Source organism: Mycobacterium sp. (assembly GCF_052143115.1).
Taxonomy (GTDB): domain Bacteria; phylum Actinomycetota; class Actinomycetes; order Mycobacteriales; family Mycobacteriaceae; genus Mycobacterium.
Genome location: NZ_JBKQTQ010000343.1, coordinates 1 through 44,552, shown reverse-complemented (window position 1 = coordinate 44,552; position 44,552 = coordinate 1). Strand labels below are relative to the sequence as shown.

41 protein-coding genes and 2 pseudogenes are annotated in these 44,552 nt (G+C 66.3%); 21 read left to right on the top strand and 22 right to left on the bottom strand.

Annotated elements, in window-relative coordinates; all coding sequences use genetic code 11:
* Nucleotides 1-49 precede the first annotated feature (49 nt).
* Complete coding sequence (locus ACLQI9_RS32965) at nt 50-1,666, bottom strand: hypothetical protein (RefSeq protein ID WP_442381491.1); 1,617 nt, start codon at nt 1,664-1,666, stop codon at nt 50-52.
* 223 nt (nt 1,667-1,889) lie between these two features.
* Here ACLQI9_RS32965 and upp point away from each other — a divergent pair, with 223 nt between their 5' ends.
* A complete protein-coding gene (upp, locus tag ACLQI9_RS32960) occupies nt 1,890-2,513 on the top strand; it encodes a uracil phosphoribosyltransferase (protein WP_442381489.1) in 624 nt (207 codons plus the stop codon).
* Between the two features lies 1 nt (nt 2,514).
* Here upp and ACLQI9_RS32955 read toward each other — a convergent pair whose 3' ends face one another.
* Both ACLQI9_RS32955 and ACLQI9_RS32950 read right to left on the bottom strand, forming a co-directional pair.
* On the bottom strand, nt 2,515-4,128 hold the full coding sequence (locus ACLQI9_RS32955; protein ID WP_442381487.1) for a phospho-sugar mutase: 1,614 nt from the start codon (nt 4,126-4,128) through the stop codon (nt 2,515-2,517).
* Nucleotides 4,125-4,943 (bottom strand): purine-nucleoside phosphorylase, encoded by an 819-nt coding sequence (locus tag ACLQI9_RS32950; protein WP_442381495.1) that lies wholly within the window; start codon nt 4,941-4,943, stop codon nt 4,125-4,127. Before ACLQI9_RS32950 ends, ACLQI9_RS32955 begins: the two co-directional genes overlap by 4 nt.
* Before the next feature lie 43 nt (nt 4,944-4,986).
* Between ACLQI9_RS32950 and ACLQI9_RS32945 the strand changes: the two genes are divergently transcribed.
* Complete coding sequence (locus ACLQI9_RS32945; RefSeq protein ID WP_442381485.1) at nt 4,987-6,168, top strand: M20 family metallopeptidase; 1,182 nt, start codon at nt 4,987-4,989, stop codon at nt 6,166-6,168.
* Nucleotides 6,169-6,217: 49 nt separating this feature from the next.
* The gene (locus tag ACLQI9_RS32940) at nt 6,218-7,390 is read left to right on the top strand and encodes an amidohydrolase (protein ID WP_442381483.1); all 1,173 of its coding nucleotides are present in this window, start codon (nt 6,218-6,220) and stop codon (nt 7,388-7,390) included.
* Here the strand turns inward: ACLQI9_RS32940 and ACLQI9_RS32935 are convergent.
* Nucleotides 7,387-7,860: a gamma-glutamylcyclotransferase gene (locus ACLQI9_RS32935; RefSeq protein WP_442381481.1), complete on the bottom strand. Its 474-nt coding sequence runs from the start codon at nt 7,858-7,860 to the stop codon at nt 7,387-7,389. The two genes, ACLQI9_RS32940 and ACLQI9_RS32935, sit on opposite strands and share 4 nt — an antisense overlap.
* A gap of 123 nt (nt 7,861-7,983) precedes the next feature.
* Here ACLQI9_RS32935 and ACLQI9_RS32930 point away from each other — a divergent pair, with 123 nt between their 5' ends.
* From ACLQI9_RS32930 to ACLQI9_RS32910, 5 genes are all read left to right on the top strand, one after another.
* On the top strand, nt 7,984-9,390 hold the full coding sequence (locus ACLQI9_RS32930; protein ID WP_442381479.1) for an NAD(P)H-quinone dehydrogenase: 1,407 nt from the start codon (nt 7,984-7,986) through the stop codon (nt 9,388-9,390).
* A 63-nt stretch (nt 9,391-9,453) separates the two neighbouring features.
* A complete protein-coding gene (locus ACLQI9_RS32925; RefSeq protein WP_442381477.1) occupies nt 9,454-11,211 on the top strand; it encodes a glycerol-3-phosphate dehydrogenase/oxidase in 1,758 nt (585 codons plus the stop codon).
* Nucleotides 11,212-11,218: 7 nt separating this feature from the next.
* Nucleotides 11,219-12,088: a pseudouridine synthase gene (locus ACLQI9_RS32920; protein WP_442381475.1), complete on the top strand. Its 870-nt coding sequence runs from the start codon at nt 11,219-11,221 to the stop codon at nt 12,086-12,088.
* Nucleotides 12,089-12,897: 809 nt separating this feature from the next.
* Complete coding sequence (gene pstS / locus ACLQI9_RS32915; RefSeq protein ID WP_442381473.1) at nt 12,898-14,001, top strand: phosphate ABC transporter substrate-binding protein PstS; 1,104 nt, start codon at nt 12,898-12,900, stop codon at nt 13,999-14,001.
* A gap of 120 nt (nt 14,002-14,121) precedes the next feature.
* Nucleotides 14,122-15,309, top strand: coding sequence for a PPE family protein (locus ACLQI9_RS32910; RefSeq protein ID WP_442381471.1), 1,188 nt, complete (start codon nt 14,122-14,124; stop codon nt 15,307-15,309).
* Nucleotides 15,310-15,327: 18 nt separating this feature from the next.
* On the opposite strand, the gene ACLQI9_RS32905 is transcribed toward ACLQI9_RS32910, so the two are convergent.
* The 5 genes from ACLQI9_RS32905 to ACLQI9_RS32885 all read right to left on the bottom strand — a co-directional run bounded on the left by ACLQI9_RS32905 (nt 15,328) and on the right by ACLQI9_RS32885 (nt 22,167).
* Entirely contained in the window at nt 15,328-15,555 is a 228-nt protein-coding gene (locus ACLQI9_RS32905) for a hypothetical protein (RefSeq protein ID WP_442381469.1), read from the bottom strand.
* Between the two features lie 44 nt (nt 15,556-15,599).
* Nucleotides 15,600-15,947 carry a DUF732 domain-containing protein gene (locus tag ACLQI9_RS32900; RefSeq protein WP_442381467.1) on the bottom strand — a complete coding sequence of 116 codons (348 nt, stop codon included), beginning with the start codon at nt 15,945-15,947 and terminating at the stop codon, nt 15,600-15,602.
* A 159-nt stretch (nt 15,948-16,106) separates the two neighbouring features.
* A complete protein-coding gene (gene nei2 / locus ACLQI9_RS32895; RefSeq protein ID WP_442381465.1) occupies nt 16,107-16,862 on the bottom strand; it encodes an endonuclease VIII Nei2 in 756 nt (251 codons plus the stop codon).
* A gap of 3 nt (nt 16,863-16,865) precedes the next feature.
* Nucleotides 16,866-21,458, bottom strand: coding sequence for an ATP-dependent helicase (locus ACLQI9_RS32890; RefSeq protein WP_442381463.1), 4,593 nt, complete (start codon nt 21,456-21,458; stop codon nt 16,866-16,868).
* 52 nt (nt 21,459-21,510) lie between these two features.
* Nucleotides 21,511-22,167, bottom strand: coding sequence for a TetR/AcrR family transcriptional regulator (locus ACLQI9_RS32885; protein ID WP_442381461.1), 657 nt, complete (start codon nt 22,165-22,167; stop codon nt 21,511-21,513).
* Between the two features lie 268 nt (nt 22,168-22,435).
* Here ACLQI9_RS32885 and ACLQI9_RS32880 point away from each other — a divergent pair, with 268 nt between their 5' ends.
* The gene (locus tag ACLQI9_RS32880) at nt 22,436-22,933 is read left to right on the top strand and encodes a phosphate-starvation-inducible PsiE family protein (protein WP_442381459.1); all 498 of its coding nucleotides are present in this window, start codon (nt 22,436-22,438) and stop codon (nt 22,931-22,933) included.
* A 24-nt stretch (nt 22,934-22,957) separates the two neighbouring features.
* Here ACLQI9_RS32880 and amaB read toward each other — a convergent pair whose 3' ends face one another.
* Together amaB and hglS are read right to left on the bottom strand one after the other, a co-directional pair.
* Entirely contained in the window at nt 22,958-24,481 is a 1,524-nt protein-coding gene (gene amaB, locus ACLQI9_RS32875) for an L-piperidine-6-carboxylate dehydrogenase (protein WP_442381457.1), read from the bottom strand.
* Nucleotides 24,478-25,746: a 2-oxoadipate dioxygenase/decarboxylase gene (gene hglS, locus ACLQI9_RS32870; protein ID WP_442381455.1), complete on the bottom strand. Its 1,269-nt coding sequence runs from the start codon at nt 25,744-25,746 to the stop codon at nt 24,478-24,480. Before hglS ends, amaB begins: the two co-directional genes overlap by 4 nt.
* Nucleotides 25,747-25,776: 30 nt before the next feature.
* Between hglS and ACLQI9_RS32865 the strand changes: the two genes are divergently transcribed.
* From ACLQI9_RS32865 to usfY, 4 genes are all read left to right on the top strand, one after another.
* Complete coding sequence (locus tag ACLQI9_RS32865) at nt 25,777-26,229, top strand: Lrp/AsnC family transcriptional regulator (protein WP_442381453.1); 453 nt, start codon at nt 25,777-25,779, stop codon at nt 26,227-26,229.
* A 53-nt stretch (nt 26,230-26,282) separates the two neighbouring features.
* Nucleotides 26,283-27,635 carry an L-lysine 6-transaminase gene (lat, locus tag ACLQI9_RS32860; protein ID WP_442381451.1) on the top strand — a complete coding sequence of 451 codons (1,353 nt, stop codon included), beginning with the start codon at nt 26,283-26,285 and terminating at the stop codon, nt 27,633-27,635.
* 185 nt (nt 27,636-27,820) lie between these two features.
* Nucleotides 27,821-28,207: a hypothetical protein gene (locus tag ACLQI9_RS32855; RefSeq protein ID WP_442381449.1), complete on the top strand. Its 387-nt coding sequence runs from the start codon at nt 27,821-27,823 to the stop codon at nt 28,205-28,207.
* Nucleotides 28,208-28,295: 88 nt separating this feature from the next.
* Nucleotides 28,296-28,607, top strand: coding sequence for a protein UsfY (gene usfY / locus ACLQI9_RS32850; RefSeq protein ID WP_324441264.1), 312 nt, complete (start codon nt 28,296-28,298; stop codon nt 28,605-28,607).
* Between the two features lie 21 nt (nt 28,608-28,628).
* Here usfY and ACLQI9_RS32845 read toward each other — a convergent pair whose 3' ends face one another.
* Both ACLQI9_RS32845 and ACLQI9_RS32840 read right to left on the bottom strand, forming a co-directional pair.
* A complete protein-coding gene (locus ACLQI9_RS32845) occupies nt 28,629-28,886 on the bottom strand; it encodes a DUF7218 family protein (protein WP_324441267.1) in 258 nt (85 codons plus the stop codon).
* A 148-nt stretch (nt 28,887-29,034) separates the two neighbouring features.
* Nucleotides 29,035-29,184 (bottom strand): hypothetical protein, encoded by a 150-nt coding sequence (locus ACLQI9_RS32840; protein ID WP_442381447.1) that lies wholly within the window; start codon nt 29,182-29,184, stop codon nt 29,035-29,037.
* Between the two features lie 83 nt (nt 29,185-29,267).
* On the opposite strand from ACLQI9_RS32840, the gene ACLQI9_RS32835 reads away from it, so the two are divergent.
* Both ACLQI9_RS32835 and ACLQI9_RS32830 read left to right on the top strand, forming a co-directional pair.
* The gene (locus ACLQI9_RS32835) at nt 29,268-29,705 is read left to right on the top strand and encodes an ATP-binding protein (RefSeq protein WP_442381445.1); all 438 of its coding nucleotides are present in this window, start codon (nt 29,268-29,270) and stop codon (nt 29,703-29,705) included.
* Complete coding sequence (locus tag ACLQI9_RS32830; RefSeq protein ID WP_442381443.1) at nt 29,702-30,493, top strand: RNA polymerase sigma factor SigF; 792 nt, start codon at nt 29,702-29,704, stop codon at nt 30,491-30,493. Before ACLQI9_RS32835 ends, ACLQI9_RS32830 begins: the two co-directional genes overlap by 4 nt.
* Here the strand turns inward: ACLQI9_RS32830 and ACLQI9_RS32825 are convergent.
* The 7 genes and pseudogenes from ACLQI9_RS32825 to ACLQI9_RS32795 form a co-directional block, all read right to left on the bottom strand.
* Nucleotides 30,464-30,910, bottom strand: coding sequence for an STAS domain-containing protein (locus ACLQI9_RS32825; RefSeq protein ID WP_442381493.1), 447 nt, complete (start codon nt 30,908-30,910; stop codon nt 30,464-30,466). The two genes, ACLQI9_RS32830 and ACLQI9_RS32825, sit on opposite strands and share 30 nt — an antisense overlap.
* A 269-nt stretch (nt 30,911-31,179) precedes the next feature.
* Entirely contained in the window at nt 31,180-32,979 is a 1,800-nt protein-coding gene (locus ACLQI9_RS32820) for an ATP-binding protein (RefSeq protein WP_442392883.1), read from the bottom strand.
* A 111-nt stretch (nt 32,980-33,090) separates the two neighbouring features.
* Complete coding sequence (locus ACLQI9_RS32815) at nt 33,091-33,510, bottom strand: SufE family protein (protein WP_442381439.1); 420 nt, start codon at nt 33,508-33,510, stop codon at nt 33,091-33,093.
* A complete protein-coding gene (locus ACLQI9_RS32810) occupies nt 33,510-34,400 on the bottom strand; it encodes a sulfurtransferase (protein ID WP_442381437.1) in 891 nt (296 codons plus the stop codon). The genes ACLQI9_RS32815 and ACLQI9_RS32810 overlap by 1 nt, the downstream gene beginning before the upstream one ends.
* Before the next feature lie 97 nt (nt 34,401-34,497).
* Nucleotides 34,498-35,139: a Maf family protein gene (locus ACLQI9_RS32805; RefSeq protein ID WP_442381435.1), complete on the bottom strand. Its 642-nt coding sequence runs from the start codon at nt 35,137-35,139 to the stop codon at nt 34,498-34,500.
* Nucleotides 35,136-35,447: pseudogene (locus ACLQI9_RS32800) on the bottom strand (acyl-CoA carboxylase subunit epsilon); the annotation flags it as partial. The gene ACLQI9_RS32805 and the pseudogene ACLQI9_RS32800, both read right to left, overlap by 4 nt.
* Nucleotides 35,438-37,078 (bottom strand): acyl-CoA carboxylase subunit beta, encoded by a 1,641-nt coding sequence (locus tag ACLQI9_RS32795; RefSeq protein WP_442381433.1) that lies wholly within the window; start codon nt 37,076-37,078, stop codon nt 35,438-35,440. The pseudogene ACLQI9_RS32800 and the gene ACLQI9_RS32795, both read right to left, overlap by 10 nt.
* Nucleotides 37,079-37,145: 67 nt before the next feature.
* Between ACLQI9_RS32795 and ACLQI9_RS32790 the strand changes: the two genes are divergently transcribed.
* Together ACLQI9_RS32790 and ACLQI9_RS32785 are read left to right on the top strand one after the other, a co-directional pair.
* On the top strand, nt 37,146-37,961 hold the full coding sequence (locus ACLQI9_RS32790; RefSeq protein ID WP_442381431.1) for a biotin--[acetyl-CoA-carboxylase] ligase: 816 nt from the start codon (nt 37,146-37,148) through the stop codon (nt 37,959-37,961).
* Between the two features lie 9 nt (nt 37,962-37,970).
* Entirely contained in the window at nt 37,971-38,489 is a 519-nt protein-coding gene (locus ACLQI9_RS32785) for a PH domain-containing protein (RefSeq protein ID WP_442381430.1), read from the top strand.
* On the opposite strand, the gene ACLQI9_RS32780 is transcribed toward ACLQI9_RS32785, so the two are convergent.
* Entirely contained in the window at nt 38,444-39,109 is a 666-nt protein-coding gene (locus tag ACLQI9_RS32780) for a GtrA family protein (protein WP_442381428.1), read from the bottom strand. The two genes, ACLQI9_RS32785 and ACLQI9_RS32780, sit on opposite strands and share 46 nt — an antisense overlap.
* A gap of 86 nt (nt 39,110-39,195) precedes the next feature.
* On the opposite strand from ACLQI9_RS32780, the gene ACLQI9_RS32775 reads away from it, so the two are divergent.
* From ACLQI9_RS32775 to ACLQI9_RS32760, 4 genes are all read left to right on the top strand, one after another.
* Nucleotides 39,196-40,449 (top strand): 5-(carboxyamino)imidazole ribonucleotide synthase, encoded by a 1,254-nt coding sequence (locus ACLQI9_RS32775; protein ID WP_442381426.1) that lies wholly within the window; start codon nt 39,196-39,198, stop codon nt 40,447-40,449.
* A 40-nt stretch (nt 40,450-40,489) separates the two neighbouring features.
* A complete protein-coding gene (gene purE, locus ACLQI9_RS32770) occupies nt 40,490-41,005 on the top strand; it encodes a 5-(carboxyamino)imidazole ribonucleotide mutase (RefSeq protein WP_442381424.1) in 516 nt (171 codons plus the stop codon).
* 12 nt (nt 41,006-41,017) lie between these two features.
* Nucleotides 41,018-42,187: an acyl-CoA dehydrogenase gene (locus ACLQI9_RS32765; RefSeq protein WP_442381422.1), complete on the top strand. Its 1,170-nt coding sequence runs from the start codon at nt 41,018-41,020 to the stop codon at nt 42,185-42,187.
* A gap of 310 nt (nt 42,188-42,497) precedes the next feature.
* Entirely contained in the window at nt 42,498-43,949 is a 1,452-nt protein-coding gene (locus ACLQI9_RS32760; protein WP_442381420.1) for a recombinase family protein, read from the top strand.
* Nucleotides 43,950-44,388: 439 nt separating this feature from the next.
* Here the strand turns inward: ACLQI9_RS32760 and ACLQI9_RS32755 are convergent.
* Nucleotides 44,389-44,552 (bottom strand): annotated as a pseudogene (locus ACLQI9_RS32755) (IS3 family transposase); the annotation flags it as partial.

The following is a 44,552-nucleotide window of genomic DNA, read 5'->3' as shown; positions in this document are numbered from 1 at the left end:
CTAGGTTCGCTTGGTGAGGGCGAAGTTCACAATCAGACCAAGTTGGGGTTTAGGCTGCGGTGAGCGCTGCGTTTGTGAATTGATTCAGGCGTTGGTCGAGTTGCCGCCAGGCGCGCGCCAGTTCGTTGCGATCGGCGAGATCTGTTGGGAGCCTTGGGTCTAACTCAGCGAAGCCGGGTGCGAGGACACGCCCGTAGACCTTGGTGAACAGCACCGCGACGCGCCGGCCCAGCGGGGTGAGTTGGTAGCGGTGATGGCCCGGCAGCCGGACAACGAGTCCCTTGCGTTTGAGCCGCCGCAGGTCGTAGGTGGCCTGGCGGCTGGTGTAGGAGCAGCCCAGCAGGGTGGTAACGGCTCGGACCAGGGCTGGGTTGTCGAACCCGGCAAGCAGATGGGTGAATCCCACAATGGCGGCCATGACCGCCATCACCCGCGGGTCCCCGAACGGCAGTCCGGGGGCGTGTTGACCGTCGATGTGCGACGGTCGGGTCACCTGGGTGAAGGTGGCCACATCCGGAGCGGGCCGGGCATCGGATGCTTGCGCGTCGCACAGACGCTGGTTGGCGCGATCGCCAACCGCCCGTAGGGCCTTCCAGTTGTCGGCGGTCACCCGCCGGCCGATGCCGAAGTCGCGGGTGTCGCAGATGACCGTCTCGGTGCGCAACGCCCGATGCTCCTTAAAGTACTGCTTGATCCGGCTCGACTTGTAGTAGCAGCTGATCTGCGGGTCCACGCCTTTGGTGATCACCTGGGTGCGGAAGGTGCCCGGCGTGCGCCGGCTGATGCTCCGGTCGAAGATCAGCGACACCTTCTCCGGGCGGCCCACGTCGAGGTGGTCGCGGATGAGCTGCTCGAAAAACGATCGCCCGGCCGCCGGCCGATCGAATACCCGGGTATCGGAGATCTCGAACTGGCGAAACGCCAACTCGTAGACGTAACCGGCCCGCACATCCTCGCGGGTGAACGGGGACGGTAGCCGCTTTTGCCAGCGCCAAAAGAAGCTTTTCACCGCGCCGGAGCCGAGCCGGTCGCAGATGCGCTGTAACGCGGCGGGATCCTCGCAGTCGCGGAACCCGTTGTCCAGGGCGGTGTAGCCGATGCCGAGCCGCTCGCACTGTCGCTGCGCCCAGGTGTGTCCGTTGAGCCAGATCCATACCGGCCACGGCGCGTAGGCGTTGGTCTTCCAAAACGCCCCACCCCAGTCCGGATCCCAAAGGTAAAAGTAGAAGTGGTTGACGAAGGCCATCTGCCGACCCCACTCCATGTGCGGATGCGCCGCGTGCTCTTGACCCTTGGCCTTCCAGGACCGCCACACCGGGGTCTTTTCCTGCGCGATCCCGATCAACACCACCTTCCCATCGCCGCCCTCGCGTTCGGCGGCCTCGATCAACGGACGGGCAATCTCCTCCTTGTTCTCGCCCTTGGCAAACCGGCGCACCGCGATCCCGTTCGCCTTGGCCCACCGGTGCACCTCGGCGACATAAGCGTCACCGATCTTGCCGAACGCCGCTGAGGAGGGGATCGAAAACCCCTTCTGCCAGTACAGAAACTGGCACACCCCGCCCACCGACTGCAGCTTGGGAACGTAGGCCTGCAGAAAGATCCGGTCCACCGAGCGGCAGGTCAAAGTCACGTGATCCCGCAGTAGAGTTGCGTAGTCGGCCACGATCGCCTCCTTGGTATCAGCAACCTTGAGGCTAAGCCGACGCGAGGGATCTCCAACAGCGGAGATCCCTCGCTCCTGCAATCCGTTCGCCCGCCGTGCGGGCCAACGCTCAACTAACCGGTCGGGTCCACGGTATGAGGACGCTCGCTACATCTAGCTCTGATAGCCCGTCTCCTCATCGCGCCGCGCGCTCTGCATCGTCAGCGGGCTAAAGTCGAGTCCCGTGGATGTCCACGTCGTTGACCACCCGCTGGCCGCGGCCCGGCTGACCACACTGCGCGACGAGCACACCAATAGTGCGGGGTTTCGTGCGGCGTTGCGTGATCTGACGCTGATGCTGGTGTACGAGGCCACTCGTGACGCGCCCCGCGAGGCGGTCACTGTGCGCACACCATTGGCCGAGACGGTCGGAACACGGCTGGCCAATCCACCGCTGCTGGTACCGGTGTTGCGGGCCGGGCTGGGCATGGTCGATCAGGCGCATGCGCTGCTACCGGAGGCGCGGGTGGGCTTCGTTGGTGTCGCCCGCGACGAGGAAACGGCTTTGCCCGTGCCGTATCTGGAGTCGCTGCCCGACGATCTGCGCAGCCAACCGGTAATGGTCCTGGACCCGATGTTGGCCACCGGCGGGTCGATGACCTACACCATCGGGTTGCTGCAGCGGCGCGGCGCCGACGACATCACCGCGCTGTGTGTGGTGGTGGCGCCGGAAGGCATTGCGGCGCTGGAGAAAGCGGCGCCTCATGTGCGGTTGTTCACCGCGGCCGTCGATGACCGCCTCAACGACGTGGCCTACATCCTGCCGGGCCTCGGCGACGCTGGCGACCGCCAATTTGGGCCGCGCTGAGCTACCAGCGCCGCACCGACGACGCCAGTTCGTCGCAGAGCGCGGTGGCGCGACGGCGAGCACCGGCCAGATCCTCGTCCACCGCAGACCGAACTTCGATGTAGCACTTGACTTTCGGCTCGGTGCCCGACGGTCGGACCACGACCCGTACTGACGTGTCGGCGTCCGCGCCGGCGAAGATCAGCGCATCGGTGCGATCCAGGCCTGGGCGCTGCAGCAGATCCGTTGTAGTCGAGGCGAATCCGGCCAGACGACTCGGCGGCGAATCCCGCAATCGGCGCATCATTGCGGTCGCCTCGTTCGCGTCGGCCACCGCCCGTGACACCGCTGCGCCGACATGCACACCGAATCGGCGAGCCAGGTCATCCAGAGCGTCGAGCACGGAGTGCCCTTGCTGTTTCAGCGTCGCCACCAGATTGCAGGCGAGCACTGCGGCGCTGATGCCGTCCTTGTCCCGAACCGCGGCCGGGTCGACACAGTGCCCGATCGCCTCCTCGTAGGCGTAGATCAATGTGCTGCCGGGTAAGTCGGCATCGGCGCGGGCCAGCCATTTGAAGCCGGTCAGGGTCTCCACATGGCGTGCGCCCCAGTGCGCGGCGATGGCGGACAGCATCCGCGACGACACCACGGTGCTCGCCACCACACTCGTGGCGAGCTTGCCCGGTTCGGTCCTCGACAAGATGAAATCGCCGAACAGCCAACCGGTCTCGTCACCGGAAAGCATCCGCCAACCCGCCGGTGTGGCTATCCCGACCGCGCAGCGATCAGCGTCGGGATCCAGCGCGATCGCGATCTCGGCGTTGACGTCTTGGGCCAGCGCCAGTAGCGCGTCCGTGGCGCCAGGTTCTTCGGGGTTGGGGAAGCGGACGGTCGGGAAGTCGGGATCGGGCCTGAACTGGCCGGCGACGGTATACACGTCGACGAAGCCGGCGCGTCGCAGCGTTTCGACGGCCACCGCGCCACCTACTCCGTGTAAGGGTGTCAGCGCCACCCTCAGCGAGCCCGACGCGCGCCCGACCCAGGCGACCCGCTGGATGTAATGCTCGACCAGATCTGCGTCAGACGGTTCGACGTGCGCCCTGGCGATCTCGTCAGCGAAGGGGGCGACGGCGATGGCGGTTTCGATCTCGCGGTCGGTGGGGGAGATGATCTGAATTCCCCCGTCGGCGTACACCTTGTAGCCGTTGTCGGTCGGCGGATTGTGTGATGCGGTGATCTGGATGCCTGCCGCTGCGCCGGTGTGCCGTACGGCAAACGCCAGCACCGGTGTAGGCACCGGGTCCGGAAGCAGCACCACTGAAAAGTCCGCGGCGGCAAGCACTTCGGCTGCTGCCACCGCGAATGCGGCCGAGCCGTGCCGAGCGTCGCGCCCGACAATCACCGTGGAACGGCCGAGGCCTCGACCGCTCAGTACCGTTGCGACTGCCCAGGTGGCACGCAACACCACGGCGAGGTTCATCGCGTCCGGCCCACCCCGGACCGGGCCGCGCAGTCCCGCGGTGCCGAATGTCAGCGGCCGGGCGAACCGTGCGGCCAGTTCGGCGTGATCGCACCGGGCGAGCTCGGCGGCCGTCACCGGGTCGGGGTCGTGCGAGATCCAATCCTGCGGTGTCACGCCAGTCCTCGGAGCCGCGCGATCACGTCAGCCAGCAAAGCGCCCATCCGGGTCGCCGAGGCCGCGCCGGCGGCGAGTACCTCGGCGTGGCTGAGTGGCTCACCGGTGATCCCGGCAGCCAGATTCGTCACCAGCGACACGCCCAGGACCTCTGCGCCGGCCGCGCGCGCCGCGATCGTTTCGTGCACGGTGGACATGCCCACCAGATCGGCGCCCAGTGTTCGCAGCATCCGGATCTCGGCGGGCGTCTCATAATGCGGCCCGGGCAGCCCGGCGTACACGCCTTCAGCCAGCGTCGGGTCGACCTCACGGGCCAGTGCCCGCAGCCGCGGTGCGTAAGCGTCGACCATGTCGACGAACTGGGCCCCGATCAGCGGAGACCGTGCGGTCAGGTTCAGGTGGTCGCTGATCAGCACCGGTTGACCAACCTCGAAGTTCTGGCGCACTGCACCGGCCGCGTTGGTGAGCACGACGACGCGCGCACCCGCTGCGCCCGCCGCCCGCACCGGATGCACGACGTGCAGCAGGTCATGGCCCTCGTAAGCATGAACACGGCCGGCAAGCACCAGCACGCGGTGTGCACCGATACCCACCGACGACACCTGACCGGTGTGGCCGACCGCGGTCGGAGGGGTGAAGCCGGGCAGGTCGGCCATCGGCAGCACCGCGGTCGGCGGGCCCAGCGCGGCAACAGCCGGCGCCCACCCGGACCCCAGGACGATCGCGACATCGTGTTCGGCGATGCCGGTGCCCTCGGCGATGAACTGCGCGGCCCGTCGGGCGAGTGTGTCGGGGTCGGGTCGACCGTCATTCACAGGCGGCACAGTCGGCGAGCTTAGTCGGTGAGATACTGCGAGAATGGCCCCAATCCCGGTGTTGGACCGCGTCGAGGACGCGGTGCGGCGCCGTGGTACGGACCTGATCGAGCTGTCCCACGCGATCCACGCCGAACCGGAGTTGGCGTTCGCCGAGTACCGCAGTTGCGCCAAGACGCAGGCGTTGGTGGCTGAGCGTGGTTTCGAGATCACCGCGGCGGCCGGTGGGTTGGACACCGCTTTCCGCGCCGACTTCGGCAGCGGTCCGTTGGCCGTTGGCGTGTGCGCCGAGTACGACGCTTTGCCCGGCATCGGTCATGCCTGCGGGCACAACATCATCGCCGCGTCGGCAGTGGGCGCCGCGCTGGCACTGGCCGAGGTCGCCGACCAACTGGGCCTGACGGTCGCGCTGCTGGGCACGCCGGCCGAGGAGTTCGGCGGTGGAAAAGTGTTGCTGCTCAACGCCGGAGTCTTCGACGACTTGGCGGTGGCGGTGATGGTGCATCCCGGGCCGGTGGACATCGCGGCCGCCCGGTCGCTGACGTTGTCTGCGGTCCGTGTGGAGTACCGCGGCCGGGAAGCTCATGCATCGGCTGCGCCGTACCTGGGTGTGAATGCTGCCGACGCCGTCACCGTCGCTCAGGTGGCCATCGGGGTGCTGCGTCAACAGCTGGCACCGGGCCAGCAGGTGCACGGCATCGTCTCCGACGGCGGGCAGGCCGCAAACGTCATCCCGAGCCGGACCGAACTGCAGTACACGATGCGCGCCGCCGAGGCCTCGTCGCTTGCCGAACTGGAAGCCAAGGTGGGCGACTGTTTCTTGGCCGGTGCGGTGGCCACCGGCTGTGACTACAGCGTCGAGCCCACCGAGCCGATGTACGAGGCGCTCAAGCCCGACCGCTGGCTGGCCGGCGCCGTCCGCGGCGAGATGACGCGGCTTGGGCGCGCGCCTGTCGACGAAGAACTCGAGGCGGCGCACCCGTTGGGCAGTACTGATATGGGGAACGTCACGCAACTCCTGCCCGGAATCCATCCCATGGTCGCCGTCGATGCCGGCGGCGCTTCCTTGCATCAGCCCGACTTCGCCGCGGCCGCGATCGGCCCGAGTGCCGACAAGGCCGTCATCGACGGCGCAATCATGTTGGCGCGCACCGTTGTTCGTCTTGCCGAGTCACCGGACGAACGCGATCGGGTGCTGGCGGCGCGTGAGGAGCGGCGCTTATGAGCCGCGCCGACGACGATGCAGAGCCAAGCGATGCGGAGGAGCGGCGCTTATGAGCCTTGCCGACAGCGTTGAATCGTGGCTGGCAGCCCATTTCGACGACTTGGTCGCCTGGCGGCGACACATCCACCGCTACCCGGAGTTGGGCCGCCAGGAGTACGCCACCACACAATTTGTCGCCGAACGGTTGGCCGACGCCGGTCTCAACCCGAAGGTGCTACCTGGCGGGACGGGGCTGACCTGCGATTTCGGTCCTGAGCAGGAGCCTCGGATTGCGTTGCGGGCCGATATGGACGCGTTACCGATGGCCGAGCGGACCGGTGCCCCGTATGAATCGACGATGCCCAACGCGGCGCATGCCTGCGGCCACGACGCGCATACCGCGATCTTGCTGGGTACCGCGCTGGCGCTGGCAGGGGTGCCGGAACTGCCGATTGCGCTGCGGCTGATCTTCCAACCCGCCGAAGAGCTGATGCCCGGCGGCGCGATCGACGCGATCGCCGCCGGCGCGCTGTCCGGAGTGAGCCGGATCTTCGCCTTGCACTGCGATCCCCGGCTGGCGGTCGGCAAGATCGCGGTGAAAGCGGGACCGATCACATCGGCGGCCGACATGATCGAGATCACCCTGTATTCGCCGGGCGGCCACACCTCGCGCCCACACTTGACCGCCGACCTGGTCTATGGGCTGGGGACGCTGATCACCGGGCTGCCTGGTGTGCTGTCACGCCGCATTGACCCACGCAACGGCACCGTGATGGTGTGGGGCGCGGTCAATGCGGGGGTGGCCGCCAACGCGATCCCGCAGACCGGCGTGCTGACGGGCACCATTCGCACTGCCAGCCGCGAAACCTGGCTGGGCCTCGAGGACATCGTGCGTCAGACCGTGGCCGCCCTGCTGTCGCCGCTGGGTATCGAGCACACCCTGCAGTACAACCGGGGCGTGCCGCCGGTGGTCAACGAGGAAATCTCGACGCGCATCATCGCCCACGCCATCGAAGCGGTCGGCCCGGACGTGCTGACCGACACCAGGCAGTCTGGCGGCGGCGAGGATTTCTCCTGGTATTTGGAGGAAGTACCCGGCGCGATGGCGCGATTGGGCGTCTGGTCGGGCCATGGTCCGCAGCTGGACCTGCACCAGCCGACGTTCGACCTCGATGAGCGGGCGCTGGCGATCGGGGTGCGGCTGATGGCGAACATCGTCGAGCAGTCCGCCGCCGCGATTTAGGTTCCCGGACCGATGTTGCGTGCCTCACGGGTGCGCAGGTTGTGCACGTATTCGTCTGGCGCGCCGGCGATTTCCGCAGCGTCGGCCATCACGCCGATGTAGCGCGCCGACGGCAGACCGCCCTCCCAGGCGTCGACCACATACAGCCACGCCAGGACTGGATCGGTGGTGGTATCCGATGACAAGCGTTCCACGCGGCAGCGAATCTTCTTGTGGATCCCCAGCTCGGAACCCTCCCATCGATCGAGGTTGTTCTCGTCGGCGGACGTCATGTCGTAGAGCACGACGAACACCTTCGAGGCCGGATCCTCGACGACCGTGGCCAGCGCGCCCTCCCAGCCGATGTCCTCGCCACCGAACGTCAGGCGCCAGCCGTGCAACCAACCGGTTCCGGCCATCGGCGAATGGGGTGCGCGCTGCAGCATCTGCTCGGGATGCATATTCGACCCGTAGGCAGCGTAGAGCGGCACGGGGAAAGCTTAAACGGCTGTGCCGGGCGCGGCGGTGATCCGACAGGTTAGCTAGATCTGATTGTCCGGCTCCTTCTCACGACGCGCTGCGGCGCGCATCGTCGCCGGGCTAGGTTAGGGGCTGTGGCGACCCGCATTGTGATCCTCGGGGGAGGGCCGGCCGGCTATGAGGCGGCACTCGTTGCGGCAGCACGCGACGCTCAGGTCACCGTCGTCGACTCCGACGGCATCGGCGGCGCGGCCGTGCTGTTCGACTGCGTGCCGTCGAAGACGTTCATCGCCTCCACCGGCGTGCGCACCGAACTGCGTCGGGCGCCTCGGTTGGGCTTCGACATCGATATCGAGGACGCCAAGATCTCTTTGCCGGAGATCAACCAGCGGGTCAAGACGCTGGCCAATGCCCAGTCCGCCGACGTTAATTCCGAACTGGTCAGCGCGGGTGTCGAGGTTGTCGCCGGCAGGGGTGAGCTGATCGATGCGAGTCCCGGTCTGGCAACCCACTGCGTCAAGGCGACCGCCGCCGACGGCACTACGACTACCTACGACGCCGACGTCGTTTTGATCGCCACCGGCGCCAGCCCCCGGGTGTTGCCGTCGGCGCAACCTGATGGCGAGCGCATCCTGACCTGGCGCCAGATTTATGACCTGGAGAGCCTGCCCGACCATCTCATCGTGGTGGGCTCCGGTGTCACCGGCGCCGAATTCGTGCACGCCTATACCGAATTGGGCGTCGACGTCACGGTGGTGGCCAGCCGCGACCGGGTGCTGCCCTACGAGGACGCCGACGCCGCCCGGGTGCTGGAGGAGTCGTTCGCCGAACGCGGCGTTCAGCTGGTCAAGAACGCACGTGCCGAGTCGGTCACCCGCACCGACTCCGGGGTGCTGGTCACGATGACCGACGGTCGCACGGTGGAGGGCAGCCACGCGCTGATGACGATCGGATCGGTGCCGAACACCAGCGGCCTGGGCCTGGAACGGGTGGGCATCGAGCTGGGACGTGGCAACTACCTAACCGTCGACCGGGTATCGCGGACGTCGGTGCCCGGCATCTACGCCGCCGGGGACTGCACCGGCCTGCTGTTGCTGGCGTCGGTCGCCGCGATGCAGGGCCGCATCGCGATGTGGCACGCGTTGGGAGAGGCGGTCAGCCCCATCCGGTTGCGCACCGTGGCCGCTGCGGTGTTCACCCGGCCCGAGATCGCCGCGGTCGGGATCCCGCAATCGGCGATCGACAACGGGTCGGTGCTGGCCCGGACCATAAAGCTGCCGTTGCAGACCAATGCACGGGCCAAGATGTCGGGCCTTCGGCAAGGCTTCGTCAAAATCTTTTGCCGTCAGTCCACCGGTGTGGTGATCGGCGGCGTCGTGGTCGCGCCGATCGCATCCGAGCTGATCCTGCCGATCGCGATGGCCGTGCAGAACCGCATCACCGTCAACCAGCTGGCCGAAACATTGTCCGTCTACCCGTCGCTGTCGGGTTCGATCACCGAGGCAGCACGTCGGCTGATGGCGCACGACGACCTGGACTGACCAGGCCAGGTAGCCTTGGGAGCCAGTGCCCTACTGACGAGTAACCGACAGGAGACCTGTGCCGTGAGCGACCCGATTCGCGTAGCGGGGAGCGAGCAGACCCGGCCGGGTTCGTTCTTAGGACCCGAGCAGCGCGCCTCGGCCTGGGAGCGGCTTGGCAGCGAACAATTCGACGTCGTGGTCATCGGTGGTGGCGTGGTGGGTTCGGGGTCCGCGCTGGACGCCGCCACCCGTGGGCTGAAAGTGGCGATGGTCGAAGCGCGTGACTTTGCCTCCGGCACGTCGAGCCGGTCCTCGAAGATGTTTCACGGCGGGCTGCGCTACCTGGAGCAACTGGAATTCGGGTTGGTCCGGGAAGCGCTCTTCGAGCGCGAGCTGTCGTTGACAACGTTGGCGCCGCATCTCGTCAAGCCGTTGCCGTTTTTGTACCCACTGACCAAGCGGTGGTGGGAGCGACCCTACGTCGCGGCCGGCCTCGTGCTGTACGACGAGCTTGGTGGGGCGAAATCCGTTCCGGGGCAAAAGCATTTGACGCGCGCCGGTGCGTTGCGGCTGTGCCCCGGTCTGAGGCGCAGCGCGCTGATCGGCGGTGTCCGCTACTACGACACCGTCGTCGACGATGCCCGGCACACCCTGACCGTCGTGCGTACTGCGGCGCACTACGGCGCAGTGGTGCGGTCGTCCACTCAAGTGGTCTCGTTGCTGCGCGAAGGCGATCGGGTGACCGGCGTGCGGGTGCGCGACTCCGAGGATGGCGCCGTCACCGAAGTCCGCGGTCACGTCGTCGTCAACGCCACCGGGGTGTGGACCGACGAGATTCAGGCATTGTCCAAGCAGCGTGGACGATTTCAAGTGCGTGCCTCCAAAGGAGTGCACATCGTCGTGCCGCGGGACCGGATTGTCAGCGACGTGGCGATCATCCTGCGCACCGAGAAGTCGGTGATGTTCGTCATCCCGTGGGGCAACCATTGGATCATCGGGACCACCGATACCGATTGGGCACTGGACCTGGCGCATCCGGCGGCCACCAAGGCAGACATCGACTACATCCTCGGCACCGTCAACACCGTGTTGGCCACCCCGTTGAGCCATGCCGACATCGACGGGGTGTACGCGGGGTTGCGGCCGCTGCTGGCGGGGGAGAGCGAGGAGACGTCCACGTTGTCGCGTGAGCACGCGGTGGCTGTGCCCGCTCCCGGCCTGGTCGCCATCGCCGGCGGCAAGTACACCACCTACCGGGTGATGGCCGCCGATGCGATCGACTCCGCATCGCAATACATCCCGGCTCGAGTCGCGCAGTCGATCACCGAGAAAGTGCCCCTGCTAGGCGCCGACGGCTACTTCGCGCTGATCAACCAGACCGAGCACGTTGGTGCGCTCGAAGGACTACACCCCTACCGGGTCCGTCACCTGCTGGACCGCTACGGCTCGCTGCTCAGCGAAGTGCTGGCGCTGGCCGCCGACCGTCGCGAACTGCTCAACCCGATCACTGCGGCACCGGGCTACCTGAAGGTCGAAGCGGCGTATGCCGCCATCGCCGAGGGCGCATTGCATCTGGAGGACATCCTGGCCCGCCGGACGCGGATCGCCATCGAATACCCACACCGAGGCGTCGACTGCGCGCGTGAGGTGGCCGACATCGTCGCGCCGGTGCTGGGCTGGACCCAGGCTGACGTCGACCGCGAGGTCGACACTTATACGGCGCGAGTGGAGGCCGAGGTGCTGTCGCAGGCCCAACCCGACGACGCGTCGGCGGATGCACTGCGGGCCAGCGCTCCCGAGGCCCGCGCGGAGATCCTCGAGCCGGTGCCCTTAAATTGAGCCGACCGTGAGGCAGCTGCCGCTCCCGCCACGCGACGGATTGGGACCGGCGCGGCTGCGGGTGCGCGGTGGACCGTTGGGCGACGAGTTGCTTACCCGGTTCGGGCCCGAGGTTGCCGCCAAGGCGATCGCCGGCGAGGTCGTCGACCAGCACGGTGTCGTGCTCGATCCCGCCACCGTGCTGCCGGCTGGTGCCAGCGTCTACCTCTACCGGGACCTGCGCGACGAGGTGCCGGTGCCGTTCGACATCCCCGTGCTCTATCAGGACGAGGACATCGTGGTTGTCGACAAGCCGCACTTCCTGGCCACCATGCCGCGCGGGCGCCACGTCGCCCAGACCGCGCTGGTGCGGATGCGCCGAGAACTGGGGTTACCCGAGCTGGGCCCGGCCCATCGGCTGGACCGGCTGACCGCCGGGGTGCTGCTGTTCACCGCCCGCCGCGAGCTTCGCGGGGCCTACCAGACGATGTTCGCCCGCGGCGCGGTTCACAAGACGTATGTTGCGAGGGCAGCGGCCAACCCCCACGTGACGTTACCGCGAGTAGTGCAGAGCCGAATCGTCAAGCGCCGCGGCCACTTACAAGCCGTCGAAGAACCTGGCGAGCCCAACGCCGAAACGCTGGTGGAGTCGATATCGCCGGACGGCCTGTACCGGCTGGCGCCGCGCACCGGACGTACTCATCAGCTGCGGGTGCATATGACTTCGCTCGGAATGCCGATCTACGGAGACCCGTTGTACCCCAACGTGATTAGCGTACCGGACGATGACTTCAGCCAGCCGCTGCAGTTGTTGGCGCAGCGCATCGAATTCCAGGATCCGGTGAGTGGAGCTTTGCGACGATTCGTCAGTTCGCGACGGCTTTGTCCTCCGCGCTAGCAGCGCTCGGCGCCGCGACGCATACGCGGTAGGTCTTGATCGGGCCATGCCGAAAGGGCGGCATTGCCTGCCTCATTCCGGATAGGCCCCGCGGTCCGCGGGAGTGCCACGCCCTGAACGGCGGCGCGCAAAGTCTCCCAGGCCCGCGCCGTCAGCGCGCCGGCGTTGAGGGAGCGGAAAGTTGTCAGATTGCTGAGGCTGACGTGGTTCTGCAGTGTTAGCACCCTGGTGCCCTTCAGTAATCCGGCGAGGTCGTTCGCCGATATCCGGCTACGTCGTCGGTGTTTCCTCAGTGACTAACGCGTCGACCCGCCGTGTCGGTGATCGGGGTCACAGGCCAGTCAGCGATGACCAACCGCCAATCGGCAATTTCTATTCCACGGTACGTGCCGGGAAACGGCCCCGCCCGGTGAGCAACATGCCGTGTCGCGAGCTTGGTCATCCTGCGCTGGCGGTTTTACTCGACACGCCGCTGAAAAGTTACTAAACGTGTGACTAAGAGCACACCTCGTTTAGCTGAGGGATTCCTTGCATGTTCCCGGCAGCCTCTACCGGTTGGTGACGCGTTCGCCGCGTCGGAAGCCATCGCACAGTTCTCCGCCGCGCACGGTCGTTGATAGTCGACCCCTGGTCGAAGCGTAAACAGCTTGGAAACTGAGGCTGAAATCGGGAATCCGACGATGACCGGGCGCAATTGCTGAAGGGCGAACCTTGTTACCATGCCTCATGGCTGCGCGGAGGACAGCAATTAGGCGGGCTGCGGCCGGGCCGGCGTCGATCATCGCATCGTTCCATTTGAAGGAATTAGATTGAAATTAAAGAGATTTGGCGCCGCGCTGAGTATTCTCACGGCCGGTGCAGTGATCTTGTCGGCCTGCGGCGGTAACAACAGTGCCACTGGAGGAAGCGCCGCGCCGCCGGTGAAGGTGACCTGCGGCGGCCAGCCGACTCTGAAGGCCAGTGGTTCCACCGCCCAGGAGAACGCAATGACCCGTTTTGTCAAGGCGTTCGAACAAGCCTGCCCGGGCCAGTCAGTGAATTACACGCCCAATGGCTCCGGCGCTGGGATCAGCGAATTCATGGGCGGCCAAACCGATTTCGGAGGCTCGGACTCTCCGCTGAACTTGGGCGAGTACGCGAACGCGACGCAGCGGTGCGACTCGCCGGTGTGGAATCTGCCGATGGTTTTTGGCCCCATCGCGGTCGCCTACAACGTCAAGGGCATGACGTCGTTGAACCTCAACGGTCCGGTGACGGCCCAGATCTTCAACGGCCAGATCACTATGTGGAACGATGCGGCGATCCAGCTGCTGAACTTAGGCAACCAGCTGCCGGCTGAGCCGATTCGGGTCGTTTTCCGTAGCGATGAGTCCGGGACCACGGACAATTTCCAGAGGTATCTCGATACCGCTTCCGCCGGCACGTGGGGTTTTGCCGCCGGAAAGAAGTTCAACGGCGGTGTCGGCGAGGGCGCCCGCGGCAACGACGGCGCCGCCGCGGCCGTCAAAAGCACCGAAGGCGCGATCACCTACATCGAATGGTCGTTCGCCCAAGCGCAACACCTGGACATGGCCAAGATCGTCACGACGGCGGGTCCGGAGCCGGTAGCGATCAGCCCGGAGACGGTGGGAAGGACGATTTCTTCCGCGTGGTTTATGAGGAAGGGCAACGACCTAGCCTTGGACACGATCTCGTTCTACCGGCCAAACCGGACCGGGTCGTACCCGATCGTGCTGGCAACGTATGAGATTGTGTGTTCGAAGTACCACGATTCCCAGGTCGGTACGGCCGTGAAGGCGTTCCTGCTAAGCGCGATCGGCGCCGGCCAGAATGACCTGACCGAACACGGATATATCCCCATTCCGGCCGGGTTCAAGTCGCGGCTATTGACCGCGATCGACGCCATCTCGTGATCTAAGCTCGTATTGGCCGGTTCGGCCGGTAACGTCCGAAGCTCAATGTTTCAGGGTTTTTTTCACCCTAGTCAACCCAAAGTTCCAAAAGTTTTCCCACGGTAGTCGATCTTTGGAGTCATGGAGTTCACAACCTTACCTCCCGAAGTCACCTCTGCGCTGATCCATACGGGACCCGGTGCGGAATCGCTGATCGAGGCTTCCGAGGCGTGGCAACAGCTCGGCGCAAATCTGGAGGACTCTGCCGAAAACTATGGCGCCACGCTGTCGTCTCTGGTTGGGACCTGGCGTGGTGCGTCCTCGACGACGATGGTCCAGGCCGTTGAACCCTACTTGAACTGGCTGCGCATGACAGCGCAGCAAGTCCAGCAGACAGCCGCTTCGGCGCAGGCCGCCGCAAGCGCAGTCAATTCCGTCCGCGCGGCGGTGGTTCCTGTTGGGCAAGTCAGCGCCAACAGGGCGTTGCTAGCGCGGTTGTTAGCCACCAATGGATTCGGGAGGAATCTTCCTGCTATCGCCGAAACCGAAGCCGAATACCAGAGCATGTGGGCGAATAACTCGGCGGCGATGACTCGCTATCAGGCGGCCTCGGCGCAAGCCAGCACGCTGCCGCAGTTCTCCTCGCCATCCTCGACTACCAATCCTGCGGGGACGGCCAAGCAGTCCAGCGCAGTGTCCGCCGCAACCACGTCGTCGTCGCCCACCGTCTCTGCAGCCGCTTCGGGGCCGTTGTCGTCGATCAACCTTGGGTTTAGCGACCCGACAAGTGGCTATTTCGGTTTGGCGAACGTCTATGCCAACCAGTTCGTCTCGTCCGGCTTTCCCATCAACCTGCTCAGCTATCTGGCGCAGAACCAATCGGCCCAGGCCCTGCAGGGAGTCAACGCACAGATTGGCCAGGGCGTGTCGGAGGGTGAGTCGGCGCTCGGAGGGGGAGCAGCGGGTGGGTTAGGTGGCTTAGGTCGGGCTGGGCTGGGTACGTTAGGCCCGGGTGCGTTAGGCGCCGCTGGACTCGGTCAAGCGTCCACGTCGGCGGCGACGGGCGTTGGAGTGTCGATTGGCAAGCTGACCGCGCCGCCTGCCGTGGTGGGATTGCTGCCCGGTCAGCAAGTGCCAGTACAACTCGCCTCGGCCGCATCGCCGCTCTCCGCGGGCGAATCCGGACTTCCCATGCTCCCGCCGCTCATGCCGCCGCCGATTTCGGCAGGCAGTGGTTGGCGCAAGCGTAAGGAACAAAAGTACGAAGATATTGCGATCGGCGCCGAGCTCAAGGGAAAGGTGATGGACCCACCGCCATCGGCGGGATGAGCAATCCGGCGCAGCAGCTCAGGAGTTGTTGGCAGGCGGCGTGGGCGCTTGCAGATAACCAAGGCCGTTCTTGATTCCTTGGTTCAGCTGGTCCTTGACAGGGGCCTTGCTATCCGGGGCCGCGACTGGCGACGTGCAGGTGCAGCCGAGAGTGCCGAACGGGCTGGGATCGGCGCTGGCCGGTGTTGCCACCCCCGCCGCAGCAGCGAGCGCAATCGCCGCGCCGAACAATATTTTCGTGATCACTTATGGTTCTCCATGACAGTAGTTACCCCACTATACGGGCGCCGTCAGGCCCCTGCATGCCGCGGGCAGAACGCAGCGATGCTGACGCCGACGAAGAACCCGGCGTGATAGCCGTCCAAACTACTTTGTTGCATCACGTCATTCGCGACGTCGCTCGAGGCCCTACCGCTGTCGAGTTCATCGCAGACCTCGTGAGCGGCGACGATCGCGGCCTGCGGGTTCGCGAAGGTGATGCCTCTAGAGCCCAGCGCGTTTATGAAATTGCCGTCGACCGCGTCGGCATGCGCGGTCGGGACTACTACGCCCACAGCGCTAAACAGCGCGACCACCAGGACGAGGCCGGCCAACAGTGATCGCGCAGCGATGGGCGAGCGCAATTGGGTGGTCGTCATTCCTGAACCTCTCCGCTACGCGGAAGCAAGACTGTTACGGATGGCAAGCCAAGCCGCTGACATTGCGATCATTGCATGCCTCGACCAGACTGGCGAAACTCTTGGCGCGCCCAAAACCCGCGAGCCCGCTCGTTAACCGAACGGACATGCCCCGGGTGTTCAACGTTGGCAGGCCGGGCACCAGTACGCCACCCGCTCGCCGCTGTCGTCATAGTCGATGCGTGTGCCGCAGCGACGGCAACTCTGCCCGGCTCGCCCATAGACCCACAATTGCCGGCCGGCCCGGGTGTCGCCGGTGGTGCACCGGTTCCAGCGGTAACGGTTGGCCCACAGCATGTCGCGGGCGCGGGACACCAGCCGATGCGGGTCGCTGACCGCACTTACCGGCGCGGTAGGCAGACGTCCGCTGACGAAACACAGTTCGTTGCAGTAGACATTGCCGATCCCGGCCAGCACCCGCTGGTCCAGCAGGGCCTCGGCGATCGGTCGATCTGGGCGTGCCGTCAGGTTGGTCGCGGCGAGCTGTGGGTCCCAGTCGGCCCCCAGCAGATCGGGTCCCAGGTGTGCGATCGCGTCGCCGTCGTGGGCGCGGTCGAGGATTTCCAGCACGCCCAGGTCGATGCCGACCGCGCGGATATTGCCGGCTTCCAAGATGATCCGAATCCGGTGATCGTTACGCACCGCCCGCGAAGTCACCCGCCAGCTGCCGTCCATCTTCAGGTGCGAGTGGATGCTGGCAGGTCCGACGCGAATGAACAAATGCTTGCCGCGGCTGTACACCTCGTCGACAACCTGACCGGTCAGGTCAGCCGTCGCAAAGCGCGGTACCCGCACATCGCATCGCGTCAGTGTCCGACCGACCAGTGCCTGCCGCAGGGTTTCTGCGGTGTGCCAGACCGTGTCACCCTCGGGCATGCGCTACCGCAGCCGCAGTCCGCGTGGAGTGCGGGCGAACCCGGCGTCGGACAGCGCGCTCACGGCCGGCGCGGAGACGTCGGGCCCCAGTACCGCGACGCCGTTGATCCTTTCAACCAGGATCGAACTGACCCGCCCGGCCGTTACCAGCTCGGCCAGCGCCACGCCGGCCGCGCGGTTGACCTCGGGATCGTCGCGGAAGCTCAGCATCGAACGTCCGCCGCGCTCGACAAACCAGACCAGGTTGCCGTCGACCAGCACCACCAGCGCTCCGGCTTTGCGGCCCGGCCGGGCGCCGCCGTCTTCCTCCGGCGCGCGGGACGGCCAGGGGAGCGCGGCGCCGTACGGGTTGGCCGGGTCGGCGGCAGCCAACACCACCGCCCGGTATTCGGGTCGCGTCGGGTCTTCGAAAGAGCCGGGCTCATCGAGGTAGCCGCGCAGCCGGTCAACCGTCGATGCCACCGCGAACTGGGCGCCGCCCAGCGATTCGACGAAATAGCCGCGCTGGCATCGGCCGGCCTCCTCGGAGGTGCTCAGCACCTTGTAGAGCATCGCGAATCCGCCCGGTAGTCCTTCGGCCGCCACCGCGCCCCTAGTCAGCACGCCATGGCGGCTCAGCAGCAGCTCGGCTTGGTGGTGTGCCCGCAGCGTTGAATCCGGCTCGGGCATGGGCAGCGCTGACCAACGGCCGGCCACCGTGGGGTCGCTGGCGCGGGACTGAGCGTGCGCAACGCTGTAGCGACTCAGGCGGGGTGGGCGTGCTCCGCGACCCAACCGGTGCGCCGGGGCCGACCGTCTGCGGCTACCCGGCCCGCCGCCGAGCATTGCGCGGACGGGCGCGAACGTGTCGCCGGTGACCAGACCGGCCCAGATGAGTTCCCACAGGGCCGCTTTGAGCGCTTGCTCGCCGACTTGACCATCTGTAAGACCTTGCGCGAGCTGCCGGAAGAAGAAGGCCCCGCCGCCGGCCAGCGTGTCCAGGATGGCCCGGTGGGCCTCGGTCAGCTCGATGGTGGCGGGGGCACTCACGGTCAACGCGGCCGTGTCAGCCGGGTGGAACGCGACCCAGCCGTCGCCGGCCGAGATGGATCCGGCACCCGACCAGACCACCTCGCCGGATGCCAGTAGCTCGTCGAGCATGGCGGGGGAGTAGTCGCGTACCCGTGGGGGCAGCACGAGCGATTCGATCGCCGAGGCGGGCAGCGGGACGCCCGCCAGCTGATCGACAACAGCCACCAGCCCGTCGAGGCCGGAGTTAGTCGCCGAGCCGACCTGATGCCAGCCCGGCAGGAAACGCGCGTAGGCGCTGATGCTGACCGGCTCGACTTGCGCCCGGAGCGCCGCCAGCGATCTGCGGCGAAGGATCCGCAAGACGTCGGCGTCACACCACTGGTCACCGGCCGCCGCTGCGGAGAACTCGCCGCGGACCAGCCGCCCGCTGGCGACCAGCCGGCTCAGCACGTCGGCCGCGACCCGCAGTCCCAGTCCGAAGCGGGCGGCGACGTCGGCGGTGGTGAACGGCGCGTGGGTGCGCGCGTACCGGCCCAGCAGCTCACCCAGCGGATCGGTGGCTTCCTCGGTGAAGCTGGCCGGCACGCCGACCGGCACCGCCACCCCGACGCCGTCGCGCAGTCGGCCGATGTCTTCGATCGCGACCCACCAGCTCTGCCCGGCAAACGAAACCGTCAACGCGCGTTTGGCAGCACACAGACCTTCCAGCCAGCCGCCGACATCGGCGCCGCCGGCGCGGGCGGCGACTTCCTCGGTGGTCAACGGGCCGAGCAGCCGCAGCAGATCGGCGACCGCTTCGGCGTCACGGGCCGCTCTGTCGGCGGTCAAATGTTGCAGTTGGCGGCCGGTCGCGGCGATGACGTCCGGGTCGAGCAGCTCGCGGAGCTCGACGCGGCCGAGCAGCTCGGCCAGCAGTGTGGCATCCAGCGACAGGGCCGCCGCGCGGCGCTCGGCCAGCGGGCTGTCGCCCTCGTACATGAACGCCCCGATATAGCCGAACAGCAGCGACGCCGCGAACGGCGACGGCGTGGCGGTCTCGGTCTCCAGCACGCGCACCTTGCGCTGCGCGATGTCGGCCATCAACCCCGTCAGCGTCGGCACGTCGTAGACGTCCTGCAGGCATTCGCGGACCGCCTCCAGCACGATCGGGAAATCCGGATATTTGCGGGCCACATCGAGAAGCTGCGCGGCGCGTTGGCGTTGATGCCACAGCGGCGATCGACGGCCGGGATGTCGCCGCGGTAGCAGCAGAGCGCGGGCCGCGCACTCCCTAAATCGGGATGCGAACAGCGCCGAACCACCCACCTCTGCGGTGACGATCGGGTCGATCTCGTCGGCGTCGAAGACGAACAGTTCAGCACCCGGCGGCTTATCGGCAGCGTCGGGCCCGGACTCGGAGAATGTGTCCGGCAACCGCACCACGATGCCGTCGTCCGAGGCGGTCGGCTTCTCGTCTATGCCGTAACGGTCGCGCAGTCGCCTGCTCACCGCCAGTGCGAGCGGGCCGTGCACCCGCAGCCCATAGGGCGAGTGCAGGATCACCCGCCAGTCGCCCAGCTCGTCGCGGAACCGCTCGACCAGCAAGGTGGCGTCGGTGGGCACCACCGTCGTGGCGGTGCGTTGGTCGTCCAGTAGCCGCCACAGGTTGTCGGTAGCGTAGTCGTTTAAACCCAAATCAGCACAGCGCTTTTCGAATGAGTCGCGCGCCAGGCCGGCCAGCTCGCCGGTGAACTTGCCGACTGCCCGGCCGAATTCGGCGGGGCGCCCGGCGTCGTCGCCGCGCCAGAACGGCAACCTGGCCGGTTGGCCGGGTGCCGGGATCACCAACACGCGGTCGTGAGTGATTTCGGTGATCCGCCAGCTGGTGGCTCCTAACGAAATGATATCGCCCGGGCGGGACTCGTAGACCATCTCCTCATCGAGTTCTCCTACGCGAGAAGGCTTTTCGGAATCCGTCGCCAGGTAGACGGTGAACAAGCCGCGGTCCGGGATCGCGCCGCCTGAGGTGACCGCCAGCCGCTGCGCACCCGGCCGTGCCGTCACGGTGCCGGTATCGCGGTCGTAGACCAGCCGCGGCCGCAGCTCGGCGAACTCGGTTGACGGGTATTTGCCGGACAGCAGATCCAGAGTGGCCTCAAATGCGCTGTGCGGCAGTGTCGCGAACGGGGCGCTGCGTCGTACGGTGTCGAACCAGCGGTCGACGTCGAGCGGCTCTAGCGCCGCCGCGGCAACGGTGTGCTGGGCGAGGATGTCGAGCGGATTGGCGGGCACCCGCATCGTCTCGATCTGACCGTTGCGCATGCGCTGCACGGCGACCGCGCAGCCGATCAGGTCGGTGCGGTGCTTGGGGAACAGCACCCCTTGAGAGATCTCGCCGACCTGGTGCCCCGCGCGCCCGATGCGCTGCAGGCCGCTGGCCACCGACGGCGGCGTCTCCACCTGGATCACCAAATCGACTGCGCCCATGTCGATTCCCAGCTCCAGACTCGAGGTCGCCACCACCGCCTTCAGTCGTCCCGTCTTGAGCTCCTCCTCGACCACGGCGCGCTGCTCCTTGCTCACCGAACCGTGGTGGGCGCGCGCCAACAGCGGCGGCGCGCCGTAGGTCTGGCCGCTGCCCAACAGCTGGGCCGGGGCGCCGCCGGCAACCTGCGGGTTGGTGGCGGACGGCAACTCCACACCCGAGCGTTCGGCGTGAATCTCGTTGAGCCGAGCGGTCAATCGCTCAGCCAATCGCCGTGAGTTGGCGAACACGATCGTCGAGTTGTGCGCTTCGACGAGGTCGACCAGACGCGCTTCGACATCGGGCCAGATCGTGTTGTCCGCCAGGTTGGCCATATCCGGGACCGGCACCTGCACGGTCAGCTCGAAAGTCTTGGCCGCCGCGGGGACCACGATGGTGGTGGGTGACGCGCCCGACAAGAACCGGGCAACCTCCTCGGGCGGACGGACGGTCGCCGACAAACCGATGCGCTGCGCGGGTGCGGCCAACATGTCGTCGAGCCGTTCCAGCGACAGCGCCAGGTGAGCGCCCCGCTTGGTGCCGGCGATGGCGTGGATCTCGTCGACGATCACGGTTTCCACACCGGACAGGGTCTGGCGAGCCGCGGAGGTCAGCATCAAAAACAGCGACTCGGGCGTGGTGATCAACACGTCGGGAGGCGTGGCGATCAGCTGTCGACGGCGTGCCGGCGGGGTGTCGCCGGATCGCACCCCGACGGTGATCTCCGGCGCGGGTAGATCCCGCCGTTCGGCGACCCGGGTCATTCCCGCCAGCGGGGTTCGCAGGTTGCGCTCGACGTCGACGGCCAGCGCCTTCAGCGGTGACACGTACAGCACCCGGGTGCCGGGCGCCCGCTCGTCGCCTGGTGCGCCGGCCAGGCTGGCGAGTCGGTCTATCGCCCACAGAAACGCCGCCAGTGTCTTGCCCGAGCCGGTCGGCGCGATGACCAACGTGTTATGGCCGTCGGCGATCGCCGTCCAGGCGTCGGCCTGGGCCGCGGTCGGCGCGGCGAAGGTACCGGCGAACCAGTCGCGGGTGACGGCGCTGAACCGCGCGAGCGGATCAGCGGGCACGGTGGTCACCTCGCCATAGTGCCCGGGGGCACTGACAAAGGGGTCAAGCGGCTCCGAGCGATCAACGCCCGTCGGGCCCGACCGCCTTGGCCAGTTGTTCGGGAATCCCGTTGACCCGGGTGATTGCGTCCAGCAGCGCGTGAGCGCAGGCTTCGCTCAGGTGACCGGCGTCGGTCTTGGGGTGGATGATCCGCTGCCGGCACACCTCGAAGGTCAACGCCAGCCACCCGTGGATGACGATGCGCAGGTCGCGTTCCACGTCGGGAGGGAGCTCGGTACCCGGGCCGTCGACCTCCATGATGCGGTTCATGATGTGTTCCATCTGACGATCTTTGGCTTCGTCGTCGATGCCGAGTAAGACCGGATCGGAGCGGCCGAGGCCGACGTATGCGGCCCAGGCCGCGTGCGGGTGCTCCTGGTGATACTGCATGTAGGCAAGGACGCCGTCCCGGGTCTCTTCAAAGAGGTTCTGACCTGGTGACGGCAGGGCGTTGGTGGTCTCGAACAGCTGGTCGGCCTGTCCCTTGACGACGGCGGCGAAGAACGCCCTCTTGTCCGGGAAGTAGTGATACATCAACGCTCGGGACACGCCGGCCCGCTCGGCGATCTCGTCGATTCGGACCTCATCGTAGGGTCGTTGGCCGAAGATTTCCGCGCCTAACGCCAGCAACTCGGCGCGGCGGTCGTCCGGAGATAACCGGCGCCGGGGCGTTCGCATAGACCAGATGGTACTTGTCGATCCTTTGCGCTGGCCGTCAACGGTCAGGAAGTCTCTGCAAACTGCTGATCGCCTACGCATCCGTCAATAAACGGCTCTGACACGGTAGTCGCCGCGAAGCCCGCACCGTCTGCCTACCAGCACGTTCGTTAGCTCAGCGAATTAGCGAGCTATCCGCGGTGTGTCTCCAGGCGAGTACTCGGGCAACGAACGGACCAGGTCGCCGGGCTCGCTCAAAAAGGCCGAGGGGCAATAGAATCGCTGACCAATGGACGCCAAAAGCGCTACCGCCCGTCCCAGGCTGAGTCATCGAGTGGGTGCCCTGGTCGACGGTTTCGAAACGCTCGTCTATGCGATCGCCTTCCTGCTGCTGGTGGCGGCTGCGGTCTTGGTGGTGATCGGCGGCGGACAAGCAGTCGTGCAAGCCGCGACCCACAAGGTCCCCACGCTGCAGGGCGGCGTCTTGGTCCTCGATCGTGTCTTGATGGTCCTGATCATCGCGGAGATAGCCGCTACGTTGCGCGCGGTCCTGCTCTATCACGAAATCGCCGCCGAGCCGTTTCTTTTCATCGGACTGATCGCCTGCGTGCGACGGATTCTGATCGTGACCGCGGCAACCGAGCAGGTACACAGCGACAAGGACCTCGACCGTCTCCTGCTGGGGTTGGGTGCGCTGGGACTGCTAGTGATCGGCATCGCTGCGGCAATTTTCTTGGTTCGCTTCAGTGCCCGGCGCGCTCCGCGGGCGGACAGCGACGACGGCTGACCGAGTAGGGGCGGTCCGGCGGCGTCAGCCGAAGTGCACGCCCTGGGCCAAGGGCAACTCGCTGGAGTAGTTGACGGTGTTGGTCGCGCGGCGCATGTAGGTCTTCCAGGCGTCCGACCCAGACTCCCGGCCGCCGCCGGTCTGCTTCTCGCCGCCGAACGCGCCGCCGATCTCGGCGCCCGAGGTGCCGATGTTGACATTGGCGATGCCGCAGTCGGAGCCGTCGATGAAGCGTTCCGCCTCGCGCATATCGGTGGTGAAGATCGCCGACGAAAGGCCTTGGGGTACGGCGTTGTTCAGCGCGATGGCGTCGTCGAGGTCGTCGTAGACCAATGCGTAGAGGATCGGCGCGAAGGTCTCGGTGTGCACGATGTCGGTCTGCGACGGCATCCGCACCACCGCCGGCGCGACGTAGTAGGCGCTCGGGTGGTCCATATCCCGGCGCTGACCGCCGAGCACCTCGCCGCCGTCGGCGCGTGCCTGTTCCAAAGCGCCCACCATGTCGCGGTAGGCCGTCTCGTGGATGAGCGGGCCGACCAGCGTGCCCTCGGCCGACGGATCACCGATCGGCAGCTGCCGGTAGGCGGCGGCGATGCGCCCCACCACATCGTCGGCCACCGAGCGATGGACGATCAGCCGGCGCAGCGTGGTGCAGCGTTGACCGGCGGTGCCGGCGCCGGCGAACACGATGGCGCGCACCGCCAGATCGAGGTCGGCGGATGGCGTGACGACGGCGGCGTTATTGCCGCCCAGTTCCAGCAGCGATCGGCCGAACCGTCGCGCGACCCGGGGTCCGACCTGCTGGCCCATGCGCACCGAGCCGGTCGCGGACACCAGTGCGACCCGCTCGTCGTCCACCAGCTGCTCACCGACCTCGCGGCCACCGGTGATCAGGGCGCAAACACGAGCCGACACCCCAACGTCACTGGCGGCCCGGTCAATCAGCGCCTGGCAGGCCAACGCCGTCAGCGGGGTCAGCTCGGACGGCTTCCACACCACGGTGTCCCCGCAGACCAGCGCCACCGCGGTGTTCCAGGCCCATACCGCGACCGGAAAGTTGAACGCGGTTATCACCCCGGTCACGCCGAGCGGATGCCACGTCTCCATCAGCCGATGCCCCGGCCGCTCGGAGGCGATCGTGCGCCCGTAGAGCTGACGGGACAGGCCGACGGCGAACTGGCAGACGTCGATCATCTCCTGCACTTCTCCCAGCGCCTCGGAGGCGATCTTGCCCGCCTCGATCGTCACCAGGGCGGCGAGGTCGTGCTTGTGCTGGCTGAGCAGCTCGCCCAGCCGGCCAACCAGTGCACCGCGTACCGGAGCGGGAGTGGCTCGCCAGGTGGAAAACGCTTGCGCGGCATCGGCGATGCGGCGCTCGACCTGCTCCGGCGTGGTCTGCTCGAGGGTAAACAGGACGTCGCCGGTGACCGGTGTGCTCGCCGGCAGGCCGTGCCCGCCCGTCCCACCGAGGGCTCTAAGGGTTACGTCGCAGCCGACTGCGTCCAGCGCGCGGCGTGCGCGGGTGCGCAACTCGTCAGTGGTGGTCACGCAAGTGCCTCCTTGCAAAGCGATTCGTAGAGCAGGTACGGGTCGTGAATATGGCGGCCGATCGCCCCGGCCAGCCAATCCACGCTGTATCCGGAGTCGTCGGCGATTCCGGTGGCCGCTATAGTCTCGGTGTCGCGGTCCAGATTGGACCGAAAGATTCCGGCCGCTGAGGCTGGCAGAAAGTCTTCGTAGACAACGGGTTTGGATGGGTCGCCGCTGCGGTAATAGGCCAGCCCCGCAGCGGCCATCTCGTCGTCGGTCGACGGAAAGTACTGGCCCCAGACTTTGGCGGGATCGTCGTTACCAGAAAGACGAGCCATCGCCGCGTCGTAACGCTGCCGGCCCCTGGGCGTCAGTGCCACGCCGCGTGCCTCGACCTCGCCGAAGCGGACCCGCAGCGAGCCGTCGACGACCGTTCCGTCGTCGTTGCGAAACCGGCGTGGTTCGGCGAGGGCGCGAAACGACGTCTGGCGCAACAGCACCGCGGGCCCGTCCCAGCGGGGCGGTCCCTGGATAGCGTCGATCATCGTGACGCCGCGCGCGGTCATCCGCCGGTACAGCTCGTCGATGTCGAGCACCCGCGGCGTCAGGTGATTGATGTGGGTGGACGTGACTCCGGCGATGTCGGCGGCCACCGCGGACACCCGTGATAGCTCGTCATACCAGGACTTGTCGATCGGTTCACCTGACAGCGCGAACGCCGCCACGGCTTGGGCGACAAAGTCATCGGCCTGGTCGGCGTCGCAGCCGCCGTCGGCCGTGATCACCCGGGCCCGGGCGATCAGCGCCGGATCGAACAGTTGGCGGCGTGCCAGGAACGTCTGCACACGAGCGTTCAGGTCGGCGTCGAAGAAACGTGCATCCCTGAGCGCCAGCATCGATGTGAAAACCCGAAACGGGTTGCGCGCCAACTCTTGCGCGTCGATGGGCCGAAACGCGGTGGAGACCACCGGAACCGGTGAAACGGCGTCGCGCAGGTCGTAGTAGCCGACCGGGACCATGCCGAAGGCCGAGAACAGGTCGGCGACAGCGGCCAGCTCGTCGGGCGTGCCGACCCGGATCGCGCCGTGCCGCTCGGCGGTAACTCGAGACAGCGTGCCCAGCCGTTCGGAGCCCGCATGCCGGGCGGCGTAATCCCTGTTGACCTGGGTGCTGACCTCGACCATCGTGGTGTAGGCAGGCACCTCGCTGCCGTACATGGCAGACAGGCCGGCGGCCAAGAGCTCCCGTAGCCGCCACGTCGGCAACCTTTTGGCACGGCTCAACGGCGATCACCGCTGCGATACTCTCCGGCCATGGCTGAGACGCTCGACGAAATCGACCGGATATTGGTGCGCTCGCTAGTCGCTGACGGGCGCGCGACATTGTCGGAGCTGGCGGCGAGCGCTGGCCTGTCGGTCTCGGCGGTCCAGTCGCGGGTGCGCAGGCTGGAGTCTCGCGGCGTCGTCACGGGGTACTGCGCGCGGATCGATCCCGAAGCGATCGGGCATCTGTTGTCGGCGTTCGTGGCCATCACCCCTCTCGATCCCTCTCAACCCGATGATGCGCCGGCCCGCCTGCAACACATCGAGGCGATCGAATCGTGTCACTCGGTGGCCGGTGAGGAAAGCTACATCTTGCTGGTGCGCGTCAAGTCCCCGCGTGCGCTGGAAGAGCTATTGCAGCAGATCCGGACAGCCGCCAACGTGCGGACCCGCAGCACGATCATTTTACAGACATTTTACGATGCTCGACAATTTGTACCGTAATACATACGGCTTTAGGTCAAGATACCGTAAAAATTCCTGATAGGGTTGACGTCATGACCGGCGTACTGGAACGTACCTTTTTGGCCGATCCGCTACTCGCACCTGACCGGGTCCACGAGGTGCTGGCGCGCAGCATCCTCGTCGACGGCCTGGATTTCGTGCTCGACCTGAATCGCTCGGATGGCTCGTATCTGGTCGACGCCCGCGACGGCCGGCGCTACCTGGACATGTTCACCTTCTTCGCTTCGTCGGCGCTGGGCATGAACCACCCGGCACTGGCTTTCGACGACGAGTTCCGTGCCGAGCTCACCGACGCCGCGGTCAACAAACCGAGCAACTCCGACGTGTACTCGGTGCCGATGGCGCGCTTCGTCGACACCTTTGCCCGAGTGTTGGGCGATCCAGCGCTGCCGCATCTGTTCTTCGTCGACGGCGGTGCACTGGCGGTGGAGAACGCGCTGAAGGTGGCGTTCGACTGGAAGAGCCGGCACAACGAAGCGCGCGGCATCGACCCGGAGTTGGGCACCAGGGTGCTGCACTTGCGTGGGGCGTTTCACGGCCGCAGCGGCTACACGCTGTCGCTGACCAACACCAACCCGGTCACGGTTGCTCGCTTTCCGAAGTTCGACTGGCCGCGCATCGACGCGCCTTACCTTCGACCGGGCGTCGAGATGGACGCGTTGGAAGCCGAATCGCTGCGCCAGGCCCGGGCAGCGTTCCAGGCCTACCCGCACGACATCGCCTGCTTTGTCGCCGAACCCATCCAGGGCGAGGGTGGCGACCGGCACTTCCGACCGGAGTTCTTCGCCGCGATGCGCGCGCTGTGCGACGAATACGATGCGCTGATGATCTTCGACGAGGTACAGACAGGTTGTGGTTTGACGGGAACCGCTTGGGCCTACCAGCAATTGGGCGTTGCACCCGATGTGGTCGCGTTCGGTAAGAAGACACAAGTGTGCGGGGTGATGGCAGGAGGGCGGGTCGACGAAATCGCCGACAACGTGTTCGCGGTGGCTTCCCGGCTGAACTCGACGTGGGGTGGCAACCTCACCGATATGGTCCGGGCCCGGCGCATCTTGGAGGTCATCGAAGCCGACGACCTTCTCGAGAACGCCGCCGCTGCGGGCCGCTACCTGCGGGCGCGCCTCGACGAACTCGCCGACAACTTCCCGACCGCCGTGCTCGACGTCCGCGGTCGCGGCTTGATGTGCGCGTTCAGCATGCCGACGAGGGCGGGCCGCGATGAGGTGCTCCGCCGACTGTGGAAAAGCGGGGTGATTGTCCTGCCCAGTGGTCCAGTCAGCGTGCGTTTCCGGCCGGCCCTGACCGTTTCACGCGCCGAGATCGACGAGGCGGTGGCCGGCCTCCGCGACGTCCTGACGGAGTTGGTGTCAACGTCGTTTTAGCGGCCGCCGCACTGTGCGGGGCCGCCGACGATGGTGGCCCAGGAGGGTAACGAGGGAGCAGTTGTGGGTTTAGAGTTGCCTGATCATGGGGTATACGGGTGTGGCGCGTGTGACGGCACGCGCAAAGAGCGTTTCCATCGGCCGGTGATTCACCAGCAGCCGGAGGCACGATAGAGGTTCAGGAGATGCAGACACAACGTCACCGCTCAGGAGGCGACCGCCTTGGGCGTGAAGACAGCGAGGTGCATGCCGCCATCCGGTTCGCGGTTCTGGCCGCGGTCGCCGGACTGGCGTTCGTGGTCGTGGCCGCGGTGTGGGCCAGCACCTGTACAGGCGCGATGGCCATCGACACCGTCGCATGTGGCGCCCCCCAGCGGACAATCCTGGCGTTCGGTGCGCCGGTCATCCTGCTGGCCGCGGGCTGCGGGGCATTTGTGCGCACTTATCGCATCTGGCGCGACTACGGCACCTGGTGGGCGTGGCAGGGTGCCGGCTGGTTTCTGTTGATGCTGATGCTCCTCACGCTCACAATGGGCGCACCCATCATCGCCGGACCTGCTCTGGCTGGTTGACCGGACTCTCGGCAATTACTTCCGCGCCGTCTCCGGGCGTTCTACCGTGGTAGATACGGCCCGAAGGGCTAGGAGAGGGGACGCAGTCATGGGTGACACCTATCGTGACCCCGTCGACCATGTGCGGACGACGCGGTCACACGCGGGCGAGTCGATGATCGATGTGTTGCGCTGGCCCGGCTATCTACTCGTCGTGGCCGGCGTGATCGCCGTCGTGGGTTGTCTGGCGGCCTTCGGGACCGGGCACCAAAGCCAGGGCATGACCACAGGTGTCGTCGCCGTCGGGACGATGACGTTCGGTCTGGTGTGGCTGGCGGTCGAGCACCGGCGAGTGCGCAGAATCGAAGACCGCTGGTACGACGCACATCCCGAGGTTCCGCGCCAACGGCCCGCAAGCTGACGAGCCGAGGGCCGACACCGCTTAGTGGTTACGGAGCTTCGTAATCAGCTTGTCCTTGGTCAAGTGCGAATAACCGGCAATGCCAAGCTGTTTGGCCCTCTTTTTGAGTTCTGGGACAGTCCAGTCTTGATACGAGCCGGACTTCCCACCTGACCTGCCCACGCGGGAACGGCCGCGCGCGGCAGCGGCGTTGGAGATCCGAGCGGCCTTTTCCTTGGTGTCTCCTTGCTTGCGCAACTCCTGATAGAGCTTCTCGTCTTTGATTGACGGATTGGGCATCGCAACCTCCTTCGCATGCTTTGGTGTTGCTGTTTTTCCCCGCCCGGCACCGTGCCAAACGCTGGAGGTTTTATTCGCCGAGGCTAGTGGGTATCTGCTCTACACCATGATGAGCTTGAAAGCGGCCGCCGCTGTCCCGGTATCCCGGTCATCCGAACATCGGCGACAGGATCACGAACGCAATAACGTAAACGGCCGCGGCAACCAATACGAGCACAGCCAGCGTGATAACGGCGATAATCGCGACACGCCGAAGGCGGCGGGTGCGCTGAATTTCGGTCGTCTCGCTCGCGTCCATGCGACTTGGAATACCCGGCGGCGATCATGACTAACTGGCTTGAGCACAAGGGTAGTCTCGGTCAAACACTGCCGGAGGGCCCCATGACCGCTGCTGAAAAGCCTCAGAAGAACCAGCAACGCGGTGACCGCGCTGTCGAGCTGCGAGTTGCCGCGCGGCTGCAGAATCTGGCGGTGCTGCGCACACTGGTCGGGGCCGTCGGGACCTTTGAGGATCTCGATTTCGACGCGGTGGCCGATCTGCGGCTGGCGGTCGATGAGGTGTGCACCCGGTTGATTCGCTCCGCGACTCCGGGTGCGACGCTGGCCATCGTGGTCGATCCGCGGGACGACGAATTGGTGGTCGAGGCGTCAGCGACATGTGACAACTACGACGTAGTGACGCCGGGCAGCTTCAGCTGGCATGTGCTGACATCGCTGGCCGACGACGTACAGACCTTCCACGACGGTCACGAATCCGCTGGCGGGCACGGTATCTTCGGCGTCACGCTCACGACCCGACGGGCGGGCCTCCGCAGGTGACAGTGCGAGCTGTCGGCGGTTCTGCATCTCGTCCCAACGAATACGCTGACGTTCCGGACATGTTCCGTGAGTTGGCGACTCTCGACGCCAACTCGTCGGAGTTCCAGCGCCATCGGGACAAGATCGTTGAGCGCTGCCTGCCGTTGGCCGATCACATCGCGCGGCGTTTCGAGGGTCGCGGGGAACCGCGTGACGACTTGGTCCAAGTGGCACGCGTCGGACTGGTCAACGCTGTTGCCCGCTTCGATGTCGATACCGGCTCCGACTTCGTCTCGTTTGCGGTGCCCACCATCATGGGAGAGGTCCGCCGGCATTTCCGGGACAACAGCTGGTCGGTCAAGGTTCCACGGCGTCTGAAAGAACTGCACTTGCGGCTCGGCACGGCGACCGCCGACCTTTCCCAACGGCTGGGCCGAGCACCGACCGCCTCCGAACTCGCCGAAGAACTCGACATGGACCGGACGGAGGTTATCGAGGGGCTGGTGGCCGGTAGCTCCTACAACACCCTGTCCATCGATAGCGGTGGCAGCAGCGCCGGCGACGACGAAGCACGAGCCATCGCCGACACGCTCGGCGATGTGGACGCCGGTCTCGAGCGGATCGAGAACCGCGAGGCGCTCCGTCCGCTACTCGACGGATTGCCGGAGCGTGAACGAACCGTGTTGGTGCTCAGGTTCTTCGAGTCGATGACGCAGACGCAGATCGCCGAGCGGGTTGGCATTTCGCAGATGCACGTCTCGCGGTTGCTGGCTAAGTCGCTAGCGCGGCTGCGGGACGAGTTGGAATAGCCGGCGCGGCTTTTCGTTCTCGTCGAGGATGTCGGGCACCGACTCGGCCACCGGCAGCGCGCTGTCAGGGTCGCAAATACGTAGCAACCGGGAGACTGCCTTACCTGGCAGCATGGCCCAGTGCACACCGGCGCCCGCGCACCCGATATTGATGGTGTGCAGCGCCGAAAAGCCCGCCGTTCCAAAGAATTCCAGGCCGCTGAGGTTCACAATTACCGACTTGGAATGAGCCGCGCAGCGCTGAACGTAATCGGCGAGCTGATTGGCGTTGGATGCGTCGAGCTCGCCGTGTGCCGTAATGACAACGAACGACGGGCCCCACTCAGCCGTGAAGCGGGCACTGTGGTTTTCCCACGGCTCCGACGGGATTGCGGCATCGGTTCCGAGAACCGGGGAAGCCGAATTGGGGTGTCTCATGGCAAACATCAGGTGACTCCATCAGTCGTCAAGCAATCTGTGGATCACGTCAAGCGGTTGGCCCCGCACGCGGAGAGAAGCCGGGAGTACTGGCCTCCCCCTACGTCAATTAACGTTGTTCCGGGCGGCTGTGAACTCAACCTTCTTCGAACAGTACTCCGGCCGCAGAGGGCCGACAACGACCTGAGGGCGTTTCTAAGAAACCCCGTTCAGCGCGGCAGCGAATCGCCGCACGGACTCGCCGAACGAAGGTCCAACTCCGCAAAGGTCTACTTGATCTCGGCGAGAACCGTGCCCTGGGTGATTGGGGCGCCCGCCTCCACCGCCAGTCCGGTGATGATGCCGTCTTTGTGCGCGGTGACCGGGTTTTCCATCTTCATCGCTTCCAGGACCACCACCAAATCACCAGTGGCGACCTCTTGGCCCTCTTCGACGGCGACCTTAACCACGGTGCCTTGCATCGGTGCGGTGACCGCGTTGCCGGAGGCGGCGGCACCCGCGTGCGCCCCGCGCTTGCGCGGCTTGGGCTTCTTCCTGATGACACCGGCCGCGTCGGACCCACCGCCGTTGGATAGCGCCAAGTCGCCGGGCAGCGAAACCTCGAGCCGTCGACCACCGACCTCGACCACGACTTTCTGCCGCGGCCGGGCGTCGGCCTCATCGTACAGCGGCTCCGTGCCGGTGAAGGGTTCGACGGTGTTGTTCCACTCGGTCTCGATCCAGCGGGTGTGCACCGAGAAGCCGTTGTCGTCGCCGATGAACGCCGGGTCGGACACCACCGCACGGTGGAACGGGATGACCGTGGCCAGCCCTTCGACGTGGAACTCGTCGAGCGCCCGGCGGGAGCGTGCCAACGCTTCGTCGCGGTTGGCGCCGTACACGATGAGCTTGGCCAGCATCGAGTCGAATTGCCCGCCGATGACCGAACCGGCTTCGACACCGGAGTCCAGCCGGACACCGGGCCCGCTTGGCGTCTCGTACTTGGTGACCGGCCCGGGTGCGGGCAGGAAGCCGCGTCCGGCGTCCTCGCCGTTGATCCGGAATTCGATAGCGTGCCCACGCGGTGTCGGGTCCTCGGTGATGTCCAGCTTCTCGCCGTTGGCGATCTTGAACTGCTGGAGCACCAGGTCGATGCCGGCGGTCTCCTCGGTGACCGGGTGCTCGACCTGCAGACGGGTGTTGACCTCCAGGAACGAGATCAGACCGTCCTGGCCGACCAGGTATTCGACCGTCCCGGCGCCGTAATAGTGGGCCTCTTTGCAGATCCGCTTGGCAGATTCGTGGATCTCCTTGCGCTGCGCGTCGGTCAGGAAAGGCGCGGGTGCCTCTTCGACCAGCTTCTGGAAGCGGCGCTGCAGCGAGCAGTCGCGGGTTCCGGCGACGACGACGTTGCCGTGTTTGTCGGCGATCACCTGCGCCTCGACATGGCGGGGCTTGTCCAGGTAGCGCTCGACGAAGCACTCGCTGCGGCCGAACGCCGCGACCGCCTCGCGGGTCGCCGACTCGAACAGTTCGGGGATCTCCTCGAGGGTGCGGGCCACCTTCATGCCACGACCGCCGCCACCGAAGGCCGCCTTGATCGCGATCGGCACGCCGTATTCCTTGGCGAAAGCGACCACCTCGTCGGCGTCTTTCACCGGGTCGGGAGTTCCGGGCACCAGCGGGGCCTGCGCGCGGGCTGCGATGTGCCGCGCGGTGACCTTGTCGCCGAGATCGCGGATCGACTGCGGGCTGGGCCCGATCCAGATCAGGCCGGCGTCGATCACCGCCTGGGCGAAGTCGGCATTCTCCGACAGGAATCCGTAACCAGGATGGATCGCGTTGGCACCGGACTTCTCGGCGGCCTCCAGGATCTTGCCGAAGTCCAGGTAGGACTCCGCCGAGGTCTGACCGCCCAGTGCGAATGCCTCGTCGGCCAGCTTTACGTGAGGAGCGTCGGCGTCGGGCTCGGCATACACCGCCACGCTGGGCAGGCCGGCATCTTTGGCCGCGCGGATCACCCGCACCGCGATCTCACCGCGATTGGCGACAAGAACCTTGGAGATCGTCGAGCTGGCGTGACTAGGCACTGCGCCTCCTGCATTGCTGAACACTTCTCACGTGTCTAAGAGAAATTCTTACAAGTCGTGTCGGGGGAAGTTTAAGCGCCGCGCCGTGGGCGATATGACCCGGTGCCCACTTCAGCCGGACTCGCGCAACCGCCGCTTGATGCGCGCCAGCATCGCCGACATGCCACGCAGCCGCAGCGGGCTGATCAAAGCGGCCAGGCCCAGCTCGGTGTAGAAATCCTCCGGCACGGCCAGGATATCGGCGGCGGGCTGCTCGTCGAGGCCGGCGGCCAGTATCGACGCGAAACCACGCGTGGTCGGTGCTTCGGCCGGAGCGCTGAAGTGCAGCCGCACCCGGTTGACGTCGCCGGCGTCGACGTGCAGAAACAGCGGCGACTGGCATTCGGGCACCGGCTCCATCGCCGCCTCTTCCAGGTCGGCGGGCAATGCCGGCAGATCATCAGCAAACTCCAGCAGCAGCCTGAGCTTGTCCTGACCCTGAACTTCGGCGAAGTCGGACACCACCTCGGCCAGCGGTGCGGGCATGCTCATCAGACCGGCACGGCCCCCGGGCTTTCACCGGCGACGATCGGCACCCGGACGGTGTTTCCCCACTCCGTCCACGAGCCGTCGTAGTTTCGTACGCCGGGGATGCCGAGCAGATGTGTCAGCACAAACCAGGTGTGGCTGGACCGCTCGCCGATGCGGCAATAAACGACGGTTTTGTCGTCCGGCCCGATGAACCCGTAGAGCTGCTGCAGCTTGTCGCGACTGCGGAACCGCCCACTGTCGTCGGCGGCCTTTCCCCACGGGATCGAACGCGCTGTGGGGATATGCCCGGCGCGCAGCGCGCCTTCCTCGGGATAGTCGGGCATATGTGTGCGCTTGCCGGTGTACTCATCGGGCGATCGCACATCGATCAAAGGCTCGGAGCCCAGGATTGCCAGCACGTCGTCTTTGAACGCGCGGATCGGTGCATCATTGCGCTGCACAACGGGATAGCCGCTCGACGCCTTGGTCGGAACGTCCAAAGTGGTGTCGCGCCCCTCGGACATCCACAGATCGCGGCCGCCGTTGAGCAGCCGCACATCCGGGTGCCCGAAGAGCGTGAAGACCCACAGCGCATAGGCAGCCCACCAGTTGCTCTTGTCCCCGTAGATCACCACGGTGTCGTCGCGGGAAATGCCTTTGCGGTCCATCAATTCGGCGAACTGCTCGCCGTTGATGTAGTCACGCACCCGGGGTTCGTTGAGGTCGGTGTGCCAGTCGATCTTGACCGCCCCGGGGATATGGCCGACGTCGTAGAGCAGGACATCCTCGTCGGATTCGACGATGGCAAGCCCCGGCTTACCCATGTTGCCGGCCAGCCAGTCGGCAGTCACCAGACGTTCCGGGTGAGCGTAAGCGCTCAGCGTCGGGCTGGGATCTGCTGGTAAAGGCACACTACAAGCCTACCCGTCGGTGAGGCGCCGAGATTGACGGCAGCGCGGAAAGGTCCGGCGAGCGAAGCACTAGCGTCGATCTCGGTCCAGAAGGGGTTCAGCTCACCCGATTCGCCGTCCACAACTCGGCGACCGACAGGCCGACACGTTGCAGCAGGGCTCCGGTCAACGGCAGACTGAGCCCGATGACGTTGGACGGGTCACCCTCGATCCGGTCGACAAACCAGCCGCCCAGGCCGTCCAGCGTGAACCCTCCGGCGACGGCCAATGGTTCGCCGCTGTCGATGTACGCTTCCAAGTCTGCCGCCGTTGGTGTCGCGAAATGCACTGTGGTAGAAGCTGATTCGGACGCGCGCTGCCTGGCGTTGCCGTCGAGCAGCCGCAGCAGGCAGTGCCCGGTGTAGAGCTGGCCGGATCGACCGCCCATCGACCGCCACTGGCTGCGGGCTGCATCGGCTGATGCCGGCTTGCCGACCAGTCGGCCGTCGATGTAGAGCATCGAATCACAGCCAATGACAACACAATCCGCGGCAACCGGGCTGTCCAGGATGGCCGCAACCTGATCGGCCTTAGCCTGGGCCATGATGCGAACGACATCACCGGGGGAGGTATTCGATCCCAAAGCCGCGATGACCGCGTCCTCGTCGACGCCGGAGACCACGACCAGCGGGTCGATGCCGGCCTGCCGCAGCACCTTGAGCCGGCCCGGTGAGGCGGACCCGAGCACCAGCCGGGTCATCGGCGCATGTGCGTCCGTTCCAGCAAGGTGATCTTCTGCCAGCTGAAGACCGGGTAGCGCAGTTTGTCGACGGGCAGGCCCCACCGGTTGTAGTCGGGCGGTCCCGGCTCGCCGCCGCCGCCGGCGGCGCTGCCCAGCACCGCGATCAGCGCGGCCAGCTCCTCTGCGCTCGGCTCGCCCTTGAGCACCTGAATGTGCGGCTCATGCTTTTCGTGCTCCGGCGCCGCACTCTGCGTCTCGTCAGTCTCGTCGCTCACTGGAGCTGGATTGTTCGTCTCGTTTCCGTCACTCACTCGACTCACAGTGGAATGTTCCCGTGCTTCTTGGGCGGCATCTGGGCGATCTTGCGCTCCAGCAGCCGCAGCGCCGTCCCGATGTAACCGCGAGTGTGCGACGGCGGGATGACCGCGTCGACGTAGCCCCGCTCGGCGGCGATGTACGGGTTGACCAGGGTGTCCTCGTATTCCTGCTGCAGTTGCAGCCGCAACGCGTCGACGTCCTCACCGTTTTTCGCGGCCTCGCCTAGCTGCTGGCGGTAGACGAAACCGACCGCGCCGGAAGCGCCCATCACCGCGATCTGCGCGGTCGGCCAGGCGACGTTGACGTCGCAGCCCATGTCCTTGGAACCCATGACGCAGTAGGCGCCGCCGTAGGCCTTGCGGGTGATGACCGTGATCTTGGGAACCGTGGCCTCGCCGTAGGCGTACAGCAGCTTGGCGCCGCGGCGGATGATGCCGTTGTACTCCTGGTCGGTGCCTGGCAGGAAGCCCGGCACGTCCACCAGCATGACGATCGGAATGTTGAAGCAGTCGCAGGTCCGCACGAAGCGAGCGGCCTTCTCCGAGGCGTCGATATCCAGGCAGCCGGCGAAGTGGGTGGGCTGATTAGCGACGATGCCGACCGGGTGGCCGTCGATACGACCGAACCCGATCACGATGTTCTGGGCGTAGCCGGACTGCACCTCGAGGAACTCGTCGTCGTCGAGGATGCGGGTGATCACCTCGTGCATGTCGTAAGGCTGGTTGGCCGAGTCCGGGATCAGGGTGTCCAGCTGGAGATCCTCGTCGGTGAGGTTGTCCTCGATGGCGCCCTCGGGAACGGGCACCGCGTACCGCGGCGGGTCGGTGAAATTATTGGGCGGCAGGTAGCTCAGCAGGTCGCGGACGTAGTCGAAAGCGTCCTGCTCACCGGAGGCGACATAGTGCGCGGTACCCGACTTGGCCATGTGGGTGTGGGCACCGCCCAGCTCCTCCATCGTCACGTCCTCGCCGGTGACCGTCTTGATCACGTCCGGACCGGTGATGAACATCTGACTGGTCTGATCGACCATCACCACGAAGTCGGTCAGCGCCGGCGAATACACATGCCCACCGGCGGCCGCGCCCATAATCAGCGAGATCTGTGGGATGACGCCGGAGGCCAGGATATTGTTGTGGAAGATCTGGCTGTACAGGCCCAGCGAGACCACACCCTCCTGGATGCGGGCGCCCGCGCCGTCATTGATGCCGATCAGCGGCCGGCCGGTCTTGATCGCCAACTCCTGGACCTTGACGATCTTCTCGCCGTACACCTCACCGAGGCTGCCGCCGAACACCGTCACGTCCTGGCTGAAGATGCACACGTCGCGGCCGTCGATGGTGCCGTAGCCGGTGACCACGCCGTCGCCGAGTGGACGCTTCTCGCCCAGCCCGAAGTTGGTGCTGCGATGCCTGGCCAACGCGTCGAGCTCAACGAACGACCCCTCGTCGAGCAGGGCGTAGATGCGCTCGCGGGCGGTCAGTTTGCCCTTGGCGTGCACCTTGTCGACCGCGGCCTCGCCAACCGGGTGCAGCGTCTCCTCCGACCGCGTGCGCAGTTCGGCGAGCTTGCCCGCGGTGGTGTGGATGTCGATGTGGTGCTCGTCTCTCGCCTCGACGTGAGTCTCGGAAGTGCTTGTCATGGGTGCCGATCTTAGCGGTCCCTTAAGTTGCGGTCCGAATGCAGCACCGCGTCTTAGGCTGAGCGCAATGGAACGTGACTCGCTCAGGGCGCCGTTGGACGCGGCGGCGTTGCGCAACGGGTTGGCCGGACCGGGCATGCCGTGGCGTCAACTCGATGTGGTCACCGAAACCGGCTCCACCAATGCCGATCTGATCGCCCGGGCCGAGGGCGGCGTCGACATCGACGGATCGGTGTTGCTCGCCGAATACCAGAACGCCGGTCGTGGGCGTCACGGTCGCCACTGGTCGGCGCCGCCGCGCGCGCAGATCGCCTTGTCGGTCGGGGTGGGTGCGGCGTCGGTTCCCCGGTCGGGCTGGGGATGGTTGCCGCTGGCCACCGGCGTTGCGGTGGCCGACGCGCTGACCGCGGTGTGCGGCGTCGCGGCGGGCCTCAAATGGCCCAACGACGTCCTCGTGGACGGCGGCAAGCTGGCCGGGATCCTCGCCGAGGTCGCGGCGCCGACGCCGGTGATCGTGCTCGGGTTGGGGCTCAACGTGACGCTGACCGCCGACGAGGCGCCGGACCCAGCGGCCACCTCGCTGCTGATGCTGGGGTCATCGGTGACCGATCGAAACGTGTTGGCGCGCCGGATACTTCGCGAACTAGCCGTGCGCATCGATGCGTGGCGCACCGCCGGCGGCGCCGACGCGGCGCTGGTCGCCGATTATCAGCGCTACAGCCTGACCCTAGGTTCTCGGGTGCGGGCCACGCTGCCCGGTGATCGTGAGGTCGTGGGTGCGGCGCAGGCCATCGACGAGACGGGCCGATTGTGCGTCGACACCGGCGGTCAGACGGTGGCGATCTCGGCCGGAGACATCACGCACCTACGCCCCAGCGTTTAAGGTGCCAGCGTGGGCTACCCCGATAACGTGCTGGCCGGCGACGAACAGGTGGTCTTGCATCGACACCCGCACTGGAAGCGGCTGGTTTGGCCGGTCATCGTCCTCATCCTGGCGAGCGCGGCGGCGTCGTTCGGCTCGGCGGTCGTCAACAGCACCAGTTGGGATCCGACCGCCAAAAGAGTCATCTTCGCCGTCATCGGAGCGATCTGGCTGATCGTCATCGGCTGGTTGACCCTGTGGCCATTCCTGAACTGGCTGACCACACATTTCGTGATCACCGACCGGCGGGTGATGTTCCGGCACGGGGTATTGAGTCGCAGTGGCATCGATATTCCGCTGGCCCGGATCAACAGCGTCGAATTCCGCCATCGGCTGATCGATCGGATATTGCGCACGGGCACGCTGATCGTGGAATCGGCGTCACAAGACCCGTTGGAGTTCCACGACATTCCGCGCGTCGAGCAGGTCCACGCGCTGCTGTATCACGAGGTTTTCGACACCCTCGGATCTGAGGAATCGCCGAGCTGATCCAACCGGCTGCGGCGCGACCGCCACGCCCGCATCAGGGTGACCGTACCGTCGCCCTCCTCGAAGTTGTCCTCGAGGACCTCGGCGATCCCGCCGGCGGTAAGGGCCGATTCCAGCGCCTTGTCCTGGGTGCGGCCGACCTTGTCGGGGAACACCCAGCGCCGGAACGCCCAGAAGCGGAACGCCATCTGCAGCAGGTTGCCGATGATGTACGCCGAGATGAAGTCGGCGATGTTCTCCACGGTCAGTGACACGTTCGGCACCCGCAGACCGAAGACGTAGCTGGAGACCCACAACGGCGCCATGCTCAGCAGCACGCCCACGCCGCTGAGCGCAAAGAACAGCAGCGCCTCGTGATGACGCTCCCGACCGCCGCGGTCCCGGAAACTCCACTCCCTGTTCAAGATGTAGGACGCGATGACCGCGACGATGCCGGCGATGACCTTGGCGGTCACCGGCTTGGGCTCCAAGATCGTCAGCTTGAGGGTGTAGAAGATCGCCGAGTCGATCACGAATGTGGTGGCGCCGACGATCGCGAACTTGATCAGTTCGTGATGGCGTTCGGCGAACGGACGGACCGGCTGCGGCAACCGGGCGATCGTGGCATCGGCAAAGGACACAATGTCGCAGTGTACGTATTAACCGTTAAGCGTGCCCAGCTGCGGTGTCACCGCCGGTAAACACCCCGTTCAGCGGCCATGACACCATGATTGCCGTGCCGAGTACCCCCACCGCTGCGCCGTTGGTTGCGATGGTCGGCGGCGGCCAGCTCGCCCGAATGACCCACCAGGCGGCGATCGCCCTGGGTCAAAGCCTGCGGGTGCTGGCCGCCGACATCGACGACCCGGCGGCCCAAGTGAGCCCGGATGTGGTGATCGGGTCGCACACGAACCTCGACGATCTGCGGCGCGTCGCCGCCGGCGCCGACGCGTTGACCTTCGACCATGAGCACGTCCCGACCGAGCTGCTGGAAAAGCTGGTCGCCGAGGGCGTCAACGTCGCGCCGCCGCCGCAGGCGTTGGTGCACGCGCAGGACAAACTCGTCATGCGGCGACGCCTGCAGGCGCTGGGGGCCCCGGTGCCGCGCTACGCCGCGGTCGAAAGCGGCGATGACCTGGACCGCATTGCCGCGTTTGCAGCGCGTGTCGGGGGCCCGATGGTGGTCAAGGCGGTCCACGGCGGCTACGACGGTCGTGGGGTGCGGATGGCGGCCGACCTGCCGCAGGCCCGTGAGATCGCGTCTGAGTATTCAAAATCCGGTGTACCGGTATTGGTCGAGGAGCGGGTCGCGATGCGCCGCGAGCTCTCGGCGCTGGTGGCCCGGTCGCCGTTCGGGCAGGGCGCGGCGTGGCCGGTAGTGGAGACGGTGCAGCGCGACGGCATTTGTGTGCTGGTGATCGCGCCGGCGCCGGCGCTGCCCGACGCCCTGGGCGCCGCGGCCCAGCAGCTGGCGCTGCGGTTGGCGGCCGAACTCGGCGTCGTCGGCGTGCTGGCCGTCGAGCTGTTCGAGACCGTCGATGGGCGGCTGCTGGTCAATGAATTGGCGATGCGACCGCACAATTCCGGGCATTGGACCATGGACGGGTCGCGGACCAGCCAGTTCGAGCAGCATCTGCGCGCGGTGCTCGACTACCCGCTCGGTGACACCGACACCACGGTGCCGGTGACGGTGATGGCCAACGTGCTGGGCGCCGCGCAAACGCCGACGATGACGGTCGACGAGCGACTGCATCACCTGTTCGCGCGGATGCCCGATGCCCGGGTTCACCTCTACGGCAAGGGCGAACGACCGGGCCGCAAGATCGGCCACGTCAACCTGCTCGGCGCCGACACGGCCGAGGTGGCAAACCTGCGTGAACGCGCCGAACGCGCGGCACACTGGTTGTCACACGGGCAGTGGACAGACGGATGGGATCCGCACGGCCGCGGCAGCGACGATGCAGATGGGAGAGTGCGATGAGGTGGGGGCACCTCCCGCTTCGCGGGGGAGAGCGGCGCATATGACCGAGCAGGCGCGCGTCGGCGTGATCATGGGCAGCGACAGCGATTGGTCGGTGATGGCCGACGCGGCCGACGCACTGGCCGAGTTCGACGTTCCCTACGAGGTCGGCGTGGTCTCGGCGCACCGCACGCCGCAACGGATGCTCGACTACGCGCGAAGCGCGGCCGACCGCGGCATCGAGGTGGTCATCGCCGGTGCCGGCGGCGCGGCCCACCTGCCGGGCATGGTGGCCTCGGCGACGCCGCTGCCGGTGATCGGCGTCCCGGTGCCGCTGGCGCGGCTCGACGGTCTGGACTCACTGCTGTCCATCGCGCAGATGCCGGCCGGGGTGCCGGTGGCCACGGTGTCGATCGGCGGCGCGCGCAACGCGGGCCTGCTGGCGGTGCGCATTCTGGCGGTTTCGGATCCAGCGTTGCGAGACCGGATGGTCGCGTTCCAAGATCGACTGGCGCGGTCGGTGCTGGCCAAGGATGCGGCGCTGAACGAACGTCAAGGTAAAGTTACCGGCGAGTAGCAAGGAGGCCGTATGTCTGGGTGGGCGGGGAACCCCTCGTTTGATCTGTTCAAGTTGCCTGAGGAGCATGACGAGCTGCGGGCGGCGATCCGTGCCTTGGCCGAAAAAGGAATCGCTCCCTACGCGGCCGAGGTCGACGAGGAGTCCCGGTTTCCCGAGGAGGCGCTGGCGGCGCTGAACGCAGCGGGCTTCAACGCCGTCCACATTCCCGAGGAGTACGGAGGTCAGGGCGCGGACTCGGTGGCCACCTGCATCGTGATCGAAGAGGTGGCGCGCGTCTGTGCGTCGTCCTCGCTGATCCCGGCAGTCAACAAGCTGGGTACGATGGGTCTGATCTTGCAGGGTTCGGAGGAGTTGAAGAAGCAGGTGTTGCCCTCGCTGGCTTCCGACGGGGCGATGGCGTCGTATGCCCTGAGTGAGCGCGAAGCCGGCAGCGATGCGGCGTCCATGCGGACCCGCGCCAAGGCCGACGGAGACGACTGGATCCTCAACGGGGCCAAGTCCTGGATCACCAACGGCGGCAAGTCGACCTGGTACACGGTGATGGCGGTGACCGACCCGGACAAGGGCGCCAACGGTATCTCGGCGTTTATGGTCCGCAAGGACGATGAAGGCTTCAGCGTCGGGCCCAAGGAAAAGAAGATGGGTATCAAGGGCTCGCCCACCGCCGAGTTGTACTTCGAGAACTGCCGCATCCCGGGCGATCGGATCATCGGTGCGCCCGGCACCGGCTTCAAGACGGCACTGCAGACCCTCGACCACACCCGGCCCACTGTTGGTGCGCAGGCCGTGGGCATCGCGCAGGGCGCGGTGGACGCCACGATCGCTTATACCAAGGACCGTAAGCAGTTCGGCAAGTCGATCTCCGAGTTCCAGGGTGTGCAATTCGAGCTCGCCGATATGGCGATGAAAGTCGAAGCGGCTCGGCTGATGGTCTACACCGCCGCTGCCCGCGCCGAACGCGGCGAGCCGAATCTCGGATTCATCTCCGCGGCCGCAAAGTGCTTCGCCTCCGACACCGCCATGGACGTGACCGAGTCGGCCGTGCAACTGTTCGGCGGCGCCGGCTACACCACCGACTTCCCGGTCGAGCGGATGATGCGTGACGCCAAGATCACCCAGATCTACGAAGGCACCAACCAGATTCAGCGCGTGGTGATGTCACGCGCACTGCTCCGCTGATTGGCATTGCGCTCGGCCGTGATTCGTTGATGCCGATCGGCGGCTCTTGTTCGCCCACGCCGAGGCATCATCGCGCCGCGATCGCTGCACTCGCGGGCCCTCGAAGTCGGTAAGTCGAGCTTGCCCGTCGGCACGCACAAATCCGGGACGAGCAGCTTGCTGCCCGGGACCGTGCGATAAGTGTGGCCGGACGGTGAGGTCCAAATCACGCTGCCATCGGGCAGCTGATTATCGCGCCAGCCGGTGGCGCCGCTCCAAAATGTCTTGAGCAAGTGACGCTACCTAGCGCGATGAAGTACACTCTTGCTCAATGACCACAGAAACCGCCCCCCACCAGGGCACACCAGGAACCATCGTCAGAGCCGGGCGTTACTGCCGCATCTCGTCTGACCCGCGCGAGCGCCGGGCAGGCGTCGACCGCCAGGCCGAGGACACTGCCGCGCTGTGCGATGTGAAGGGCTGGGAGGCCGCCGGGCTGTACGTCGACAACGACACCTCGGCATCGAGCGGCAAGGCGCGGCCCGAATGGGACAGGTTGCTTACCGATATCGCCGACGGGAAAATCGACGCTATCGCCGCGTGGGACCAAGACCGTGGTTGGCGCATGATGGCCGAACTCGAAACGCTGCGCGCATTCTTTAACGGCCTCGGTCGAAAAATCCCGCTCGCCACGACGGGCCAGGGCGACGTTGACCTATACACGCCGACGGGCGTCCTCGCCGTCCAGATTAAAACCGCCGTGTCCGAGCATGAGATTGCCATGCTTAAGGTTCGCATGTGCCGGGCCGCGCGGCAAAAGGCGGAACGCGGATTGCCGCAGTGGCGCAACGCCTTTGGGTACAAGGCTGATGGGAGCCGCGAGCCTGACCCGATAACCGGGCCGCTGGTGGCGAAGATGTACCGGGACTTACTGGCCGGGGCGAGCTTCGCTGATATCGCGCGGGAGTGGACAGCTGCCGGGGTCAAGACACCTCGCGGCGTCGAATGGACAGCCCCAATGATTGCCGCCCTTGCCCGCAAGCATCGCAACGCCGGACTACGCAGCCACAACGCCAAGCGGGCCGTAGCGCGTCGTGAAGATGTAGTCGCCGAAGGCAATTGGCCGCCGCTGGTCGACCCGGCGACGTTTTGGGCGGTGCAGGACACCCTCGACACCCGCACCCGGCGCAAGCCCCGCCGCCCTGTCCGGCAATACCTGCTCAGTGGTTTGATGCGCTGCGGCAAGTGCGGCGGCAGTATCACCGGCTGCCCCGACGGCGACGGGACGCGCCGCTATGCCTGCCGCAACGCTAAGTGCCGGGGCGTGTCACTGATGGCCGCCGACGGCGAGGCTGTGGTTACCGGCGCTGTGGCCGCCTATCTTGCGCGGCCCGGTGCGGTCGAGCTGCTCACCGACACAAGCCTCGATGACGCCGAGCGGGAGGCGTTGCGCGCCGAGCTGGCCGCGCTGCATACCCGCCTCGACGGGCTGGCACAGGATTACGCCGACGGGCTGCTCGACGGGCGGCAAGTCAAGGTTGCCTCGGACGGTATCCGCCAGAAAATCGCCGCCGCGCAGCGCCGCCAGCAATCCGAGACACAGACAGCCGTATTCGACAGGCTGGCAATCGGTACGCCGGAAGTGGCCGCCGGGCTGTCAGCGTTGACACCAGACCGTTACCGCGCCCTGGTCGAGCTGCTCGCCGTTATCACTGTGATGCCAGTGGGCAAGGGGCGGCACGTATTCGACCCGCGCCGTATCCGATTCGACTGGCGCACGTAGCCGCTCAAAACTAGAAACACGTTTCGAATATCCCGCAGTCAGCGTCAACGAGAAGCGGGTGGCGACCGAAGGTCCGAGGAGTACCGCTCCTGTTCAAATGAACAAGAGCGGTCGGACGGAAGCGGCTCGGCCCGCTCCAAAGTTGCCGAAGGATTAGGCATCTCGGAATCCGCCTGGCAGCGATTGCATGAAGTGGACGAGGCAACCCGCGCGGGCGGGATATTTTGCGGCCTGGTTGCGGCCCCGTAACCCTGAACACGACACAAGAGAGGCCCATTAATGGCCCCCACCAAACGCAGTATTTTCGGCGCGCCTAATCCGGCGGAAAACCACCTCGCGCCCGTTGGCACAAGCGGCTTAGGCGGCGACACGTCGCTAAGCGCACGCGGCACCGACGCGGCACCCTGAATCGCCCTGGTTCCGATGGAGGCTTGGGCTGTTGGATTTCGACCAGGCGTTGGTCGTTCCGTTTCGTTGCGTAGAACGTGGCTTCGAACTCTGCTGGTGGTATGTCGTTGAGGTAGCCGTGGAGGCGGCTGGTGTTGTGCCAGTGCACCCAGCTCAGGGTGGCCAGTTCGACGTCTTCGACGGTTTTCCAGGGTC

Excerpts from the sequence above, each read along its gene's own strand:
- ACLQI9_RS32845 (WP_324441267.1), bottom strand. The coding sequence starts at position 28,886 with ATGCCCAATCCGTCAATCAAAGACGAGAAGCTCTATCAGGAGTTGCGC.
- ACLQI9_RS32880 (WP_442381459.1), top strand. The coding sequence starts at position 22,436 with ATGGACGCCAAAAGCGCTACCGCCCGTCCCAGGCTGAGTCATCGAGTG.
- nei2 (WP_442381465.1), bottom strand. The coding sequence starts at position 16,862 with ATGCCCGAGGGTGACACGGTCTGGCACACCGCAGAAACCCTGCGGCAG.
- ACLQI9_RS32815 (WP_442381439.1), bottom strand. The coding sequence starts at position 33,510 with ATGAGCATGCCCGCACCGCTGGCCGAGGTGGTGTCCGACTTCGCCGAA.
- ACLQI9_RS32945 (WP_442381485.1), top strand. The coding sequence starts at position 4,987 with ATGGCCCCAATCCCGGTGTTGGACCGCGTCGAGGACGCGGTGCGGCGC.
- ACLQI9_RS32835 (WP_442381445.1), top strand. The coding sequence starts at position 29,268 with ATGACCGCTGCTGAAAAGCCTCAGAAGAACCAGCAACGCGGTGACCGC.
- lat (WP_442381451.1), top strand. The coding sequence starts at position 26,283 with ATGACCGGCGTACTGGAACGTACCTTTTTGGCCGATCCGCTACTCGCA.
- ACLQI9_RS32900 (WP_442381467.1), bottom strand. The coding sequence starts at position 15,947 with ATGACGACCACCCAATTGCGCTCGCCCATCGCTGCGCGATCACTGTTG.
- ACLQI9_RS32825 (WP_442381493.1), bottom strand. The coding sequence starts at position 30,910 with ATGAGACACCCCAATTCGGCTTCCCCGGTTCTCGGAACCGATGCCGCA.
- ACLQI9_RS32765 (WP_442381422.1), top strand. The coding sequence starts at position 41,018 with ATGTCTGGGTGGGCGGGGAACCCCTCGTTTGATCTGTTCAAGTTGCCT.
- ACLQI9_RS32760 (WP_442381420.1), top strand. The coding sequence starts at position 42,498 with ATGACCACAGAAACCGCCCCCCACCAGGGCACACCAGGAACCATCGTC.
- ACLQI9_RS32805 (WP_442381435.1), bottom strand. The coding sequence starts at position 35,139 with ATGACCCGGCTGGTGCTCGGGTCCGCCTCACCGGGCCGGCTCAAGGTG.
- ACLQI9_RS32910 (WP_442381471.1), top strand. The coding sequence starts at position 14,122 with ATGGAGTTCACAACCTTACCTCCCGAAGTCACCTCTGCGCTGATCCAT.
- purE (WP_442381424.1), top strand. The coding sequence starts at position 40,490 with ATGACCGAGCAGGCGCGCGTCGGCGTGATCATGGGCAGCGACAGCGAT.
- ACLQI9_RS32775 (WP_442381426.1), top strand. The coding sequence starts at position 39,196 with ATGATTGCCGTGCCGAGTACCCCCACCGCTGCGCCGTTGGTTGCGATG.
- ACLQI9_RS32885 (WP_442381461.1), bottom strand. The coding sequence starts at position 22,167 with ATGCGAACGCCCCGGCGCCGGTTATCTCCGGACGACCGCCGCGCCGAG.
- ACLQI9_RS32790 (WP_442381431.1), top strand. The coding sequence starts at position 37,146 with ATGGAACGTGACTCGCTCAGGGCGCCGTTGGACGCGGCGGCGTTGCGC.
- ACLQI9_RS32940 (WP_442381483.1), top strand. The coding sequence starts at position 6,218 with ATGAGCCTTGCCGACAGCGTTGAATCGTGGCTGGCAGCCCATTTCGAC.
- ACLQI9_RS32840 (WP_442381447.1), bottom strand. The coding sequence starts at position 29,184 with ATGGACGCGAGCGAGACGACCGAAATTCAGCGCACCCGCCGCCTTCGG.
- ACLQI9_RS32865 (WP_442381453.1), top strand. The coding sequence starts at position 25,777 with ATGGCTGAGACGCTCGACGAAATCGACCGGATATTGGTGCGCTCGCTA.
- usfY (WP_324441264.1), top strand. The coding sequence starts at position 28,296 with ATGGGTGACACCTATCGTGACCCCGTCGACCATGTGCGGACGACGCGG.
- ACLQI9_RS32795 (WP_442381433.1), bottom strand. The coding sequence starts at position 37,078 with ATGACAAGCACTTCCGAGACTCACGTCGAGGCGAGAGACGAGCACCAC.
- ACLQI9_RS32855 (WP_442381449.1), top strand. The coding sequence starts at position 27,821 with ATGCAGACACAACGTCACCGCTCAGGAGGCGACCGCCTTGGGCGTGAA.